This is a genomic window from Chitinophaga sp., assembly GCF_035538455.1.
Taxonomy (GTDB): Bacteria; Bacteroidota; Bacteroidia; order Chitinophagales; family Chitinophagaceae; genus Chitinophaga.
In genome coordinates this window covers 115,343-173,013 of the sequence record NZ_DATLKJ010000037.1, presented here as the reverse complement: position 1 = coordinate 173,013, position 57,671 = coordinate 115,343, and the positions used below count along the sequence as shown (strand labels likewise).

The 57,671-nt window shown below is 47.5% G+C and carries 48 protein-coding genes (2 of these 48 running past the window's edge); 32 read left to right on the top strand and 16 right to left on the bottom strand.

Going from position 1 to position 57,671, the window contains the following annotated elements:
* Positions 1 to 423, top strand: partial view of a hypothetical protein gene (locus VM802_RS04390; protein ID WP_325528369.1) — the 3' portion only. The gene continues 63 nt to the left of window position 1, outside the view; only the last 423 of its 486 coding nucleotides appear in the window; its start codon lies off the left edge, out of view; it ends in the stop codon at positions 421 to 423.
* Positions 424 to 476: 53 nt separating this feature from the next.
* Positions 477 to 2,018 carry a sulfatase gene (locus VM802_RS04385; RefSeq protein ID WP_325528367.1) on the top strand — a complete coding sequence of 514 codons (1,542 nt, stop codon included), beginning with the start codon at positions 477 to 479 and terminating at the stop codon, positions 2,016 to 2,018.
* Positions 2,019 to 2,035: 17 nt separating this feature from the next.
* Here VM802_RS04385 and VM802_RS04380 read toward each other — a convergent pair whose 3' ends face one another.
* Positions 2,036 to 2,491, bottom strand: coding sequence for a helix-turn-helix domain-containing protein (locus VM802_RS04380; protein WP_325528365.1), 456 nt, complete (start codon positions 2,489 to 2,491; stop codon positions 2,036 to 2,038).
* 207 nt (positions 2,492 to 2,698) lie between these two features.
* Here VM802_RS04380 and VM802_RS04375 point away from each other — a divergent pair, with 207 nt between their 5' ends.
* The 10 genes from VM802_RS04375 to VM802_RS04330 all read left to right on the top strand — a co-directional run bounded on the left by VM802_RS04375 (position 2,699) and on the right by VM802_RS04330 (position 10,261).
* Entirely contained in the window at positions 2,699 to 3,109 is a 411-nt protein-coding gene (locus VM802_RS04375) for a hypothetical protein (protein WP_325528363.1), read from the top strand.
* A 179-nt stretch (positions 3,110 to 3,288) separates the two neighbouring features.
* Entirely contained in the window at positions 3,289 to 3,591 is a 303-nt protein-coding gene (gene ureA, locus VM802_RS04370) for an urease subunit gamma (RefSeq protein WP_325528361.1), read from the top strand.
* Between the two features lie 17 nt (positions 3,592 to 3,608).
* On the top strand, positions 3,609 to 3,983 hold the full coding sequence (gene ureB / locus VM802_RS04365; protein ID WP_325528359.1) for an urease subunit beta: 375 nt from the start codon (positions 3,609 to 3,611) through the stop codon (positions 3,981 to 3,983).
* Entirely contained in the window at positions 3,980 to 5,701 is a 1,722-nt protein-coding gene (ureC, locus tag VM802_RS04360) for an urease subunit alpha (protein WP_325528357.1), read from the top strand. Before ureB ends, ureC begins: the two co-directional genes overlap by 4 nt.
* Before the next feature lie 18 nt (positions 5,702 to 5,719).
* Positions 5,720 to 6,223 carry an urease accessory protein UreE gene (ureE, locus tag VM802_RS04355; protein WP_325528355.1) on the top strand — a complete coding sequence of 168 codons (504 nt, stop codon included), beginning with the start codon at positions 5,720 to 5,722 and terminating at the stop codon, positions 6,221 to 6,223.
* A gap of 5 nt (positions 6,224 to 6,228) precedes the next feature.
* Positions 6,229 to 6,921, top strand: a complete 693-nt coding sequence (locus tag VM802_RS04350; protein WP_325528353.1) for an urease accessory protein UreF — start codon at positions 6,229 to 6,231, stop codon at positions 6,919 to 6,921.
* A 29-nt stretch (positions 6,922 to 6,950) separates the two neighbouring features.
* Positions 6,951 to 7,589, top strand: a complete 639-nt coding sequence (gene ureG / locus VM802_RS04345; protein ID WP_325528351.1) for an urease accessory protein UreG — start codon at positions 6,951 to 6,953, stop codon at positions 7,587 to 7,589.
* A 139-nt stretch (positions 7,590 to 7,728) separates the two neighbouring features.
* On the top strand, positions 7,729 to 8,532 hold the full coding sequence (locus tag VM802_RS04340) for an urease accessory protein UreD (RefSeq protein ID WP_325528349.1): 804 nt from the start codon (positions 7,729 to 7,731) through the stop codon (positions 8,530 to 8,532).
* Positions 8,529 to 9,230 carry a hypothetical protein gene (locus tag VM802_RS04335; protein ID WP_325528347.1) on the top strand — a complete coding sequence of 234 codons (702 nt, stop codon included), beginning with the start codon at positions 8,529 to 8,531 and terminating at the stop codon, positions 9,228 to 9,230. Before VM802_RS04340 ends, VM802_RS04335 begins: the two co-directional genes overlap by 4 nt.
* Before the next feature lie 302 nt (positions 9,231 to 9,532).
* Positions 9,533 to 10,261 (top strand): metallophosphoesterase, encoded by a 729-nt coding sequence (locus VM802_RS04330; RefSeq protein ID WP_325528345.1) that lies wholly within the window; start codon positions 9,533 to 9,535, stop codon positions 10,259 to 10,261.
* A 74-nt stretch (positions 10,262 to 10,335) separates the two neighbouring features.
* Here VM802_RS04330 and VM802_RS04325 read toward each other — a convergent pair whose 3' ends face one another.
* From VM802_RS04325 to VM802_RS04305, 6 genes are all read right to left on the bottom strand, one after another.
* Positions 10,336 to 12,888 (bottom strand): TonB-dependent receptor, encoded by a 2,553-nt coding sequence (locus tag VM802_RS04325; protein WP_325528343.1) that lies wholly within the window; start codon positions 12,886 to 12,888, stop codon positions 10,336 to 10,338.
* A gap of 102 nt (positions 12,889 to 12,990) precedes the next feature.
* The gene (locus VM802_RS04320; RefSeq protein ID WP_325528341.1) at positions 12,991 to 13,698 is read right to left on the bottom strand and encodes a LytR/AlgR family response regulator transcription factor; all 708 of its coding nucleotides are present in this window, start codon (positions 13,696 to 13,698) and stop codon (positions 12,991 to 12,993) included.
* A gap of 1 nt (position 13,699) precedes the next feature.
* Positions 13,700 to 14,743: a sensor histidine kinase gene (locus tag VM802_RS04315; RefSeq protein ID WP_325528339.1), complete on the bottom strand. Its 1,044-nt coding sequence runs from the start codon at positions 14,741 to 14,743 to the stop codon at positions 13,700 to 13,702.
* Positions 14,744 to 14,823: 80 nt separating this feature from the next.
* A complete protein-coding gene (locus VM802_RS32305) occupies positions 14,824 to 15,024 on the bottom strand; it encodes a DUF433 domain-containing protein (protein ID WP_414647041.1) in 201 nt (66 codons plus the stop codon).
* 38 nt (positions 15,025 to 15,062) lie between these two features.
* Entirely contained in the window at positions 15,063 to 16,397 is a 1,335-nt protein-coding gene (locus VM802_RS04310; protein WP_325528337.1) for an ABC1 kinase family protein, read from the bottom strand.
* Positions 16,398 to 16,406: 9 nt separating this feature from the next.
* The gene (locus tag VM802_RS04305) at positions 16,407 to 17,033 is read right to left on the bottom strand and encodes a TetR/AcrR family transcriptional regulator (RefSeq protein WP_325528335.1); all 627 of its coding nucleotides are present in this window, start codon (positions 17,031 to 17,033) and stop codon (positions 16,407 to 16,409) included.
* Positions 17,034 to 17,447: 414 nt separating this feature from the next.
* Here VM802_RS04305 and VM802_RS04300 point away from each other — a divergent pair, with 414 nt between their 5' ends.
* The gene (locus tag VM802_RS04300) at positions 17,448 to 18,851 is read left to right on the top strand and encodes an RtcB family protein (RefSeq protein WP_325528333.1); all 1,404 of its coding nucleotides are present in this window, start codon (positions 17,448 to 17,450) and stop codon (positions 18,849 to 18,851) included.
* A 378-nt stretch (positions 18,852 to 19,229) separates the two neighbouring features.
* On the top strand, positions 19,230 to 19,406 hold the full coding sequence (locus VM802_RS04295) for a hypothetical protein (protein ID WP_325528331.1): 177 nt from the start codon (positions 19,230 to 19,232) through the stop codon (positions 19,404 to 19,406).
* 311 nt (positions 19,407 to 19,717) lie between these two features.
* Here the strand turns inward: VM802_RS04295 and VM802_RS04290 are convergent, their stop codons facing one another.
* Positions 19,718 to 20,827 (bottom strand): helix-turn-helix domain-containing protein, encoded by a 1,110-nt coding sequence (locus tag VM802_RS04290; protein WP_325528329.1) that lies wholly within the window; start codon positions 20,825 to 20,827, stop codon positions 19,718 to 19,720.
* Positions 20,828 to 21,228: 401 nt separating this feature from the next.
* Between VM802_RS04290 and VM802_RS04285 the strand changes: the two genes are divergently transcribed.
* Positions 21,229 to 22,038, top strand: coding sequence for a tyrosine-protein phosphatase (locus tag VM802_RS04285; RefSeq protein ID WP_325528327.1), 810 nt, complete (start codon positions 21,229 to 21,231; stop codon positions 22,036 to 22,038).
* On the opposite strand, the gene VM802_RS04280 is transcribed toward VM802_RS04285, so the two are convergent.
* Positions 22,039 to 23,199 (bottom strand): MFS transporter, encoded by a 1,161-nt coding sequence (locus tag VM802_RS04280; protein WP_325528324.1) that lies wholly within the window; start codon positions 23,197 to 23,199, stop codon positions 22,039 to 22,041. It abuts the gene before it with no gap.
* A gap of 67 nt (positions 23,200 to 23,266) precedes the next feature.
* Positions 23,267 to 24,157: a cyclase family protein gene (locus tag VM802_RS04275; RefSeq protein WP_325528322.1), complete on the bottom strand. Its 891-nt coding sequence runs from the start codon at positions 24,155 to 24,157 to the stop codon at positions 23,267 to 23,269.
* A gap of 41 nt (positions 24,158 to 24,198) precedes the next feature.
* Between VM802_RS04275 and VM802_RS04270 the strand changes: the two genes are divergently transcribed.
* Entirely contained in the window at positions 24,199 to 25,470 is a 1,272-nt protein-coding gene (locus VM802_RS04270) for a polymer-forming cytoskeletal protein (RefSeq protein WP_325528320.1), read from the top strand.
* Between the two features lie 17 nt (positions 25,471 to 25,487).
* Here VM802_RS04270 and VM802_RS04265 read toward each other — a convergent pair whose 3' ends face one another.
* From VM802_RS04265 to VM802_RS04255, 3 genes are read right to left on the bottom strand one after another with little or no spacing between them, the layout of a single operon-like run.
* A complete protein-coding gene (locus tag VM802_RS04265; protein ID WP_325528318.1) occupies positions 25,488 to 26,126 on the bottom strand; it encodes an ATPase in 639 nt (212 codons plus the stop codon).
* A 1-nt stretch (position 26,127) separates the two neighbouring features.
* A complete protein-coding gene (locus tag VM802_RS04260; protein WP_325528316.1) occupies positions 26,128 to 26,382 on the bottom strand; it encodes a hypothetical protein in 255 nt (84 codons plus the stop codon).
* Positions 26,383 to 26,437: 55 nt separating this feature from the next.
* Positions 26,438 to 27,109 (bottom strand): Crp/Fnr family transcriptional regulator, encoded by a 672-nt coding sequence (locus VM802_RS04255; RefSeq protein ID WP_325528314.1) that lies wholly within the window; start codon positions 27,107 to 27,109, stop codon positions 26,438 to 26,440.
* Positions 27,110 to 27,220: 111 nt separating this feature from the next.
* Between VM802_RS04255 and VM802_RS04250 the strand changes: the two genes are divergently transcribed.
* Both VM802_RS04250 and VM802_RS04245 read left to right on the top strand, forming a co-directional pair.
* Positions 27,221 to 29,011, top strand: coding sequence for a chloride channel protein (locus VM802_RS04250; protein WP_325528312.1), 1,791 nt, complete (start codon positions 27,221 to 27,223; stop codon positions 29,009 to 29,011).
* Between the two features lie 59 nt (positions 29,012 to 29,070).
* Positions 29,071 to 30,078 carry an MBL fold metallo-hydrolase gene (locus VM802_RS04245; protein WP_325528310.1) on the top strand — a complete coding sequence of 336 codons (1,008 nt, stop codon included), beginning with the start codon at positions 29,071 to 29,073 and terminating at the stop codon, positions 30,076 to 30,078.
* On the opposite strand, the gene VM802_RS04240 is transcribed toward VM802_RS04245, so the two are convergent.
* On the bottom strand, positions 30,073 to 30,993 hold the full coding sequence (locus tag VM802_RS04240) for a class I SAM-dependent methyltransferase (RefSeq protein ID WP_325528308.1): 921 nt from the start codon (positions 30,991 to 30,993) through the stop codon (positions 30,073 to 30,075). The two genes, VM802_RS04245 and VM802_RS04240, sit on opposite strands and share 6 nt — an antisense overlap.
* A 57-nt stretch (positions 30,994 to 31,050) precedes the next feature.
* Between VM802_RS04240 and VM802_RS04235 the strand changes: the two genes are divergently transcribed.
* The 11 genes from VM802_RS04235 (at position 31,051) to acnA (ending at position 50,906) form a co-directional block, all read left to right on the top strand.
* On the top strand, positions 31,051 to 31,635 hold the full coding sequence (locus VM802_RS04235; RefSeq protein ID WP_325528306.1) for an RNA polymerase sigma factor: 585 nt from the start codon (positions 31,051 to 31,053) through the stop codon (positions 31,633 to 31,635).
* Between the two features lie 111 nt (positions 31,636 to 31,746).
* On the top strand, positions 31,747 to 32,736 hold the full coding sequence (locus VM802_RS04230; protein WP_325528304.1) for a FecR family protein: 990 nt from the start codon (positions 31,747 to 31,749) through the stop codon (positions 32,734 to 32,736).
* A gap of 222 nt (positions 32,737 to 32,958) precedes the next feature.
* Positions 32,959 to 36,399, top strand: a complete 3,441-nt coding sequence (locus VM802_RS04225; RefSeq protein ID WP_325528302.1) for a TonB-dependent receptor — start codon at positions 32,959 to 32,961, stop codon at positions 36,397 to 36,399.
* Between the two features lie 24 nt (positions 36,400 to 36,423).
* Positions 36,424 to 38,142: a hypothetical protein gene (locus VM802_RS04220; RefSeq protein WP_325528300.1), complete on the top strand. Its 1,719-nt coding sequence runs from the start codon at positions 36,424 to 36,426 to the stop codon at positions 38,140 to 38,142.
* A 5-nt stretch (positions 38,143 to 38,147) separates the two neighbouring features.
* Positions 38,148 to 39,320 (top strand): hypothetical protein, encoded by a 1,173-nt coding sequence (locus VM802_RS04215; protein ID WP_325528298.1) that lies wholly within the window; start codon positions 38,148 to 38,150, stop codon positions 39,318 to 39,320.
* A gap of 22 nt (positions 39,321 to 39,342) precedes the next feature.
* Entirely contained in the window at positions 39,343 to 40,413 is a 1,071-nt protein-coding gene (locus VM802_RS04210) for a fasciclin domain-containing protein (protein WP_325528296.1), read from the top strand.
* Positions 40,414 to 40,423: 10 nt separating this feature from the next.
* Positions 40,424 to 41,593 carry a fasciclin domain-containing protein gene (locus tag VM802_RS04205; RefSeq protein WP_325528294.1) on the top strand — a complete coding sequence of 390 codons (1,170 nt, stop codon included), beginning with the start codon at positions 40,424 to 40,426 and terminating at the stop codon, positions 41,591 to 41,593.
* Positions 41,594 to 41,616: 23 nt separating this feature from the next.
* Positions 41,617 to 42,594, top strand: a complete 978-nt coding sequence (locus VM802_RS04200; RefSeq protein WP_325528292.1) for a fasciclin domain-containing protein — start codon at positions 41,617 to 41,619, stop codon at positions 42,592 to 42,594.
* Between the two features lie 11 nt (positions 42,595 to 42,605).
* On the top strand, positions 42,606 to 45,875 hold the full coding sequence (locus VM802_RS04195; RefSeq protein WP_325528291.1) for a TonB-dependent receptor: 3,270 nt from the start codon (positions 42,606 to 42,608) through the stop codon (positions 45,873 to 45,875).
* Between the two features lie 15 nt (positions 45,876 to 45,890).
* A complete protein-coding gene (locus tag VM802_RS04190; protein ID WP_325528289.1) occupies positions 45,891 to 48,053 on the top strand; it encodes an IPT/TIG domain-containing protein in 2,163 nt (720 codons plus the stop codon).
* Between the two features lie 129 nt (positions 48,054 to 48,182).
* The gene (gene acnA, locus VM802_RS04185; protein ID WP_325528287.1) at positions 48,183 to 50,906 is read left to right on the top strand and encodes an aconitate hydratase AcnA; all 2,724 of its coding nucleotides are present in this window, start codon (positions 48,183 to 48,185) and stop codon (positions 50,904 to 50,906) included.
* A 42-nt stretch (positions 50,907 to 50,948) separates the two neighbouring features.
* Here the strand turns inward: acnA and VM802_RS04180 are convergent, their stop codons facing one another.
* Positions 50,949 to 53,183 carry a monovalent cation:proton antiporter family protein gene (locus VM802_RS04180; protein ID WP_325528285.1) on the bottom strand — a complete coding sequence of 745 codons (2,235 nt, stop codon included), beginning with the start codon at positions 53,181 to 53,183 and terminating at the stop codon, positions 50,949 to 50,951.
* A gap of 339 nt (positions 53,184 to 53,522) precedes the next feature.
* Between VM802_RS04180 and VM802_RS04175 the strand changes: the two genes are divergently transcribed.
* Complete coding sequence (locus tag VM802_RS04175) at positions 53,523 to 54,545, top strand: glycoside hydrolase family 43 protein (RefSeq protein ID WP_325528283.1); 1,023 nt, start codon at positions 53,523 to 53,525, stop codon at positions 54,543 to 54,545.
* Positions 54,546 to 54,702: 157 nt separating this feature from the next.
* Positions 54,703 to 56,523 (top strand): glycoside hydrolase family 2 protein, encoded by a 1,821-nt coding sequence (locus VM802_RS04170; RefSeq protein ID WP_325528282.1) that lies wholly within the window; start codon positions 54,703 to 54,705, stop codon positions 56,521 to 56,523.
* A 129-nt stretch (positions 56,524 to 56,652) separates the two neighbouring features.
* Here the strand turns inward: VM802_RS04170 and VM802_RS04165 are convergent, their stop codons facing one another.
* The gene (locus tag VM802_RS04165) at positions 56,653 to 56,970 is read right to left on the bottom strand and encodes a dihydrofolate reductase family protein (protein ID WP_325528391.1); all 318 of its coding nucleotides are present in this window, start codon (positions 56,968 to 56,970) and stop codon (positions 56,653 to 56,655) included.
* Positions 56,971 to 57,079: 109 nt separating this feature from the next.
* Between VM802_RS04165 and VM802_RS04160 the strand changes: the two genes are divergently transcribed.
* On the top strand, positions 57,080 to 57,671 hold the 5' portion of the coding sequence (locus VM802_RS04160) for a YihY/virulence factor BrkB family protein (protein ID WP_325528280.1). It continues 362 nt past the right edge of the window; 592 of the gene's 954 nt are visible here — the first part of the coding sequence; its start codon is at positions 57,080 to 57,082; the stop codon falls past the right edge of the window.

Below are 57,671 nucleotides of genomic sequence, written 5' to 3'. Positions count from 1 at the left end.
CTCAATATTGCCGGATTAGCCACCGGGATGGCCGTGGCATTGCTAGTGGGGCTATGGGTATATGATGAAGTGACCTACAATAGGTATCACAGAAACTATGACACAATAGCCGATGTGATGATGCAGTCGACTTATAACGGCACCGTACGCACACAGCCGGAAGTGCCAATCCCATTGAGAGATGAGTTGGCAAACAAGTATGGCAGCTACTTTCAGCGTATCAGTCTTTCTACTTATCCGGACAAGCACGTGCTCACATACGGTGATAAGATGCTCATCAAGACCGGCCGCTTTATGCAGACAATACCATTCGCAGATTTCCTGGTGGATATTCCCGTTATCAGCGGGCGGCGCGCTTTTCATTACGATGGCCACCGTGGGCTTCCAGGTGCTGAAAGCGGCGATGACAAACCCTGTACATAGTCTGAGAACAGAATAATAAGTTTTTATTATTTTGGAAGGCAAAACAGAACAGGATGAACATTTCGAAAATATTCGGGTGGTTTTTCTGCCTTACCATCACCGGTGTTGGAAGTCATGCGCAGTTCAAAGATCCCAGGCCCAAGAGAAAACAACCCAATATCATCGTCTTCCTGGTAGATGATATGGGCTGGCAGGATTGCTCGGTGCCATTCCGGGACAAACTAACGGTCTCGAATAAACGTTTCCGCACACCTAATATGGAGCGGCTGGCAAGGGAGGGCGCGAAGTTTACCAACGCTTATGCGGCGCCTGTTTGCACGCCTTCCCGCGTAAGTATGATCACCGGCATGAACGCAGCGCATCATGGCGTCACCAACTGGACCTCCCCGCAGAAAGGTGTTAATGCTGATGCAGCTGACAATGAGCTGTTACCGGCGCCCTGGAAAACGAATGGTTTCAGCCCGGTAGCAGATGTCCCCAACACTGTATATGCCACACCGTTACCGCAGCTGCTCCGCGAAGCCGGATATTTTACGATACATGCAGGTAAGGCACATTGGGGCGCTATCGGTACACCAGGCGCCAATCCTTATAACATGGGCTTCATGGTGAATATAGCCGGCCATGCTGCGGGCCATCCCCAGAGCTATCTTTCAGAAGAGAACTACGGAAATATGTCTGGTAAAGCCACCGTGCAGGCAGTTCCTGATCTGGAAGAATACTACGGCTCCGGTACCTTCCTAACGGATGCACTTACACGCGAAGCGCTGAAAGCCTTACAGGAACCGGTTCGCCGCCGTCAGCCCTTCTACCTTTATCTCGCGCATTATGCAGTACATACACCTTTACAGGCAGATAAAAAATATCACCAGCGTTATATAGATATGGGTATGGACGAAGCGGAAGCGCGCTACGCTTCCATGATTGAAGGGATGGATGCCAGCCTGGGAACGGTGATGGACTTCCTTGTATCAAAGAATATTGCTGATAATACAGTTATCCTCTTTATGAGCGACAACGGTGGATTGAGTCTTGCGCCTCCGCGGGGTGGCCTGCCTCACACACAGAATCAGCCGCTGCGCGCCGGCAAAGGCTCCGTTTATGAAGGCGGTATCCGTGAACCGATGCTGGTGAAATGGCCGGGCGTGGCCAGGCCTGGAACAGTGGTGCCACAATATGTGATGATAGAAGATTTCTTTCCGTCTATCCTTGAAATGGCAGGTGTGCAGTTGTATGATGTGGTGCAACAGGTGGATGGCCGCAGCTTTGTGCCGTTGCTGGAATCTCCTGCCACTGCGGATTCCGCACGGGCATTGATCTGGCATTATCCCAATAAATGGATACCTGAAGGTGGCCCCGGTATCAACTATAAGAGTGCTATCCGCCAGGGCCGCTGGAAGCTGGTATATGATCAGCGCACGCAAAGCAGCGAGCTGTATAACCTGTATGATGATATAGGAGAACAACAGGATCTGGCAACGAGGTATCCCGAAAAAGCAAAGATATTACGCACAATGTTATCGCATCAGCTGCAGCAATGGAATGCGCCTATGCCCATATTAAAGAGTACAGGAAAGTCTTTGCCCTGGCCATGATCAGGAGCCGCTTATTTTTATGCGGTATACTGACGGCGAAACACCGGTAACCTGTTGAAGAGACGTGTAAAATAGGACGCTGATTGAAAATTTAATTCAAAAGCGATACCTGCAACATCACGGCTGAGGTTCTGCAACAGTATCTGGCTGTGCAGCATGTTCACTTCGTTGATCCATTGTTTTGGAGGCTTGCCTGTGGCCTCTTTAACGTATTTGTTGAGATAGTTTTCAGAGATATTCAGTTTGCCCGCATAAAACAGCACCGTTTTCTCTTTCAGGTGGTGCTGCTGTACCATTTCCCTGAACTTCAGTGATATTTCCAGGCTGCGGCTGATAGCCGCGGGCTGTGGTTGTTCGTGGCGGATGATCTTTTGTAGCAGCGACTGGAATAAAGGCGTACATACGTTGAGGTTAGTACTGTCGGCAGCCAGCTCTTCTTCCATCAGTTCACACAGACTGCCAAGCCATTTCACAGCAGGCCGCGGTAATGCTACAAACGGAGAAGTAAAGAAGAATTTTACAAGACTTTTGTTAAGCGACAGCTGATCGATGATCTCAGTTGGTAAATAGTTTTACGGAAGATTTCATACACGCTGCTAACGTAAGCGTGATTTATGAAAAGAAATGCAGGATTTGTACTATTATACAGTACTTATTCTGAGTACCTTACAAGCCATAAAATGAAACTGCACATAAACTACATATTACTGTTCCTTTTCCTTGCAGTTGCAGGCTTCTCTTTCACTGGCCATAACAAGGCTCCGCTGCAACTCAGGCACGTGAATGCTGTGAGCATAACATGTGTTACAGATGGTTCGGATGCCTTCCGTACAGCAACAGAATCGGTGGATTTTACAGAATTGTCTTCCTGTTTCAACGAAGATAACCGTGAAGATGAAAGCGATGCACAAACTTCTTCTCTTCAGCATCGCGTTTCCATTCTCTTCGCATATTTTTACCAGTCACTGTTTCTCCCGGACGAGAAAAGCCCTGTCGACAACCATCGGTATGTCTGGCAGGAAACAGCCGTAGAACCTGTTCCATTGTTTATTCTTTTCCATTCTATCCAGATCCCTTACGCCATTGCTTAGTTGCCGTATTTTATTTCCGGTATTATTCCAGTTACGTATATTCATTATCGCTATAGCACGACTTTCTATGCCTTTTCTGATACTATATGAAAAATAATTAAAATATTGTAGCTTAAGGGCTATAGGGTATCTTTTTTTCATATGATTCCTCTTGTTTATACATATTAAAACTAAGTAAAATGCATTTAACTCCCCGTGAAACAGAGAAACTCCTTCTACACCTGGCCGGAGAGCTGGCAGCCAAGCGCAAGTCGCGCGGTCTTAAACTGAATTATCCGGAGTCCATCGCACTTATCAGCAGCGAATTGCTGGAAGCTGCCAGAGACGGTAGATCGGTGGCCGAGCTAATGCAATACGGCGCTACCATCCTCACCAGGGAAGACGTTATGGAGGGTATTCCCGAAATGATCCACGACGTACAAATTGAAGCCACTTTCCCTGATGGCACCAAACTCGTTACCGTACATAATCCTATCCGCTAACACAAAAAAAGATCAGCATGATTCCCGGAGAATATTTTATCGCTGACGGAGACATCACCTGCAATGCAGGCCGCGAAACAATAAAGATAAAGGTGATCAATACCGGTGACCGCCCGGTACAGATAGGTTCTCATTGCCATTTCTTTGAAGTAAACCGTAAAATGAACTTCGACAGGTCCCTGGCATTTGGCAAACGCCTCAATATTGCAGCCGGCACAGCAGTCCGCTTTGAGCCCGGCGAAGAAAAGGAAGTCGAACTGGTAACCATCGGAGGCACATGCCATGCCTATGGTATCAACAACCTCGTGAATGGAGATACCACACTGGAAAGTAACAAACAGCAGGCGGTGGCCAGACTGGAAGCACTCAACTTTAAAAACCAGCAATTATGAGCCTTAAGATTAATAAAACAAAATATGCCAACATGTATGGCCCAACGGTTGGCGATAAAGTTCGTTTAGGCGATACCGATATTATCATTGAAATAGAGAAAGACTTCAACCACTACGGCGATGAAAGCAAGTTCGGCGGCGGTAAAACGGTGCGGGATGGTATGGCACAATCCAGCACCGCTACCCGCGATCAGGGCGTACTGGATTTCGTGATCACCAATGTGGTGCTGATCGATCATTGGGGCATTGTGAAAGGCGATCTTGGTATCAAAGACGGAAAGATCGTGGGCTTCGGACAGGCAGGTAATCCCGACACTATGGACGGCGTTGCGCCCAACATGATCATCGGCGCCTCTACAGAAGTACACGGTGGCAACGGTCTCATCGCCACCGCAGGGGGAATAGACACGCATATACATTTTATCAGTCCACAGCAGATAGAAACTGCACTCTTCAGCGGCATCACCACCATGATCGGTGGTGGTACAGGACCTGCAGATGGCACTAATGCCACTACCATCACGCCTGGTAAATGGAACATCGCGAAGATGTTACAGGCAGCCGACGCATTTCCCATGAACCTCGGTTTCTTCGGTAAAGGCAATTGCGCTACAGAAGCGCCGATTGCAGAGCAGATAGAAGCCGGTGCGCTGGGTGTAAAGATACATGAAGACTGGGGTGCCACACCTGCGGTGATAGACGCTTCCCTGAAAGTGGCCGACAAATATGACGTGCAGGTAGCTATTCATACAGATACACTGAATGAAGCGGCTTTTCTCGCAGATACCATCAACGCCATCGCTGGCCGCGTGATACATACCTTCCATACAGAAGGCGCTGGCGGCGGTCATGCGCCAGACATCATCAAGGCCGCTATGTATCCCAATGTACTGCCGGCTTCTACCAATCCCACACGCCCTTATACAGTGAACACTATCGATGAGCATCTCGATATGCTCATGGTTTGTCATCACCTCAGCAAAAATATCCCGGAAGATGTTGCCTTTGCGGATTCACGCATTAGGCCCGAAACCATTGCTGCGGAAGACATTCTGCATGATATGGGTGTGTTCAGCATCATGAGCTCCGACTCACAGGCAATGGGGCGGGTAGGGGAGGTCGTCACCCGTACCTGGCAGACGGCTGATAAAATGAAAAAGCAACGCGGCGTATTACAGGAAGATGCTGCTTCAAAGAACGACAACTTCCGTGCAAAACGTTACGTGGCCAAGTACACTATCAATCCTGCCATTGCACATGGAATCTCAAATTATGTTGGCTCTGTAGAGCCGGGCAAGATGGCAGACATCGTACTGTGGAAACCTGCACTCTTCGGAGCAAAACCGGATATGATCATCAAAGGCGGTATGATCATCGCCAGTAAAATGGGGGATCCTAATGCTTCGATCCCGACACCACAACCGGTGATCATGCGCAATATGTTTGGCGCTTTCGGTGGCGCGCTGCATAAAACCTGCGCCACTTTTGTATCTAAGGCGTCGCTGGAAAATGGTATCGCTGCGGAATACGGCCTGCAAAAAATAGTGTTGCCCGTAGAAGGTTGCCGTAACATTTCCAAAAAAGACCTTATCCATAATGATAAGACACCGGAAATTACCGTGAACCCGGAGAATTATGAAGTGCGTGTTGACGGAGAGCTGGTGACCTGTGAACCAGTAGCCACCGTACCGCTGGCCCAGCGCTATTTCCTCTTCTGATCTGAAAAAATAATGCAGATGATCATTGATAAAATTATCGGCAATACCAGCAACCAGCAAACCGGTGATCGTACCACTGATCTGCTGCTGCTGGAATGGTATGAAACTACCAAACGTATACAGCGCAGGCATACACAGGACGGTATGGAGATCGCTATCCGTTTCCTGAAAGAAGGACAGCGACTGAGCCAGGGCGATATATTATACATGGATGATGAGAAAGTTGTGGTAGTGGATATTATCCCCAGCGATGCTATCGTAGTAACGCCGCGCTCCCCGTTGGAAATGGGCAGCGTATGTTATGAGATCGGCAACAAACACCTGCCTGTGTTTATACAGGATGATAAGGTGCTGTTACCTTTTGAAGAGCCCATCTATCGCTGGCTGCAGGCGAGCGGCTACGCAACGGAGAAAGCGCATACACGTCTTACCAACCTGCTCAATGCCAATGCGCAGCCACATTCGCATGGCAATGGTAGTTCCCTGTTCTCGAAAATCATTGGCATCATGTCAAAAGAATAATTACGATGATGACAAACCATTTTTTAGGCAGTCTGCTGCACCTCAGCGATCCTACGCTGCCGATCGGCGGATACACCCACTCCAGCGGCCTTGAAACATATGTGCAGCTGGGGCTTGTGAACAATACTGCCACCGCGGAAGCTTTTGTGCAGCAAATGCTGGCGGCCAACCTGCATTATAATGATGCTGTCTTCGTCTGCCTCGCCTATCACGCAGCACAGGCAGACGATCTGCAACAGCTGCTGCAACTGGATGAAGAAGTCGCTGCGCTGAAGCTGCCGCGGGAAATCCGTCAGGCCAGCCAGAAGCTGGGCGTACGGCTGGGTAAGATCTTCAGCCGTCAGCGTTCCTATGCACTGGCACAGGCTTTTGAAAAAACGGTTGCGGCAAAGGAAGCAGAAGGTCATTATTGTGTTGCATTTGGCGTATACGCGTTGCTGTTAGGTATTCCATTACCGGATGCGCTGTATGCTTTTTATTACAATGCTGCGGTGGGTATGGTGACCAATGCCGTGAAACTGGTGCCCCTGGGACAACTGGAAGGACAGGATATCCTCTTTCGTATTCAACCACTGATCAGCAGCCTGATAGATAAAACCATTCATCTCGACCGTAGCCTGGTAGGTGTCTGCAACATCGGTTTCGATATAAGATGCATGCAGCATGAACGCCTGTATTCCAGGCTGTATATGTCCTGATATTTTTTAGGTAGACAAATAAAGTTTTTATGAGCGATAGAAAATATGCAAAGATAGGTGTGGCAGGACCTGTGGGTTCCGGGAAAACAGCCCTGATAGAAAGGCTTTCCCGCCAACTGATGAACACCTATAGCATGGGTGTGATCACCAATGATATCTATACAAAAGAAGATGCAGAGTTCCTGACCAGGAACAGTTTGCTGCCCCGCGAGCGTATTATCGGTGTGGAAACAGGTGGTTGCCCGCACACGGCTATCCGCGAAGATGCCAGCATGAACCTGGAAGCTGTGGATGAAATGGCGGCGCGCTTCCCTGATGTGGAGCTGATCCTGATCGAAAGTGGCGGCGATAATCTCTCTGCTACATTCAGCCCGGATCTTGCAGACGTAACCATCTTTGTGATAGATGTAGCAGAGGGAGATAAAATACCACGCAAAGGTGGTCCCGGTATTACACGTTCAGATTTGCTCGTGATCAACAAAATTGACCTGGCGCCATATGTGCATGCAGACCTTGGTGTTATGGAACGCGATGCCCGGAAAATGCGTGCCGGCAAGCCTTTTGTCTTCACCAACCTCCTGTCTTTACAGGGATTGGATACGGTGATCGGCTGGATTAAAAAATATGCATTGCTCGAAGAAGTAGATGAACCTGCATTGGTAAGATGAGATTATGTGGTTATGTAGTTATGAGGTTATTTTTTGACTATTAATAGATCTTCTTATTTAAAGTAGGGGGTATTGCCTTTAATAATGGAATCGGGCACAAAGCACAAATAAAAAAATAACCACATCATAAAATAAAAAAATGATAAACAGGCTGAGCATCACCTGCGGATTTAAAAATGAACGGTCATACCTGAAGGATACATTCTTCACGCGCCCGTTCCGTGTAGTCAGTGTTGGGGAAGACCGGCGTGATCCTGCATTGTACCTTATGATCATGAGCTCATCTCCTGGCATACTGGATGATGACCATTATGACATTGATATTACGGTGGAAACGCACAGCCGTCTGCAATTGCAATCACAGTCGTACCAACGGCTGTTCAACATGCAGCGCGGTGCGCGGCAGGAACAACGTATTACTTTGCAACGAAACAGTACGTTCAGTTATGTGCAGCATCCTGTAGTACCGCATGAGCACTCCATCTTCAGCGGGCACACTGCCATTATATTGGAAGATAACTGTCAGCTTACATTCGGTGAGATCATCACCTGTGGCCGTAAACATTCCGGCGAAGTATTCCGCTTCAGCAGTTTCCATAATATCACCGAAGTGCGTTACCGTCATAAGCTGCTGCTGAAAGATAATGTGCTGCTGCAACCGCAGCTGCTGTCCATGCAGGCGATAGGGCAGATGGAAGGATATACGCATCAGGCAACACTGCTGTATGTCAATACCGGCGAATGTGATATGGATGCTTTACCGGATGCACTGCATGAACTGTTGTCTGCAGAGGAAGGTATTGCCGCGGGTGTTTCGCGCTCCGGCACTTATTGTACGGTTGTGCGTATACTGGGTAACGGCGGCGAACAGTTGCTGTCGTGTCTGCAACGCATGCAGTATTATCTCTGGAAAAATAGCGTGAACACAACAACGGTATTATGAATATAGGATTAACAACATTGATACTCTCAGCTGTTACCATCAGCTGTCTGCATACGGCAACCGGGCCGGATCACTATCTGCCTTTCATTGTGCTCTCGCGCTCCCGCAAATGGAGCATGCCTAAAACCATTATGTGGACGATCCTCTGTGGTTTCGGGCATATCTTCAGCTCTGTTGTTATTGGGCTGATTGGCGTACTATTGGGCTGGCAGCTGGCGAGGCTTACGTGGTTCCAGGATGTGCGTGGTAATCTTTCGGGCTGGTGCCTGCTGATATTTGGCCTGGCCTATCTCCTGTGGGGATTGCGACAGGCGTATCTCAATAAACCGCACAAGCATTTCGATGTGTATGAAGGCGGTGATATTTATGTATATGAGCACAAGCATGGAGAAGTGGTGTATCCGCAGAAGCGGGTGAAAGTAACCCCCTGGATATTGTTCGCCATTTTTGTAATGGGACCAAGCGAGCCACTGGTGCCGCTTTTGTTTTACTCCGGTTCCCATCGTTCAGCGCTGGAAGTGATCGTGCTGATCAGCGTATTTGCAGTAATGACAGTGTTTACCATGCTGACCATGGTGCTGATAGGCTGTTATGGTTATTCCTTCATCAAAACAGATAAACTCGAACGTTACGTACATGCTATCGGCGGCGCCGTGGTAACCCTGTGTGGCATTGCAATGGTATTCTTCGGCTGGTAGCCATCTTTTAATAACTAAAATATTTTGATTGTGCAGCAAAGGAAACCATGCTGCTTATCCCTCCTGCGGGGGATAGGGCAGATCATGCTTCAAGTGAAGGGTGTTACAGCCCTCGTGTCCGTAATAGTCAGCACATTTTCAGCTAAGCTGTTACGTTATAATGAAGAAGATATAAAAATGGGTTGTATGAGATGTGCTTCACACCCGGAGTTCCTTTCAGCATAAGGGCTGGCGTGGCAGTGAAGTTTTAATATTGCATAACCATGCAGGTTATACTACCTTTATGGTAGTAAAACCAAGAAATGTCAGCAACATACGTAATAGGAGATATACACGGTGCGCTGAGAGCATTGCAGCAGTTGATAATGAGGATAGCGCCGGCAAAGGATGATCAGTTTATTTTTCTGGGAGATTATGTAGATGGATGGTCAGAGTCAGCGCAACTGCTGAACTACCTGATGGAGCTGGAAAAGAAGTACAGTTGTATTTTTATAAAAGGCAACCATGACGCCTGGTGCGAGCTGTGGTTGTCTGGCGGGCAGCCGGTGGAAAGCTGGCTGTTACATGGCGGTAGGGCTACCATCGCCAGTTATGAGAAATTGTCGGAGGTGGAAAAAATGATCCACCTGGCATTTTTCAACCGTATGCTCAATTATTATGAAGATGAGCAGGACCGTCTGTTTGTACACGCGGGCTTCGCTTCTTTTCATGGTCCTTCACACGAGCGCTTCCCCGCCATGTGTTATTGGGACCGTACCTTATGGGAGCTGGCCCTGGCGCTGAACCCGAATCTCAGCAGAAGCTCACTGCGTTATCCGAAAAGACTTCAGCTGTACGAAGAGATCTTCATTGGTCATACACCAACTATCAACTATGGTGAACCTATGCCGATGCACGCTGCCAATGTGTATAATGTGGATACCGGCGCTGCCTTTACAGGGCGCTTGTCTGCCATGAATATTGATACAAAAGAGGTATGGCAAAGTGATCCTGTTCATCTGTTGTACCCCCATGAGAGAGGAAGGAACTAGCAGTTAGCTATCAGCAATAAAAAAGGTTCGCATATATACTGTGCGAACCTTTTTTATTGCTGATGGCTAACTGCTTATTGCACTACTTCTGACATACCCTGCATACCTGCCCCCATATTCTTTCTCTTGAACAGTCCTACATCTATCTTACCAAAACGGTAAGCGAAGTTAAGTCTGATCATCTGCGGATCGCGGAGACGATTGTAGTATTGGGTGAAGTAGCTGCTTTCAGAGTACTGGTCAGTTTTACGTGTCCTGAAAATATCGCTGAAGCTGAGTGTTACTGAAGCGGCATTGTTTTTCAGGAAGCTCTTCTTGATGGCAGCATCTACGCCATAGAAGGAAGCAATGTAACCTTGCGAAGCCGACTGGGAAGTCTGCATCGGCGGACCAGCCTGCGCATTCCTGTTATCGTTGACAGGCAGGTTGGTTTTAGACTGGTAGGTACCGGAGAGCTGTATCTCAAAACTCAGTGGCAGCTTGAATGTATTGTTGAGCTTACCAAACCAGCTCCACATGGCATCCTGCGAAGGAGCACCCGTATTGGCGGTATTGATCTTTGAGTTATAGATATTCACATTGGCTGTGAGGTTCCACCACTTGGTCAGTGTATTCGTGGATGTTAATTCGGCGCCCATAGAATAGCTGGAGTTGGCATTGATATAGGTGTTTACCAACAGCTCCTTTCCTGTGGCCGGATCAGTTTCTTTCTGCAGGTAACGGGTCATCAGGTTATCTGTGTATTTGTAGTACAGAGAAGCCAGGAAGGTGTTGTTACCTTTATACGTTTTCAGGTAAGACATTTCCACGGACGACGTAAATTCCGGCCTCAGACCAGGATTACCCTGTGTGATATTCAGTTTGTCGGTTGAATCCACATATGGTATCAGCTGAAAGAACGTAGGACGGTTAATCCTGCGGGTATAGCTGAGTTGTAGCTCCTGCTGGTTTTTCAGCTTCTGGCTTAAGAACAGCGAAGGGAACAAGCTTACCGGGTAGTTGTTTTTGAATTTCTGTTTTACGGTAGTCAGCTCACCATCATAGTCAGAGCTTTCGAGGCGCAGACCCGCTTTATAGCCGAAATTGCCGATGTTGTGCGTAACGCTGGCATAGGCAGCATATACGTTATCCACATTTTTAAAGTTGTTGGATGCACCGGGGATCAGTATGTATCCTTTATTGGCCACGTACACAGAGTTATCATAGTTATACTCAGTGGTACGGCGGGACATGCGTACACCCGTTTCCAGTTTTATCTTTGGGGTGATAGGTTTTACGTAGTCTGCCTGTATGGTCAGGAAAGAGATCTTACCACGGCCGTCGAGTCGCTGAAGGAAAGAATCCACCAGATCTTTACCGTTGTAGTAGTCTGTTCTGTAGTTGCCGTGGTTCTTGCTTTTTGCGCCGAAGTAGTTACCATCAAATGTCAGCTCTTCACCTTCCTTCGGGAAGAGGTGTTTCATACCAAACACAAGGCCATTTGCATCAAACTCCATGTGGGAGCCTGAATTACGCTGGCCGAAGAATTGCTGACGTGGTACGGTGTCTGAAAGAATATTGATGTTCTCTGTCGGGTCCATAGCACCATGTACTTTGATACCGGAAACAGACAGTGTGGTTCTGTTGGTTACAAAGTAGTCCAGTCCCAGTTTACCGAATACAAATCCACCATCTGTTTTATTGTAGTTATCCTGGTAGATGTTGGATGCCGGGGTACCGAGGTTATGACGGTCAGTGTAGCCGGTGGTACGGCTTTTCATCTGGTTGCCCATAGCGCTGGCAGAGATGTTCACTTTACCTTCGCGCAGGTTGAAGTCGCCGCCGCCGTTAAGGGCGCCGCGTTTATCAACACCGGCGCGCAGGTTACCGTTGTAGCCGGTTTTGCGGTTTTTCTTCAGTACGATGTTAAGAATACCCGCGTTACCGCCAGAGGCATCATATTTAGCGGAAGGGTTGGTGATTACTTCCACGCTTTCGATCGCATCAGCGGGGATCTGTTCCAGTGTCAGTGTAGTAGGACGGCCATCTACATATAACTGTGGTGAGGCGTTACGCAGGGTAACGTTTCCGTCGATGTCCACGTTAACGGAGGGCACATTTTTCATCACGTCCACAGCGGTACCGCCGGCGCTGGTGAGGTTTTTCTCCACATTGAAAACTTTCTTATCGATGTCCATCTGCATCAGCGGTTTGCTGGCAGTACCCTGAACGGTAACGCCCTGAAGTTCTTTCACACTCACTGCCAGTTTGATATTTCCCAGGTCCTTGTCGATGGGAGGGAAAGTAACGGACTGTTCATGTGTTTTGAGGCCGGTGGCTGAAATACGCAGTTTCAGCGGCCCTCTCAGCGGAAGCTCGTCCAGGCTGAACTCACCGTTGGCTTTGGTGAGAACGCCTTTAACCAGCACATCTTTCATTTTTTTAGTGGCAGTATCCATGCGCCCCTGAAGAATAATAACAGAAGCATAGTTTACGGGTTTGTTGTCAGCGTCGAGCACTTTACCGTATACGTGTCCGATATTGCTCATTGCCGGCGCTTTTCCGCCGCCACCTTTACCGGCGGGAGGCTGGGCCTGTACGTGCAGCGCGAGCATAAAAAGAGCAAGGAGTAAGTAAATCTTTTGCATTTTAGTTGGATTCAGTGGTACAAAAATAGAATGGGGTTATTGATTTTGCGAGTAAATGCGATGAGTGGTCAAAAAGTTGCTACGAACAGCCAAATTGTTATTTCAGAATTGATTCTTGCCAGCGATAGCGTATAAAGTATCCCTGTAGGTATCTCCAACTGGTAATTCCATATCGCCCAGGAAGACGCTGTTCTTGCGGATGGCTGTGATAGCTGAAACAGATGCGATATATGATTTATGAATACGGATAAATCCTGAAGCAGGCAATTGCTCTTCTATATTCTTGATGCTCATTCTGGTGACAACGGGGTGTATGGCATTCTTCAGATGTATCTTGATATAATCTTTCAAGCCTTCTATCCAGAGTATATCAGAAAAAACAATCTTCAGCAGGCTGTAATCTACATGTACAAAAAAGAAATCAGCTGTTTCCTTTGCAGCTTTGCCGGCAGACCTCAACTCGTGGAGTTCACGGGCTTTGTTGCACGCTTTGATGAAACGCTCCAGCGAAACCGGTTTCACGAGGTAGTCAGTCACGTCCAGATTGAATCCGTCCAGTGCATATTTTTCGTACGCCGTGATCATGATAACCAATGGCTTGGTCGGCATGGCCTGCAGGAACTGCAAGCCGGTAAGTCCCGGCATCTGTATATCAAGGAAGATCAGGTCCACTTCCTGCTGCTGAAGTAGGGAGATAGCCTCAAAGGCATTGCTGCACTTTCCCACCAGTTGCAGGTAAGGTACCTTGCTGATATTATCTTCCAGCAAGTCCAGCGCCAATGGCTCATCATCTACGGCTATGCATCTCATGTTAGTGGAGGTTCAGTTGTAACGTGATCGTAAACCATTCATCACGCTTGTCGATGTCGAGGTGGTGGCCGTCACGGTACAGCAAATTTAATCGTCTTTTTACATTTGCCAGCCCTATTCCGCTGGTTTTATCCTTGACTTCTGAATTATTGTTGTTGTATTTGTTTTTTACGGAGAAATAAAGTGTTCTGCCTTTGGTAGACAGATTGATGTCGATCTGCGCATCCATAATCATACCGGTACCATGTTTGAAAGCGTTTTCCACAAAAGGAATCAGCAACATCGGCTCTATCTCGTAATAGTTTTCTGCCACAGCAAAAGATACATTGATGGTCACATTCCTGAAAAACCGCTGCTGTTGCAGATCTATATAGCTTTGCAGGTATTCTATTTCTTTGTGCAGCGCCACTTTTTCTTCATCGGCTTCATACAACATATAGCGCATCAGCGACGAAAGCTTTATCAGCGAAGGTTCCAGCAGGTCCGACTTCTTCCTGGCCAGGGCCACCATATTGTTCAGCACATTGAACATGAAATGCGGACTTACCTGAGATCTCAGTAACGACAGCTCTGTTTTTAAGTTCTCATTCTCGCGGGCGTTGAGGTTACGTTCCATCATCAATTGTTCCCGTATCATCTGATAAGCGGTGCTGATAGAGATAATAAACAGGTAAATGAAGAATATAACGAAAGTCAGCGGCCGTAGATATATAGAGGGCTTCGGCAGAAAGAACTTCTCGAAATTATAGCGCAACACAAACAGTAGCAGGAACATTCCGATGAGCGCTCCGGTATATTCTGCATACCTTCTTTGCCGGAAGAACCGCGGGATGAAATAAAGGGCATTGGAATAGAAGATGGCAATCAGTGCAGCGTAGAACACAATGTTGAACATACGCCAGGCATGTTCCTCGTGAGCAGGCATCTTAGGTACGCGGTTATCAGCACCCGGTCCCAGCAGGTGTGGCAATGAGAACATGATCAGCCACACAGCCGTGTGCTTCACGATGATTGCCCACTTGCGGTTATACCATACCTGATTCATGGCGGCAATTTAGGCAAATAAATGTTGCACCATGAGAATGTTGCGACCAACCGGGGGATAATTGCGATGAAAATCAGGAATCAATTGCCAGCAGTCGTATATAAATGAGCAGCTTCTATCTGTTCCCTGGTCAAATGTGGATGGGAAGAGAGTATTTCGTCAATAGCATACCCTGAAGAAAGGCTTTCGGAAATCTGTTCTATTGTAATACGCGTTCCCCTTAAAACGGGCTTACCCATCATTATTAAAGGATTTATTTCAATATAATCCCGTAAGTTCATATTGTATATTAATTGAGCAGGTATAAAGGTAGTTTATTTCAACCACTCACTTTCTCGCCCCTTATCATCTGCTGTATTCTTTCCTGACTGGTGATAATATTGGCTTTCAGGTCGCTGAGAATTGAGTAGAGGCCGAAGTAGGTACGATTGATATACAGGCTGTGCCTGGAGCCCCTCGCCACTTTAGATTCCCTGATTTCCTTCATATTGTACAGTTCATCCATGTAGGCATATATTTCATTGAAATATACCTCATTGCCGAAATCGAAGGTTTCAAGGGTGAACGGTAAAGTGAGCAGGTCTATCATATGCTGGAAAAGACCGGAGAAGAACACGATCTCTTTAGGCGTATCAGTGGGATGGATCATTTCCAGGTTGGTATAGATCTCATGCCTGCGCTTTTCATCTTTCAGCACTTCCTTATCTACCAGCAGGAAGTAGTTGACATAAAAATCTTCCGGAATTTCCTTTACACAGCCAAAATCAAAGATTCCGACTGTACCATCCTCACGCATCAGGAAATTGCCCGGATGCGGATCTGCGTGCACCTGTTTCAGTTTATGTACCTGGTATTGGTAGAAGTCCCACAGTGCCTGACCTATTTTATTGCGAACTTCCTGCGAAGGATTGGTGAGCAGAAATTCTTTCAGATGCTGACCTGTAATCCAGTCCATGCTGATGATCCTTTCAGACGACAGCTCCGAATAGTAGCCGGGAAACAGCAGATTAGGAATATGCGCGCACTCCTGCGACAAAGCGATAGAGCGTGACAACTCCAGCTTATAGTCTGTTTCTTCCAGCAGTTTGCTTTCGATCTCATCGAAATATTTGTCCATGTCCACTTCGTTCATGCCCACAATGCGGATGGCAAAGGGTTTCACGAGGCGGAGGTCAGACTTTACACTGTTGGCTACGCCGGGGTATTGTATTTTCACCGCCAGCTGCTTGCCATCTTTCCAGGCTTTGTGTACCTGCCCTATTGACGCAGCATTGGAAGCATGCATCTCAAATTTATCATAAAGTTGCGTAGGCGACTTACCCAGCGTTTTCATGAACGTGTTCACTACCAGTGGGCCGGAAAGTGGCGGCGCACTGTATTGCGACATAGCAAATTTTTCAGTGTATGCCTTGGGCAGCATACCTTTATCCATGCTCAGCATCTGCGCCACCTTGAGGGCACTGCCTTTCAGCTCACTGAGCGCACTGTAGATATCAGCGGCGTTGTCCTGGTGTAATGTATCCTTTGTAACAGAAGGATCCATCAGTTTGCGTGTATAATGCTTAATATAGTTGGAGCCTACTTTCAGCCCGGTGGTAACGAATTTGCCTGCCCTTTCCACCTTGGTGACAGGGATATTGGATTGTTCTTTCATAAAGCCTGTCTATTTCCTCGTAAGAATAAATTTGCCGAAATCCAGGAGACTGTCGATGGTGTTGGATTTGATTAGCTGGAAGCTGAGATTGACAGCCTTTTCGATGGCGGCATCGGTCATTTCAAAATTGGCACTGGAATCATTCAGCCAGTATTTAAGCACAAAAAGGGCCTGCATCCAGAAACCATGAACATATTGATCAGAGATGTATTTCCTTTCTTTGATTTCACCTGACTGATAGCCTTCCCTGATGAGATCCCTGACATACTCATAGAAGGTATGACGGAATGTTTCCAGTTTATTACGGTAGAGATCAGGCAGACGGAAACGTTCCTTCTGCAGGAGCATATAGCTTCTGTCTTCCTTCAGCTTTTGCACCCACAGAAAATAAAAGGCCAGGAGTTTTTCCTGGGAAGTATATTGTAGATACACGTCGTCTGCACGTAACTGCTCGATCGTTGATTCAAAAACAGACAACCATATATCTTTCTCCACGGCTTCAAGTGAGCTGTAAGCCTCATAGAATGCCGGTTCAGTAATATCCAGCGATTTACACAATGTATATACAGACACGGGCGCTTTACCATTTTCCAGCCAGTACAGCTTGTAAGCATTGCGGATGAGTTGCTTGTCCATATGTGAAGGTTTTACTATGTTGTATAGAATAGATTTCCGAAGTTATTTTTCTGGGGAACGGATGCACACAAATTTACGTGATGTACAGTATATAAAAGACAATATTTGCTGCAGCGAAATGTTAAAATAACCCTATCTTTGCGACCGCATTCCTGATTGGGAGTTAAGTGTTTCAACATCAACCTAAACCCCATTAGCCATGACAGAACATACACACATATCGCCCCTTGCGCTCCTTGCCTGATGCGGCAGACGAAGTAATCCTTTCACCGATGCCGTTTGTCACACCCGCAACCCGGTGGTCATGCCAAGACCGCCCGGAGAGCCTTTTCTCATAAGAATTTATTTATCACACAAATAGATCTACTGTTTGTAAGCCACGTTATATTGCGTGGAATAAAATCGCCATATTTTATGGGCAGTTTAAAAGCAAAAGAATTAAGTAAAATAGGTTATACCAATGATCAGACAAGAAGCCTGGTCATTAATATTATATCAAAACATTTCAAACATCATAGTAAAACAGATATTATCCGGTTGTTGACAGATATAATAACGCAGCCGGAAAATTATCTGGAAGATGAAATAACAGGAAAGATCGCTGCCACTTTTATTGAGCAGGCCACACCAGAATGCAATTACAGATCATTTCAGTTGCTGGAGCAAACCGGGCAACTAAAGATTTATGGCGCCAAAGAGATAGAGCATACTGCGAAACTCCAGATGGAAACGGCAATGTCGCTGCCTATTACCGTTCAGGGCGCGCTGATGCCTGATGCGCACATGGGCTACGGACTGCCCGTAGGCGGCGTACTGGCAACAGACAATGCCGTGCTGCCTTATGCTGTTGGCGTGGACATCGGGTGCCGGATGATGCTCAGCATTCTCGACACAGGAGAAAGTTTCCTGAAACGTTTCTCTTATCAGCTGAAAGTAGCATTGAAAGAATATACACATTTCGGTATGGAAGGCGGGCTCCCATTTGAACAATCACATGAAGTGATGGATAGCCCTGCGTTTCAGGCGACGGATCTGCTGACGAAGTTGCAGCATAAAGCGTGGCGGCAGCTTGGATCTTCGGGCAGCGGTAATCACTTTGTGGAATTCGGCATGATAGAATTGAAAGAAGATAATATCATGCAATTATTGCCAGGAAAGTATCTTGCACTATTGTCACACTCCGGCAGCCGTGGATTGGGAGCTGCTATTGCACAGCATTACACAGCTATTGCTATGGATACATGCAGACTGCCAAAGTCTGCAAAGCAGCTGGCATGGCTGGATCTGGACAGCGAAGCCGGACAGGAGTACTGGCTCAGTATGAACCTCGCTGGTGATTATGCCAGGGCGTGTCATGAGCGCATCCACATCAACCTGATAAAGGCATTAGGATTGCAGGCGCTGAAGCAGGTGCAGAACCATCATAATTTTGCATGGGAAGAAACGCTGCAGGATGGCCGTAAGGTGGTTATTCACCGCAAAGGAGCCACGCCTGCGCATGCCGGTGAATTGGGTATCATTCCAGGCAGCATGTGCACGCCCGCCTACCTGGTAGCAGGAAAGGGCGAAGAAAGCGCCTTGTATTCCGCATCGCACGGAGCTGGCAGATTAATGAGCCGGCAGCGTGCCCGCGAACAAATGACCGCTTCTGCGCTTAAAAAGATGTTGTCTGCAGCAGGCGTCACACTGATCGGTGGCAGCGTTGAAGAGAATCCGGCTGCCTACAAGGACATCGACACTGTAATAGCAGCGCAGCAACAATTGATCGATATACAGGGAAAATTCATGCCCGTAATCGTACGCATGAATAAGGAATAGTTGTTAGCACTTAGTTGTCAGCTTTTTAGTTGTTGGTCAGCAATAAAGGCCAGCCGCTAAAAGCTGACAGCTTTTTTTTTGAAAAGTGTTTTAAGTAACCAGAATTTTCAGCATATTGCAGTACGTTGTGTAAAACTCTTTCCTGTTGGGAACATACCTGTCATACGTTTAGCCAGGCAGGTTAGTTCAGAGATCGTAGAATGGACTTACGCAATATTCTGTAGCACTATTAGAGTATGCCTTGTTACCTGCGTCTCCGCAGTGTTTCAGCCAGACTACCATATCTTTGCTGATACCTGCTGCACTGATAAATTGCCTGTCGCATTAGTATTGTACCTGAGACAGGCGTATAATTTCGGCGTATAAACGGACACAGTAATGATAGCAGTTGTTATCCTTCGGGATAGCCGTTATCGCTTTCATCCCTACAGCGTCACACACTATCTGAAGCCGTCGCAGGACTGCTATCGCCATTCCTGGCGTCCTCCCGGCGAAAAATTAACTGCTCTGGTGATAAACGGTTACCAGTACAGCGGTAGGTATCCTGCCGGGTAGCCCTGTTATAAGTACTGGTATGAAAAGATCAGCACGCATTCATTTTGTCCTGGTTGCAGGAAAATGAAGGCATGTTGTGTGGGAGTGGTATTATCAAAATTGAATTCTATTCCAACGTAATAGCTATCTGTTGAACCCTTATGACAAAACAAGGCTCCGGTAAATCGCCGGGGCCTTTTGCATAGTTATCCGTAGCGTAGTGGCGTTTCCCAGAGATTATCTCATGGTCAGTTCAGTCTGCTGATAGTCAATTTGTTATGTGACGTAGTGTATAACTGATCTAAAGAGGGTACTTAATAGCCGTTAACTTATCAGGTGATCTGTAACGCAGCATTCTTAACGTATTCCGTAGGGGTTACGCCGGTGATCTTTTTGAAATAGAGATTGAAGGAGGATTTTGCCTTGAAGCCACAGTCATAGGCCAGGGTCAGTATGTTTACCGGAAGCGATTTTTCCGCCATAAAGCGTAACTGTTCAGCTGCACGCCGTATACGCCATTCATTGATGTATTGATAAAACGATCTGGAGGCATAGCAGTTTAGGGTTTCCGATATGTGGTATTTGCTGATGCCAACGGCCTGTGCAAGCTTATCAAGATTAAGATCCGCATCTGTGAAGATCTTTGTGGAAGATAAATGCACTTCAAGGGTATCCCATATCGTTTTGTGCTCCGCCGCTGTCAATTGTGTTTTACGGACGGCTGCCCGCGCAGCAGTTATAGCTGGCCCGGGAACATGGGGGGAGGATGGGTCCGTGGCGCCCATGAGGCCTACGTACTTATACCGTATAATGATCAGACATACCACCAACAGTAAAGTATATACGATATTCCGGCACAGTATCATTTGTCCGGATGTCTGGATGGACGTGTATTTCATCAGCAGAAATGGCAGCGACACTGCGCATATGCCCATCAGACAATAACCTATATTCTCAATCAGCCTTTTTTCCTGTGGTATTCCCTGTAGTTGTCGCGCAATACGTATGGCCAACGCAGGAAAGGTAAAACCGGATATAAGGAAAAGCCAGATGGTGCTGTTATTGTAAATGTCCAGTGCAGCATAGCCTGCCGGCACAGACAGGCTGAGTACACAGATTACTGTGAGATAACTAATGGCGCCTAATATAAATGGAATAAACACATACCAGCGTGAGGCCGGTATAAACGATTCATTCTTGTTTTTCAGTGCATACAGGTATAATAAAGGACCGTAGCAGAAGCCGATGAAAGTATTCATCTGCGTGCGCACATGATCATCCTTTACAAAACTGTAGATATAGAACTTGATGGCCAGGTGTGTGGCAATACAACATAGCAGCAGGATCAACAGGGTATCAGCTTTGCTGCGCAATCTGTTTTTCCACAGTAATATAACTGCCGTAAGTGCCTGAAAGGCGCCGATCGCAATAACGAAAATCATAACTGCAAGTGTGTGGCTAAAGTATCAAAACAATATTACCGGAATGTTAAACCACACCATTGCAGGACGTGGAAGCAGGCGGTAAAAGGGTTTATTAATAATTCCGTAACATAGTCTAATGTATTGGTTATCAGCAAGCAGTCGTATGTTTGAAAGGAGCTGGACGTCTGTATGTGTGTATAGTTGCATACGGTTGAACCGCATGATGGTATCACAGACTTTTGCCTGAAAATTCTCTCATATGAATTGCTGTTTCAGGAGAATATCCCTGTATCTGTTACACACGATACTCGCAATATCGGTAGCGCAGGCGCAGATGCAGACAATTAAAGGAACGATAGCCGTAAGAGGCGGGCATCCGTTGGGATATTATCTAATAACAGCTACAAAAAACATATCAAATGAAAAAAGTACTACTGGCATTAGCCATTCTGCTGCCTGGAGCTTGCTATGCTCAGCTGGCAGACAGCGCACAGAGAGTCGTGCGGTTACAGGGAGCCGTTAACTTCCGTGATGTAGGTGGCTATACCACTAAAGATGGAAAGAAAGTAGCGTGGGGCAAAGTATTCCGTTCCGCAGACGTAAGTCACCTTACAGACCAGGACCTGCAAACACTCGAACAGAAACATATCCGTACAGTTATCGATTTCAGAGGTGTGAAAGAAGCAGCCATGGCTCCAGACCGCCTGCCTGCGGGTACTGGCTACGAGTTATGCCCCGCGGGTAGCGACAGCCTGCCCAGTGGTGCACAAATAGCCGCTATGATCAGGCAGGGCAATTTTATGGAGAAATTTTATGGAGACAGTAAATACCTGGGAGCACGTTACCGGTCATTGTTTCAGAAGCTGCTTACACTGCCCGAGAAAGAAGCGCTGATGTATCATTGCACCGGTGGCCGCGACAGAACAGGCATGGCTACCGCCTTATTTCTGTATGCATTGGGTGTAGCGCAGCAAACAATCGAAGCCGACTTTACCGCGAGCAACGTATATCTGCAACCCATGTATGGCCGCATGTTCAAAGGCATGCAGCTGGCCACAGGAATGGATGTGGATTCAATCAGTAAAGCGCTTGAACTGAAACCGGTTTTTCTGCAAAGCATGTTCAATGCCATCATCAAAGACTACGGCAGTGTAGAAGCATTCTTTCAAAAAGAACTGGGTATAGGTCCCGAAGGATTGAAAACGCTGAAGCGTAAATATACCATCTGATTATTCTTTGATGCCTCTGACCATCAGTATAATCAGGAGGCCACAGATGGCCATAATGGCGAACGACAGGCGCAGGCTGGAAACCTGGGCCACAAAGCCAACCAGTGGCGGCACCACGAGGAATCCCAGGTAGCCGATCGTAGAAATGGACGCGAGTGTTTGTCCGCTGCTCATGCTTTTAGATTTTCCGGCCAGGCTGAATACCAGCGGTACTATACAGGAAACGCCGAAACCGGTGAATATAAATCCAAGCGTGGCGGTGATGGGATGCGGCAGGGTGATGGCCAGAAGCAGGCCGGTAAGTATCAGCCAGCCACTGTTGCGCAGCATATTTTTGATACCGATACGATTCACGATGCGGTCGCCTATAAAGCGGCCCATCGTCATTGATACCATGTATATCACGAAAGCCGCTGTGGCAGAAGCAACGCTGCCATGCACTACTTTCTGAAAATAAATACTGCTCCAGTCGTACATCGTGTTTTCAGTGGCCATGCACGCAAAGCAGATAAACGAAAATTTCAGCAACGATTTGTCCGGTAATGAGAACACCGGTTTCTTCTCGGTGTCAATTTGTGGTGTCGGCTCGTCCGGGAAGGAACGGGGAGAGTAATAAAGCGTGAAGCACAGCAGTAGCAGGCTTACGGACAGCAGATGATATGATGGCGGCACATTCATGGATACCATCAGGTAACCGATCGCTGCTCCCATAAATCCCGCGATGCTCCAGATGCCGTGAAAGGTCGTCATAATAGATTGCGGGTACAGTCGCTGTACATGCACGGCTTGTGCGTTCATAGAAAGATTCATCAGGTTGCGTGAAGAACCGAAGCAGAAAAGTATTAATGCCAGCTGCCATATGCTGGTGGTGAATCCAGGCAGGCTGAGTATGGTATTGAAAATGATAGCGCCGATGGTCATGATCCTGCGGCTGCTATAGTTGCCGAGCAACCTGCCTGTTAATGGCATGGTCAGCATCAGCCCGATAGGGAGGGCAAACAACACCGCACCGAGCTGTGCTTCATTCAGCTGTAATTGCTGCTTAATAGATGGTATCCGGGATGCCCAGCTGGAATATCCCAGCCCGGAGATAAAATAGAACACAGAACTGGCGATACGGTATTGCCGGGCATTGTCGGCCTGCTGAACTTCAACTAACATGATATAGGCTTACACTCCTTTTGTGGCCATGATGCAACAAAATTAGATAAAAGACGGCACTTTAATTTTATCGTTTTTTCAGTCTCGCCATCGCACGCACAGGGAAGGTACCTGCACCTTTGAACTTCGGTGGTACTGCGCTGAAGGTGAACCCGTCATCCGGCAATACTTCCAGGTTGCAGAGGTGTTCCACAATCAGGATTTCTGCGCCCAGCAGGATGGTGTGTACGGGCCGGCTTTTGCCATAAGTACTGTCAATATTGTGGGAGTCAATGCCCACCAGTTTCACTGCACAGTCACGGAGATATTCGGCAGCGTCCTGTGTGAGGTGGGCGTGGTCCTCATAATACTGTGGCGTATTCCAGTGGGATGCCCAGCCTGTGTGTATCAGCACGGCGCGGTTACGGATCTCGTAATTACGCAGCATATCGGCCGTGATAGATCTGGTAGTGGTATAAGGCACGCGGATCACGATGCCATCCAGGTCTGCGAAGCGCTCCAGTGGCATTTCAGAGAGGTCTTTGCCATGCTCATAGCGATGGAACGGACAGTCTATATAAGTGCCGGTGTTGGTGACCATTTCTATCTTCCCGATTTGAAATTCAGTACCTTCTTCATAGAGTGCGCGGGAATCTTCGCGGCTGAGGTAGTCGCAAATTACAGGTGCGGGTAAACCTTTGTAGGTAACGAGTCCGTTTTCAATGGTATGACTGAGGTCTATGAGGTAGCTTTCTTCAGTTGCATCTATTGGTTTTCGCTTATGAGCTTCTGTTATAATTTCTTTATTCAGGATTTTTGCTTCACCCACCATTAGTAGTCGCATATCTGCGATGATGTAATCCGCGAGTTCCTTGTCTGATATATCATCGCCAGCAATATCCAGCCTGAAATCCTCTCCCTTTATGCCTCCGCCGTTGGTAAAGGTGATGTCGAAATCGAATTTTACTCTCTTGTTCATGGTGCTTATTATATATTGCATAAATATACAACCCAGGAATTATGGATACAATTTTTCATCTCATACCGGTAGCTGAAGCTATTGCACGATTTCATATCGATGAAAATATATATGAGAGCAGAGAAATGTTTGAGGATTTTGTGAGGGAAGAAGACCATTTTTACCTGCACGAAGGAGACTTAATATTGGATGTTAATTTTATACTTGACACAGATAATCTGTCCAGGGATATACATGGCTATATTATCACCGGCAACCTGGTAGTGAATGGCTGCATCATCAATGACGAAGGTGACTATGGTCCCGCCCTGTATGTAACTGGTGATGTGCTTTGCCGCAGTTTGCTGATCGGCGGATCACCCACACATATTACCGGTAATGTAACTGCTGAAGAAGTTATCATGCTTCATTACAATCACGGTTGGATGAAGTGCCCCGGTATTTTTACCACCCCGGTGATGATTGTGGAGGATTATCATTTTGTGCCGGCATCGAAGAACATCAGTGGTTTTTATTACAACGATCATGATCCTGTAAGTCCGGTGGAGAATGAATGCTTCGAAGATGAAGAGGATGACTGGCATATATCTGAACGATTGCAGGTACTGCTGAATAACAAGCTCACTACTACATTCGAAGAACTGCGCCGCGATCTTGCTGCAGGTGAATACGTATTACGCCCTGTGGTGCATGACAAGGAATATTGGCTGAAGAAGATCAACGTCAATTACCGTGATCTGAAAAGAACGCCGGAGGAACTGCGCACAAAAGACCTCTGTATGCTGGCAATGAGTAAAACAGTTGCTGCGCTACAACACTTTCCTCTGGCACTGGTCACCGCCGAACTGGCACAACAGGCCGTTCAGCAGGATGGAAAGGCGCTGCGTTATCTGCCCGAATCATTTGTCACCAGGGACTTATGTTATGCTGCAGCGCTGAAAGGCGCAATGCTTAACTGGGATATACCTGAACGCTTTTATGAAGAAGAATTATTACAGCTCATAATCCGGCATAGCGATTTTCAAATGGAGCATGTGCCGGCAACCTTCATTACAGAAGACCTGCTGGTGACTTACGTAAAAGCCGGACGTGGCGCCTGGCTGGACAAGTATTGCAGCGCTGCTGGTATATCAAAGGCACAAGTGCTTCAGCGCGTCATTGATGATGGGGTGGAGTATTTGCAGAATATTTTCGGATGGCATTTCTCAACGGATACTTATGCATACGCCAAAGCGCGCTATGATAACAATATCTACAGCCAGGAATGGAAGGCAATAACGGAACAGTATAAACGGAAACTGGAGCGGTTGTAAGAAAAACTCATTTTGTACTATTCCTTCGCTTTTATTTTATTAACCAAAGAAGGTAAATAATTTTGAAACCATTCGGGTAACGATGCAGAGGGGAGGTGGTTTTGCGGATTGCCGTTTTGAAAGATAGCGAGGCTTACGTGGTTGGTTTCAGAAGTATCTATTATTTCGAGTTTGTCGAACAAACTATAGTAAATGTTCAATTTCTCAAGGTTACCATAGAAATTGGCTGTCACAGTATTGGGATCAACATAGTGGCCCCCTTCTTTTGCTCTGGCGGCAACCCTATTCAATGATAATTTAACATCGGTCAGTCCTAGAAAAAGCATAAAAGTGTGATAGCCTGCGGTCTTAAATTTCTTAGGAATATCCCAGGTTGCTTCATTGGTAAAATGTCCCTCATATGCAAAATCAAAGCTTTGTTCTAATGCTTCTCTTTCCAGATTGTCAAATGAATCTGTTACAAATTGATAAGCAAGTTTTCTTGCTTCCTTGTGGGCGGTAATTCCGCTTTGCCACAATTCCTTTTGTTTTTGAAGAAAGAGTTTATCTCCATCAAAGATGGTACAGTCTTGTTGGATATGAGGAGGAAGATAATAGGAACCTACTGAAGATTTTCCTGCACCATTGGATCCTGTAATGATATATAAACCGGGCATTTTAGATAGCTAAATTGTATTTTTCCCGGATTTTAAGAGCCTCGATCTCTGACAATTCCCTAATTATTTTAAAGTCTCTGGCTGAGGGTTGCAGTACCATTAATTTGATAGAACCATTAGGGTATTCAAAATAACATTGATCACTTGGCAATTCTCTCGAATTGATCATAAAAGGAAAACCATCATGAAGTTTTTTAAGGCGAAGCCTTCTGACAGCATCAGTACCTATCTTGTCTAATTTTTGCAATTCCGTCATATGTCAAATATACAAAAAATGTAGATCCAATAGGCTCTTACAGAGAGATTTCTCCTCACCCTTCCACCAGTTTCATCAATTTTTTCTCCTGTAATATTTTAATGGATTTACCATCTGTCGAAATCAGCTGATGGTGGATGAGATCCTGCATAACCCTGTAGATGGTTTCGTAGGTGGTACCGGCAAATGAGGCCAGATCCTGGCGATTGATGGTGAACTCTTTGCTGTTATACAGCTGGCTTATTTCCAGTAATGCATCTGCCAGTCTGCCTTTAACGTCCATATGCACCAGGTTGCGCATTTTCTTTTCCGCAGCCTGCAACTCTTCTGCATAAAATTGCATGAGCCTGTAAGTAAGATCTGTATTCACTTTCAGCGATGCCTCAAAAAATGAATGCTCCACATAGCAGACGCGGATATCTTCAAGTGCAGTAACAGATACCGGGTTGAGGCGCTGACTGCTGCCAAATCCACGATGGCCAATAATGTCACCCGCTTTTGCAAACCGGACAATAAGATCTTTACCCTCTCCCCATTGCTTGTGCACTTTCACTCGACCGGCATACAACAGGTATATGCCCGTATAGGCAGAGCCTTCCTCAAAAATAGTTTCCCCCTTTTTAAATGACAGATGCTGCCGCCCTTTTTCTATAGCGGGTAACCACTCTGGAATGCAGTGCTGGCAAAGGAAACATGTTTTCAAATCGCAGATGCTGGCTTTTTTCATGATTGCAATAGTAATACTTTTTCGTGCTTTTTATGATAAAATGTCTTTTTTATATGATTTGAATCATATTTTTGTGATTGAATTTACCTTTTTAAGATCATTTAATATGTTATGAATCATATAAAAGAACGAAAAACAACGGGAAGCGTATCACGGAGAGTATTTTACCTGAGTGTACAGGCATTGCTGAATGCATTGCTGGTGGGCTTTGTAGCCAAAGGGCTGGTGTTGCTGATCAGTCTTTTTACCAACCTGGCCTTTTATGGAAACTTCTCTTTTGAGGAGAATGGCCCTGCCGGCAATCACCTGGGCTGGTATGTAGTGTTGGTGCCTGTTGCAGGCAGCATTATTGTCGGGATCATGGCGCGCTTTGGGAGTAAGGCCATCCGCGGGCACGGCATTCCGGAAGCAATGGAGAATATTATACTGAACGAAAGCAGGATACCGCCGATTATCACTTTTCTGAAGCCTTTGTCTGCAGCCATTTCCATCGGTACCGGTGGTCCGTTCGGGGCGGAAGGTCCTATCATTGCCACCGGTGGGGCATTGGGTTCTTTCACCGGGCAGGTGATACACATTTCTTCTTCTGAAAGAAAAGTACTGCTGGCTGCCGGTGCGTGTGCTGGTATGTCTGCCATCTTCGGAAGTCCGCTGGCAGCTATCCTGTTAGCCATAGAACTGTTGTTGTTTGAGTTTTCGCCACGTTCTGTAATACCTGTTGCTATTGCCTGTATAACAGGTGCAGGTATGCACCTGCTGTTGTTTGGCGATGCGCCTGTATTTGCGATGCCAGCCATCCCGGCAGTATCTGATACAGCCCTGGCTGTGTATGTGCTGATGGGTGTAGTAATTGGTGTGGTGGCAGCAATGGTATCGAAATCGGTGTATCTCGTAGAAGACCTCTTTGAAAAGCTGCCCATACACTGGATGTGGTGGCCGGCACTGGGGGCGGTAGCAGTGGGTGTTATAGGTTATTATGCTCCGCATACAATGGGAGTAGGTTATGATAACATTACTACTTTGCTGACGGGTAATGTATCGCTGACATTGATATTTTCACTGTGTGTGCTGAAGTATTTATCCTGGGTAATATCGCTGGGCAGTGGTACTTCCGGCGGAACGCTGGCGCCCTTGTTTACAATCGGCGGGGCTGCCGGAGCGTTGATCGGTATGGGTGTACTTGCGTTGTTCCCGGGTTGCGGCATCAACCTGGCAACAGCTGCTCTGATAGGTATGGCTGCCATGTTTGCGGGTGCCTCACGTGCATTGCTCACAGCTATTGTATTTGCACTGGAAACCACCGGTCAGCCACATGGACTGCTGCCATTGATAGGAGCTTGTACCAGCGCTTATTTTGTATCGTTCTTCCTGATGAAGGGCAGCATCATGACAGAGAAGATCCGCCGCAGAGGTGTTGCCACACCGGAAGAATATATGCCTGACCTTATGCTGCAGATCAATGCCGCGGGTGTAGCTACTCCACTGCCGTTCAGGATCACGGATATGATGAATGTCGTGCAGGCCTATACTTTATTACAAGATCAGCCATACTATCAGCGTTATATTATTGTTACCAACGAAGAAAACCAGTTCAAAGGCTACCTCGACCGGCAGCGACTTGAAAATAGTCATGGAAGCATTACTGCGTTGCTGGAAAAAGCAAAGCCGTTTGCTGCTGCCGGCGATGATATGGCAACGGTGGCATTGGTCCTGGATAAGCAACCCATGGATGTACTGGCAGTGCTGCAGGACGACAAGGTGACCGGTATGGTCACCGCTGATGCAGTACTGCGCAGGTATGCTGCAAAACGCAGCGCAGCCGGCAGGTATCATTCCGCGTTCTTCGGAAATACGCGCCTGCTCAGACTGATGGCCAAAGGAAAGAGGATATTGCCACAGTAATTTCCTCCGATGCAACCGTGTACATAATTGTAGTACTTTTACTGCGCCAATAAAGCAGTATGTTTTACAAACCCGCAAACAAAGAGCGATTGCAGCAGTCCCACAACTTCAGGGATGGCGCATTCCAGAACCTGACGTTAACTCCCATGAAACCGGAAGGGGTTTCCTATTACAGGATGATAAAGGACGCGCTTAACAAGCCGGAAGAAGTGCGCCCGCCGGTGATGTTACCGTCGGTGCGCACTGACCTGAAAGCAGTGCACTCCGCTAAACCGGTAATCACCTGGTTCGGGCATTCCTCTTATCTTATACAGATCAACAGTATGAACATAATGGTGGACCCGGTATTCAGTGGCAGCGCAGCGCCATTCTCCTTTATGGTGAAGGCATTCCCCGGAGCGGATGTCTATACGGTAGCAGACATGCCGCCAATCGATATACTGATCATTACGCATAATCACTACGATCACCTGGATAAAAAAACACTGCGGCAGCTGCTGCCTTCGGTGAAGGCAGTGTATACACCGTTGGGTGTAGGGAGTGATCTGCAAGTGTGTGGCAGTCATCCTGTGCCTGTAGAAATGGACTGGTGGGATGATGTGGAAATCATGCCGGAAGTATCATTAGGAGCAAGGCCGGCAAGGCATTTCTCCGGAAGGGGATTGAAACGGGGTGGGAGCCTCTGGGCCTCTTTCCTGCTTAACGTATACGGGTACACGATTTACCTGGGCGGTGACTCAGGTTATGATACACACTTTAAGGCCATAGGAAAGGCCGCCGGTTCTATCGATCTGGCGATACTGGAATGCGGGCAATACAATGACCACTGGCCATTTATCCACATGAAGCCTGAAGAAACGGTGCAGGCAGCCATCGACCTGGGCGCCAAAGTGTTGATGCCTGTGCACTGGGCGAAGTTTGCACTTGCCACTCATGCATGGAACGAGCCTCCCATCCGGGTTACAAAGTATGCGGCTGAAAGAGGCGTAGCGATTACCACCCCCATGATCGGAGAACCCGTGATTGTTGGCGAGAGTTATCCCCAGCAACAGTGGTGGTATTTATAAACTGAATACGGCCATCTCAAGAAAACCGTCGCCGCGTTCGCGGAATACATGATTCTCGCCCAGCAGCCTGCGTGCTGTTTCATAAAGCGATATAAACTCAACCTGGCTGGCATTCAGTGCGGCAGCCATCTCTGTGATGGTGAGACGGCTTGTAATATTTAGTTTGATATTAAGAACCTTCTCTATGACCTTTATAATATCATTGTAATAATGCAGATGGTATGCAGGGATGTCATCTCTTGTCAGCATAAAGTCCAGCAGGAGCATATTGCGGTGGTCCACAGAACTAAACAATTGCATGGTATTGATGAATTCTTCATTAGTGATATAATATATCAGTCCTTCAAAAATAATCAAAGTCGGAAGATCAGCACGAAAGTCATATTGACGCAGTTGCGCATCGAGTTGTGAAGTATCCGTCACGTCGCATCTGATGAATTGCACTGTAGTATCTCCCTGTAGTATATTTTCATAGATCTTTTCCTTCTCTTCAATATACCCGTTGTCTATCTCAAAAATATTACTGATACGATCTTTATATTTTTCTATGATCAGCAGGGAGAGCGGATCAAGCCCGGCGCCTAATATCAATACCTGCTGTAATGGATATTGCTGCATTCTTTTTTGTAGCAGATCGCGTACGCTCTGTTTACGGTAAAAAACCATTTCCCGGAAGAGCGGATAGGCCGCCAGGAGACATTGTAATAGATCGCTCACTTCTTCCGTATCAATTTTACTGATATATAACCGCTCTGACGGGGAATCATAGATCTTAGCGGCTGCATCGAGAACCAGTCTTGCCGTAGCAGGCACTTTTAGTTTAATGGTCATAATGAGGATATTGGTTACAATAAATTTATCGAGAATAAGCGTATCGCTATAGCGGTGTTGCACTATGCTTAACAATAATTTCATACATCAGGGATAACTTCCTCGCACAGGGCGCATTACTTTTGACGGTAGATTTACGTAATGAACCCGGTAACAGAAATACTGCCTAACGAATCTTTCCTTGTGAGTAAGTTGAGGGAGGGAGATGAAAATGCATTCAGGCAGATATATGATTTCTATTGGGAGAAGCAGTATAATCTTGCATTTTATAAACTGGGAACCAGAGAACTGGCAGAAGAGTTGACCCAGGAAGTATTTACAGCATTGTGGCTGCAAAAGGAAACGTTAGATCCCGGACGCCCGCTACGGCCTTATCTTTCAGGTGCTATGAAAAACCAGATCCTGAATGCCTGGCGTAAAAATCACTCACGCGAAAAATATCTGCAACAGGTAACAACCGAAGAATCGTCAGAACACCTGAATGAACAACTGGCCTATAATGAACTGAATGACCTGATCCATCAGGAGATCAGTCGTCTTCCTGAAAAATGCAGGGAAGTATTTACACTCAGTCGTGTAAAAGGTTATACTGTTCAGCAGATTGCTGATGAACTCAAAATCTCTCCTAAAACAGTTAACAACCATCTGGTAAAAGCCCTGAAATCCATGCGCATAGGGCTGAAAGACTATATCACCATACTGGTGCTGTTCTATCTGAGGAGTTAACTCCCGGCTCCTTTCTGTTAACATTAATTTCATATTGCATGAAGTAGGTGTTTGATGATGCTTGCGGTAATAATATACCGGGTAAATGTCATGTACCTATAAACGTAATGCATGCACGAAAACGAGAAAATTAAACGCCTGATAGACTTATACCTGTCAGGAAAAGCCAATGAAGAGGAAGAACAGCAGCTTAATGAATGGTTTAGCCAGCTGCATGCTGCGCCGGAAGCGGGTTACAAGCCGTTGTTGCCGGAAGAGCGGCAGCAGCTGGGAGAGCGTATGTATCAGCGGATACAGGAAGATCTGCGGCCGCATACAGTAGTTGTCGGGCCGGAACGATCCGTGCGCCGCCTCTGGTGGAAAGTTGCTGCAGCGGTTATTCCGTTGGCAGTACTCTCAGCGGCCCTGCTGTTCAGCAAGTGGAATACTGCACGCAAAACAACTGCGGAGGAACCTATGCTTGACCTGTATACACAGAAAGGGCAACTCTCAAAGATTACCCTGGCAGATAATACCGTGATATGGCTGAATGGCAACAGCCATCTGCGTTACCCGCAACAGTTCACTGGTAGCAACAGGAAAGTATACCTCGAAGGAGAGGCTTATTTTGAAGTACAGCAAGACCCTGTACATCCCTTTATCATTGAAAGCGGCGGTTATCGTACGCAGGTACTCGGAACCGCCTTTAATATCCGTTCTTATCCCACACCGCATATTTACAAGGTAACAGTTACTTCAGGTAAAGTGGCTGTGTACAGGCATTCAGACAGTACGTCGGCAATCCTGCTTACTGCTGACCAGCAGGTGATGATCGACTGTGACGAACACACACAACAGGTTAGGCAGGTGCATGCAACAGAGCTGCTGGCCTGGAGGAAAGGAGGCGTGAGCTTCGAAAAAGATCCGTTGATGGAAGTAGTGGCAGCTATGGAGAGCCGCTATGGTGTTGTGTTCAGGTTCGAGAACACTATACTGAAGAAGAAAGAGATCAGCGGCGTGTTCGACAATGGTCAGTCGCTCGACGATATTCTGAAGATATTATCCAGGGTGTATTCCCTGCACTTTAAAAGACAATCGAATGGTATAATTGCTATTTCCTGATCCTTTAAAATTTTAAGATGAAAGAAAGATTTACTTAAGCTGTTACACAAAAAAACCGGCTGCGTTTCGCATCCGGTTCTGTATGCGATGTGCATGACACCTGGCCTGAGAAACCGCATCACGCAATCGCTGTCAACTAATTAACCCGATGGATTAACTAATAAACAAGGTAAAAGTATGAATTTTTCCCTGGGGAAACCCTGTGCTTTTTTAAAATGGGTTATGCGTATCTCCTTTTATGTAATGGCGTGTACCTTAATAGCCACTAACCTGATGGCCAGCATTTCCGGCAAGGGGCAGTCTCTTTCACGGGTCAATGTTTCAGTAAACATCAATCATCAGCCGCTCCGCAATGCGCTGAAAGAAATAGCCGCCATTTCCAATGTAAGGATCTATTTTGATGATGAACAGATAGATAAATACAAGTCTGTAAATGTTCGTGCTGAGAATCAGCCGCTGCTGCAGGTTTTGGAAACACTGCTCTCACCGGCCGGCATGACGGCGGTAGTATATGATAACAGTAAAATAACAGTGCTGCAAAAGAGCGCACTGCCTCCACCTGTGAAAGGAACAGTAATGGATGTACGAACAAAAACACCGCTTCCCGGCGTGGCTGTACGAATTAAAGGCCGTTCTGCCGGCGCCATCACAGATGCCAATGGCCACTTCAGCCTTGATGTGCCGGAAGAAGGCGCCACCCTGCTGATCTCCTTTATTGGCTATCAGCCGCAGGAAGTCAGGGTCGCCGCAGGAGCTGCCAATGTACAGGTATTGCTGAAAGAGAGCCGCACGCAGCTCAACGAAGTACAAGTACAGGCCCGCAAGAAAACCAACACAGAAATGGCGGTACTCGCGGAACGCAAGGCATCTGCCATTGTACAGGATGCTATCTCCGCAGCCAATATTGAGAAAACAGCCAGCATCACGACCACACAGGCATTACAGCGTGTATCAGGTGTAACGGTTACAGACGATAAATACGTGGCTATCCGCGGTCTTGGCGACCGCAGCGTGATAGGACAGCTCAACGGCGTGCGCCTGGCTTCTTCAGATCCTGACCGCAGCGCCATTCCGCTGGACCTGGTACCGGCATCCTTGCTCGACAACATCACCATCTATAAAACCTATACGCCCGACAAACCTGCTGATGCTGCCGCCGGTATCGTGGAACTGAAAACCAAATCAGTACCTGACGGACAAGCATTCAGCATCACTGCACAGACAGGTTTCAACACCAACATCGGTATCGGTGGTAGTGTGAATAGTTTCTATGGCAGCGATCCCGGCTTCTTCGGTCAGAAAGTAAAGAACAGCGGATTGTCTGATGATTTTGTTGCTCTCGGAAAGCAATACCCCGGTGGTTTTGCGCAAGTGCAGTCCATGATCGCGCACAACCGAAATAATCCGGCGATGCAGCAGGAAGTAAACCGTATCAACAACATCATGCATGATTTCTCGCCTGTGCTTACCACTCATTACGCACCGGCAAAAATGAATCAGCTGTATTCTGCTACTTATGGTAATAGCTTTACTGTTTTCAAAAAACATAAGCTTGGACTCATCGCCGGTGTGAATTACTATCAGCGTTCAACAGACATACACGGCGGCGATCTCACACAATGGAGCATTTATCAGGGCGTATTGACAGGTAATGCCCAGGTGAACAGTGTAAGGGTAATCCCTAACTATATCACGCCGAACAATATCAATATGGGTAAGTATCTTTCCTATAAAGAAAATACAGGAACGAATACCCTGAATTATGGTTTCCTGGGAGGTCTTACCTATCGTTTCAACCCGCGTCACGAGATCAGCATGCAGTATCTCGGCAGCCGCGGAGCTGATGTACAGGCATCTAACCTGTATGGCGGATACCAATACAGTGGCCTTTCGGGTGACGTGTCCAGTATCGTGTATTCCCTGAAGAGAAGTTACCGCACACTGAACACATTTAACCTGCAGGGGGAACATAAATTCCTGAAGAGTGAATATTCACCCAGACTCAGCTACAACATTGCAACATCTACATCCGGACAGGATGATCCGGATTATCGCTTTGTGAACCTGGCAGCTTATCGTCCTGCCGGTGGCGGTGGAATCTCTTTCCCCGGTGAAACGCCAGGAGTCGGTGGAACACCTACAGGAACGCTGGCATACTACTCACTGGTGTCGGGGTATGTGAATGGATATGGTCCTTACGGTATCATCCAGGCTGACCCCAACGGCCGTCGTTACCGCCGTCTGCATGAAACCAACTACAACTATAAGGCAGATATTGTGATACCTTTCCCGCTGGCCGGCCGTAAGCAGGAGTTTAAGACAGGTGTCAATTATCTGCACCGTGACCGCGATTTTACAGAAAACGTGTTATCATTACCCGGCTCTAACTTTTCTTCTTCTGGTAATAAGGCCCTGTACATGGCGCACGGCAATCTCGACCGCCTCGTCGGCTATGATCAGATTGGTGTAAAAATACCTACAGGCAGCACCGGTGAAGGAGAGCCGATGACAGGCGGTTTCCTTTACAATGCGCAGAAATCTCCCAACAACTATAAAGGCTTTTATGAAACACGCGCTTTCTACGGCATGCTTGACCTGCATGTACTGAAGAACCTCCGGCTCACGGGTGGTGTGCGTTTTGAAATGACAGACATACAGGCGGCAGTGGATACAGCCGGTGTATTCCTCGACCCTTCTCTTACGCAACCCAATAAGGACGGACAAGTGGTGAAGCTGGTGTTTACGGAGCCCAACTCCGTATACAAAGCGGATTACAAACCATACTACTCTGCGAACGTTACCTACACATTTAAAGAGAATATGAACTTCCGGCTGGGTTTCAGCACTACACTGGCAAGGCCGGAACTGCGTGAGATTACCAATGTGTTTGAATTTGATCCGTTCCAGTTTGCATTGGTAGTTGGGAATCCTAAATTGAAGAACCAAACGACCACTAACTACGATTTCCGCTGGGAATGGTTCCCGGCTCCCGGTGAAGTAATATCTGCTTCTGCATTCTACAAGGAAATAGACAATCAGTTAACCAAAGTATACACCCAGAACTCTAAGGGCCTGGATGCACGTTTTCCTGAGTTTCCGGCTATCGTATTCCGCAACGACCCGAACAGAGGCCGTGTATACGGATTGGAGCTGGAGATCGTGAAAGACCTGGGGAAACTCTGGCGCCCGATGCGCAATTTCTTCCTGGGTTCCAACCTGCTGCTGGCACAAAGTGATATTCAGAAAACGCCGGAGCGCCTGGAGTCTTCACGTGCTATCGACAGGCGTGCTCCAACCAACAGCCCGTTATTTGAACAGGCGCCCTATTCAGTCAACGTCTTCCTCAACTATAACAATCCGAAGTCCCGTACAGACATAACCGCCACTTTCAATATGGTAGGCGAGCGCCTGATCCAGATTAACCTGAGTGGCGAGCCCGATCTCTACAGCAGACCCTTACCGGTACTGGACCTGGTTTTCAGCCAGTATCTCTCCAAAAGATTACAGCTTAAGGGGTATATGAAAAATATACTCGACCAGCCGTATGAGGAAGTATATGCGAACCCGGGTACTGGTGGAAAGTATTACGGAAAAACGTACATCCGCCGGAGTTATAAGCGCGGAAGCGAGGTAATGCTGGGGTTAACCTATCATATTTTTTAAGGGTAAACTGAAAACTGCAAGCAGATGAAAGTAATAAGATATTTTTTGTGGATAACATTCCTGGCCGGAATAGCATCCTGCAAAAAAGATAAAGCCGACTTTATTTACACTGAGCAACCTACACAACCGCCGCTTACAGCGAGCAATGTACGTTACCTCAATTATGGAAGAAAACTGGTGGAGCTGGCTATCAACGGCAAGCTGCTTACCAGCGCCATTCCCCCTGATCGTGATGGATACTACGGAGACGCCAATACGAAGCCTACACTTTATTTCCCCTCAGGAAGGATGGGTAGCAGCTTTACCATTCCGCAAAACATGATATTGCAGGATGGTACGGCATTCATACAGCTGGGTTCAATGGCTTACGGAACCACCGCGCCTTATTTCGAGAAATCATTTTCCATTAAGGAAGATCCTGTCAATCCGAAAGATTACTATAACGTTACCTATGGACCACATATGGGCCAACTGTTGATAGACGATTCAATCTTCCAGGTACCGCGTTCCGTTTCTCCGCCAGCTGATCCTTCTCATTTCAAGGTAAGACTACTGAACCTCGGTTCCGCGCCTGACAGGGCGGGATTGGAAGGCGCTTTCAGCCTGGCGTGGGCAGACGGCACACTCGTAGATAATAAAACAAACAATGTAGCGTCTGGCGCCTACTCTGATTATATAGAGCTGCCTTATGGATCTTACCAGTTTAAAGTGATGACAGCAGATGGCAGACAGCTTCCTGCAGTCAGCCCGAAAGATGATATCTTCAATACCGTCAATCCTAAAACAGGTACTTTCTACGCACGTACCGGCAATACGAATGATTACTGGCTTGTTTATGCACCACTGCAGACTTACCTGCCAGGCGGCGTTTATACGATAGTGGTATCTGCAAACGGGTACATATGGTATCCTCCCGGTTCCATTTATCCGGAAGGCGCCGTATTGAACTCATATCGCGTGGTTGCAGATATCAGCAATCCGGTAAATGTGACCTACGCACGTATACAGGCTGTAAATGCGTTGCCAGGATCTGCAATAAATCTCCTGGTGGATGGAAAACCTATACAGGAAGGTAGCCTGGGCTACAGCACTGCTTCTGAGTTTCGTAGCTATATAACGGGCACGCATACGCTCGAAGCGATTGACGCCAAAGGCGCCGTACTTGCAAAGCAGTCAATGAACCTGGCAGGCAATGATAATTTCACTGCCTGGGTATATTCCGATGCAACAGGCAAGCCGGCGCTGGCACTTGCCGCCAATAACCTCAGCGGAGGTCTCTATGCCGGTACTTCCGGCGATGATGGTACCTACAGCCATTACAAATATCCACTGACGTTATCCGTGCGCTTCCTCAATCTCACCACCGATCTTCCTGAGGTGACCTTCACCGGCGACAACGGTCAGCTGTTCTCTGCCACGTTTGGCACTTCATCTGCTGCGAGTCAGCATCTGAAGCAAGGCCAGGTGGTGGCGGAGCAGCCCTATGTGATATTCCCTCCGGCACTGGGCATCAGCAAAATATATGCTTATGGATCGCAGACAGGAGTACTCCCCGGCGACTGGTTACGTGGTATACCTGCGCTTTCTGGAACAGATTTCATTGCAAGGAAAGAACTGTATACCAGCACACCATTACCTCCATTTGAATACGGCGTGTATACGGTAGCGTTAGTAGGCGCTGTGAACCCAGACGCTCCGGTATCCCGGAAAGCAAAAATGATCATCATCAAGCACAACAAATGAGAAACATGAAATTATATAATAGCAGGACCGTTGCTGTCATGCTGACGGCAGCTGCGCTGTGGCTGGCGTCAGGGTGCCGTAAAACGGATTATCCAACTGTGGCTAACCCGGCATATGTACGGGTGTTCAATTGCCTGGTATACGAACGTAGCATTGATAACAAGGATCTGCCACAGCCTTTTCTTACCATGCTGATAGATCCGCAGCTGGATGCTGCCGGTGTTCCCGTAGGAGCGGCCATCACCGGCGATTTCCTGGATACACGCGACCAGTGGGCGCGGCCCTATCCTGATGCCGGTAACACTTCACGCTGGCAGAAGGAATATCCCGGAGGATTGAAAAATATACCCGGTCCCATCGTCAATGGCTTCGACTTGTCGAGCTATGCACAGATGCCCGGTGGCGAACACCGTATTATGTTTGTTACACGGCCGCTCAGTGATGTGCCTTTCTTTTCACTCAATGCAGAACTCCGCTCCGGCATCACACTGGATACTACAATTAAGCTTGATGCAGGAGAGATCTATACAATGAATGTATTGCAGCGCAAAAACAAAGACAGAAAGGCGTCGCTGTATGTAAGGCAGGAAACATTTACCAAACAGCCATTCTCCGATACGATGGTATATGTGAATTTCTATAACCTCAGCTCCGAAGGTTTCTTCAGCAATTTCGATTACAGCAACACCAATGCGCTGCCGAGCCGGGCAATGCGGGATACCATGCAGGTATTCTATTCATTGTACAATGTGGAAAGTACCCAGCGTGTCATCCCGGGATACAACGGTAACCTGATGACATCCTTGTATCGCTCACAGGCAACAGATGTACATCCTTACTTCAGCTTCCCGCTGTTTGCTGATACCATCCCCAGCCGCATCTACACCCGTCCGGTTGCACAACGGTTTACGTTCCTGGTACCTGGCGTTACGCCGGCGGGCAATCCCTACATATCCGGCGCCGAGTCTTATGGTAATTATACAGAACTGGCCGTAGGTAACGGTTTGTCAGGCACGCCATTTACCATCACCGCCGATCAGCGGACAGGGCTTGTGATCAGTATTCATTCCGGTATTTATAACCCGCGCTCTTTCGCTACGGTAAATACGATTGAATACATAAACGGAAGAATGTTCCTGACCACCATACAGCGCCGGTATGACCCGCCTGTTTATTAGTAACGATGCAAAATTCAGTAAGATGAGATTATTATCTTTTTATACTACGTATAACCGTAAACGTAAGCATGCCTGGTGGCTGGTAATCTGCTGTATGCTGGCAGTGACGGCATGTAAAAAGACAAACCTGCTGGTGAAGGAAGAGCACACCGGAACAATCCGTCCGCTGGGCGACTTTATCCGCAACAACTACGACCTGAGCCTGCTGGCCGCCGCAATGGAAAAAACCGGACTGCTGGACACATTGAATAGCACCGGCCCCTTTACCATCCTGGCGCCTGACAACAGTGCCTTCAACAATATGGGTATCAGCAAACCGGAAGATTTTGACAGAATGAATAAAGACAGTCTGCGTTTTATGATGCGTTACTGCCTGCTGCCCGGACGTTTATATACTACCGACTTCCCCATCCAAATGGATATGAAGTATACCACATTGTCAGGTGCTATCACTTATATCTCTACCGTGGAAAACTTCTTGGGTCCCAATGCTGACGACAGGCCGATGACGATGAACGGATGTCAGGTAAAACAACTGCCCAAGCGGAATATACCGGTTATCAATGGGGTAGTACATATCATATCGGATGTGGTAAAGTATCGTGCCGGCACTATCCAGGATTACCTGGCCACAGATACCAGTCTTGCATTGATAGTACAGTTGCTGAAGCAAACCTCGCAATGGGATGCCCTGAAAGGAAAAGGACCATTGACGGTCTTTGTGCCCAACAATGATGTGCTCCGTTCTTACAACCTCACGTCCGACAGCATCGCGAAAATAAATCCTGCGCACTACGTACAGGAGGCTTTCGGCATTTATACGCTGGACCTTACACCACGGCACATTTTCTCCAGGGATCTGTTCCTGCTCGGTGGCTCAGGGACCAGCGTCAACTATATCAGGTTGGGAGAAGTATCCTTTGTGCCAGACAGGCTCGGGCTGAGGGTGATTAACCGGAAAGGCCTCAGCGGGCAATTAGGCCCTTCTGAGATACGCTATACGCAGCGCGGCTCCGATGTGATGGTGGATAATGGCGTTGTACACCAGATTGATAACCTGCTGATATATCCTGATTCATTGTTGTTGAAATAATTTTTGTTGTATGCAGATCAGAAAATTAATTATAAACGGATTACTGCCCGCTTTGTGCCTGTTGTTCTCATGCAAACAGGAAGACTTGCAGGTGACGCCGATCGGAGAGCCAGTACCTTACACTGGTATAAGCAAAAATATGACACAGCTGCTGGATAGCACCAATTACAGCATATTAAAGGCTATCTGGAAGAAAGCCAATATGGACGCTGTCATGAGGGATAAGGCAATAACAGCTTATACCTTGCTGGCGCCAACAGACGCTGCATTTGAAGCAGCCGGTATCAATATGACATCGGTAAATAATATGTCGGTGGAAGATGCAGACACCTTGCTGCATTATCATTTAATCGCTAACAGAATCTCCCCGGCATCATTGAAAACGGCTGTCGGTAACATAGGACAAGTAAGCTTGTTGCAGGCTGACATCCCCGATTACAGCCCCTGGAGCAAGTATGTCTACCGTCACTTTATCGGTATCCACGGTGGAAAACTGATGATCGATGGAAGAACATTTCCATTGAAGGCACTGGAAGCCACAAACGGAACGATCTATGAACTGAATGAAGTCTTGCAGCGGCCTAAGGAAGATATGTTATCCTACTTGCAGAACGACCCCAGGTTCTCCATGTTCCTGGAAGCTTTAAGGATCAATGACAGCGTGTATTATCCTTTTCATGACTATGCCAAGGGACTCCCTTCTCTGCGGAATTCAGACAAAACGGCGCCGTTTACCGTGTTTGCCCCTACCAATGAGGCTTTTGCCAAAGCGGGATTTCATACATCTGAAGACCTGATGGCATTGGCTACACGATACCCGGTAGGAGATCCATTCTATGATGATGATTATTATTACCAGTACCCGGTGACTTCACTGGATTCGCTGTTGCTGCCTCATCGTTCGAATATAATGGTGTACGGTTCCGGCGCCAGTTTCCCGATAGTATTCCTGTCCAATGACCTGACAGATAATCCAGGCGTGACAGGATTCATCATCCGTACGGCTTCACCAGGCCAGGCGGGAACACTGATTTTTAACCTGGAATTCACACATGACGGAGACAATATCAGTGTGAGAAGATTGAAATCCAAAGCGCCGTTTGTACCGGTAGTGGAGAAAGATAAGTTCTTCCTGAATGGTGTAATCCATGTGGTAAATGATGGATTGTTTGTTCCATGATCATCTTATAAAGCATTCATCCGATGAAAAGAAATATATACTTACTGTCGTTGATTGTCCTGCTCTTTTCATGTAAGAAAGATGAGGAGATGGCGCCGGTCAATGATCTGAATAACCGCATCAACTATGTGATTGCGGATAATAAATTCAATTTTTCCTGCCTGCAGATGGCGCTCACTGTCACCAATATGAGTGATAAGCTTGCCGGCGAAGGCCCTTTTACTGTACTGGCGCCGGATGATAATGCCTTCCAGGCAGCCGGTTATGGCAATGCTGGCGCCGTAGCGCTGGAGAGCGGAGCGGTGTTGAATAACATGGTGAAGTATCATGTACTGAATGGCCGCTGGGAACTGAATAAACTGCCTTTCCGGTTTAACCAGGAAATTGCCACCAGCTTAGGCACCCGCCTGTTTGTAACGCGCTGGGTAAAAAATACAGACACCGTGCTCGTGATCAATGGTGCGAAGGTTACTGCAAGCAACCTGAAAGCGAGCAATGGCCTGATACAGGTACTGAGTGCCGTATTGCAGCCATTGGCCCAGAGCAAAATCAGTGATGCGATTGCGGGAGATTCAAGCCTGACTTTCTTCAATGTGGCACTGCAACAGGCTGGTATGAAAGAGTTACTGAGAGGAGAAGGACCATATACCATCTTTGCCCCGTCCAATAATGCCTTCAGGCAGGAGGGCTTCCCTTCCATTGATAGCATTGCACAGACTGATGCGTCCATACTTCAATCCATGCTCAAGTTCCACATCCTTGCTAACCGCCGGTTCATCTATGACTATGTGCTTAGTACGGATGAAACAGATGTGTCCAGGCAGACGATGCTGAACAACAGTACCACTACAGTAAAGCTGCTGAAGGGCGGTGTCAGTTATACAGGTATCACCATCGAAGGAAGCGGAAATGCGCAGCCAGCCAGTATGCAGAAATCCAATATACTGGCTGATAACGGCGTGCTGCACATCATCGATAAAGTTTTGAAAGAGAATTTTTAAAGACCTTACGCATGAACAAACTATATACTTTTTGCTGCTGGTGTATGATGCTGTTACTAACAGTAACGTATACACGCGCGCAGGAAACCAGCGGCCGGCTCGATGGCCGCATACTGGATGAAAAAGGACGACCGGTGCCGGGAGTAACCGTGCAGGCAGTGCATACGCCATCCGGCACACGCTATGGCACCATTGCAGGCGCCGACGGCCGCTATCACCTCACAGGACTGCGTGTAGGCGGCCCTTATCAGGTGCTGGCCACCATGATGGGCATGACCCCGCAGGTGAAAGACGGCATTACCATCCAGCTGGGTGCTCCGCAACTACTCAATTTTGTAATGGCCGACGGCAAGAAGCAACTCAGCGAAGTAGTGGTGAAAGGTGCCAGAACAGCCCGCGCCAATAGTACCGGAGCCGGTCAGAACATCAGCCGCCTACAGGTAAGTAATACGCCTACCATTGCCCGCAGCATACAGGATATTACGAAACTGGTACCACAGGGTTCTAAAGACAACTCTTTCGGCGGTACCAACTTCCGTTACAACAACGTAACCATCGATGGTGCGATCAATAACGATGCAATTGGCTTCAGCCCTTCAATGGGTGGTATCACCGGTACTTCCGGTATGCCCGGCTCCAGCACCGGCACCAACCCGGTATCACTGGACGCAATTGAAGACATGCAGGTATACCTGGCGCCTTTTGATGTAAAGATCGGCAACTTCACCGGTGGAAGTGTCAATGCAGTAACACGCAGCGGTACCAACCAGTTTTCCGGTGCTGTATATGCCTATGGTCGCAATGCCGCTATTACAGGGAAAGATAAGGCGGGGAGCCTTGGAAAGATGAACAATGACTTTTATGATTACCAGGCTGGTTTGAGACTGGGCTTCCCGCTTATTAAAAACAAACTCTTCTTCTTCACCAACGAAGAGATCACCGGCAGACAGCTACCATCACAGCTTACCACTGGCGTCAGGGAAACGGCACATATCCTCTCCGTGAAGGATGCCGGCGATATCCGCAATGCCACTATCCAGCGGTACGGTAACGCATTCGATCCAGGCAACGCCGGGATGTTCAATGCAACATCGTCTTCTTCCAAATTCTTCAACCGCCTCGACTGGAACATCAATGAACAACACCAGCTGTCGGTACGTAATAACACGATCTTCTCACATGCTATACTGATGGACCGCGACCAGCAGGATTTCCGTTTCAGCAGTATGGCATATAAACAGACCAACAACCAGACATCTACCGTAGCAGAGCTGAAGACACGATTTAACCGTCAGCTGGCTAACAGCCTGGTGGTAGGGTATACCGTAGTGAACGACAAGCGTGATCCTGAATCATCTCCAAACCTGCCGCAGGTACAGATCATGGGCCGTACACCGGGAACCACCATCTACCTGGGTACCGACCGCGAAGCCGCTATCTTCAACATGCAGCAGCGCACCTGGGAAATCACTGACAACCTCACCTGGTATAAAGGCAAACACACTTTCCTTGCTGGTACGCACAATGAGCTGTACCGCATCCGCTACGGCTTTGTAAACAGCTGGAACGGACGCGTGGATTATCTCAGCATCAACGATTATCTCAACAATACTCCCTATCGGGTAAGAGGTAGCTACAACTATACCAGCAATGACAGGAATTATATCCTTGATCATCCCGAAGCGGAGTTTAATGTGAATATGTTCAGCGCCTACATACAGGATGAGATACAGCTGACCGATAAACTGAAGCTGGTTCCCGGACTGAGAGCTGATTACACAATGTTACCGGAGAAGCCTGTACTGAGTGATAAAACAAGGAATGCCACTACTGATGGTTTCTTGGGTAACACTTACGACTACACGCCGCTGAACCGTATCACCAATCACTTCTTCGGTAAAGTACAGGTATCCCCGAGATTGGGCTTCCGTTACGACTGGAACGGTGACCAGTCGCTGATCCTGCGTGGAGGCATCGGTATGTTTACCGGCCGTATTCCTTTTGCATGGCTGGCTTACGCTTATTATAACAACGGTGACGCCTATGGGTCATTTGACCAGAAAGCAGATCAGAAAGCCTTTGTTCCCGGCACAGATCCGCTTAAGCCAGGTAATAACGGCATCGCTGATTTCATTGCACAGAACGGTGCTGTTATCAACAATAAGAACTCTGGTAAAACACAGGTAGACGTAATTGATAATAATTTCGTGATGCCGAAGGTGCTGCGTGCCAGCCTGGCTGTAGATTACACTACGCTTAATGGTTACAGGTTCACCGTAGAAGGGATGTATACCAAAAGTCTGAAAGATGTGATATTCAAACAGGTGAATATCAAGGATGATCCGCGGTATTATGGTTTCGACAGCCTGCGGCGTCAACCCATATTCGGCGGCGCTGTAGATCCCCGTTTCTCCAATGCCTATGAGCTGAGCAATACCAGCAAAGGGTATCGTTACAGCCTTACCGCCAGCGTAAACAAGAGCTTTAATATGGGCCTCAGCGGCAATGTAGCATATACTTACGGAGAATCGAAAGACGTTTCCAATGGTATCCGTAACTCCATGGAAAGCAACTGGCAGCTGAATCAGGCGCTGCATCCCAATAACCCGGGACTGGCCTACTCCAATTTCGATATCCGTCATCGTATAGTCGTTAATGTTAACTACCGCAAAGCGTGGACACCGAAGTGGGTAAGCAGCCTTTCTGTGCTGGTCACTGCACAATCCGGCTCACCATTCACCTATGGTATTGTGAACAACAGTATCCAGGGATTACCGCAGCAGGTAAGCCTCGTGTACATTCCGAAAGAGCAGGAGGCTATTGGTTACTTCCAGGACTATACCGATGCATCGGGCCGTGAGATCACTGCAAAGGACCAGGCAGCAGCCTTTAATACTTATGTGGATGGCAATGCTTACCTGCGCAGCCGCAGAGGTAATTTCACTGAAAGGAATATGGGTCGCACACCCTGGAATACGCAGGCTGATCTTCATTTTGCACAGGAGTTCCACTTCTCTGAAAAAGCAGGCAGCAGTTACCTGACGTTTACGCTGGATATTATGAACCTTACTAACCTGTTGAATAAGGATTGGGGGAGATCTTATTTCTCTCCCAATACCTTCAATTCCACAGCCAGCGTGGGACTGACACCGGTGTTTCCTGGCCGCCAGAGCAAGGATAATAACCCGGTATATACCTTCGGCGATCCTGGAACGCCTTATTCCATCGACTTCTTCGGATCAAGATACCAGCTGCAGATGGGTATGCGCTATTCATTCTAAATTAAAATCATTAAGATGAAAAATATCTTCTTCTTCCTTACCGCCATGCTGTTATTCGCAGGTTGCAGGAAAGACAACAAGGAGGCGCCGCTTCCGCTTGCCATAACAGGCTTTCTGCCTAACAGCGGCAACGCGGGCACGGTGGTGACCATACGGGGGACGGGCTTCAGCAACAGACCAGAGAACAATAAAGTGAGCTTTAATGGTGCAACGGCAAGAGTGATGAGCGCCAATGACACCATGATTATTGCAGAAGCACCGAAGGATGGTACCACCGGCCCGTTGTCGCTTTCAGTAGGCGATCAGTCCATCAAAGGAAATCCATACACATATCAGTCGCTGAGTGTACATGGCATATCACCGGCTAACGGTCCCGCAGGTACGAATATCTTTATCAGTGGTGCTGGCTTCACCAGCAAGGATGCTCCGGCAGAAGTGACCGTGAACGGTAAGAAAGCAATTGTGTCTAATGCCAATGACACGCTGCTGGTAGTAGCCGTTCCCGAAGGTGCAGGTAGTGGCAGCATACAGGTATCGCTGAATGGCATGAAGGCTGACGGTCCCGTATTTACATTCCAGGCTATCACTAAAATCAAACCGCTGACAGGTGCAGCAGGTACTACTGTTACGATCACTGGTGAAGGCTTCCGCACTAACCCTGCGGAAAATATTATCGCCTTCAACGGTAAAGAGGCTACCGTAGTAAGCGCCAGCGCTACCTCACTGGTGGTGACGGCTCCCTCCGGTGTACAGACGGGCCCGTTATCTGTAACGATCAACAATCAGAAAGCGACTGGCCCGGTGTTTACCATCGTGCCGCCGCCATCATTAGTGACCGTAGCGCCGCTCAGCGGTCCGCTCGGTAGCCTGGTAACGCTGAACGGCAATTACTTCAGTGGAGAAAAAGACGAGAATATGGTTACCATCAATGGCGTACCTGTTCCTGTTGTGACGGCTTCCGTGAAGCAACTGACGCTGAATCTGCCGCAAAATGCAACCAGTGGTACAGTAAAAGTGGTGGTGAACGGACAGGAGGTAAGTGGCCCTGCATTTAAAGTGCAGCAGCTGGGTCTCAGCAAACTGACACCTGACAACGGTCTTGCCGGCACGATAGTAAATGTGAAAGGTACCGGCTTCGATCCTGTTGCTGCAAACAACATTGTTACCATAAACGGTTTAGCCATCACCGTTAGTAGCGCTACCGATACCACCATGACCGTTACTATTCCCAATGGTATTGCAAGCGGTACGCTCAATATTAACGCAGGCGGCTTATCCGCCACCGGGCCGGAGTTTCGTCGCGCCGGTGTGATGACGCTGTATTCCGGCAGTCTGATCGATAACTTTGCGCAGGCAGCCGCAATTGATTCCAAAGGGAATATCTATGTAGCTACTTCGGTAGGGATCAACAAATTCACACCTGACGGTACCGGCGTCGTATTTGTTGGCGGCACACGGGGAAATGCCGATGGCACAGGGGCGGCAGCTGCCTTCAATGGTATTGCAGGTATGACGATAGATCAGCAGGATAATATTTACGTAGCTGATAAAGGAAACCTGTCTATCCGTAAAGTGACACCGGATGGAACCGTTTCAACCCTGTATTCGAATATGAGCGAGGGCGCTGTTTACCTTGCTATTGATGCACGGGGTACGCTGTATTTCTCTACCGATTGGTCGGGTATATTCAAATTTGCTGCTAATGGCAACACCAGCAAGTTTACGTACACCAACACCAATTCGCAGATGACTTTCTATAACGGTTACCTGTTAATAAGTAACCAGGATGGTAACATTGTGTATAAACTTGACAAAAACAATGGAAGATCCATCCTGGCTGGTGTAAATGGCGTGAATGGATATGTTGATGGCCCGCTGGGTCAGGGACTTTTATACGGACCGGCAGCTACCTTGTATGATCCGGTTTCCGGCCTGGTGTATGTAGCGGATGCATACAATATGTCTCTCCGCACGATAGACCCTGCCAATGGTACTATTGGGACTATCAGCGGTGCCGCTAATACTTACCAGCCTTTCAAAGGCGGATTCAAAAATGGTACGCTCAGAGAAGCACTGTTCCGTATATCCAATAGCACACCAATCCTTGTAGACAAGAAAGGAGATGTCTATATTATAGAAGGTCCTAATAAAGCAATCAGGAAAGTGTTCCTCCGCTAACCATGTTTATTTTCACAAAGTGAATGGCCCATTTAGAATCAATCTAAATGGGCCATTCACTTTGTGAAAATAAACAAATCCATTCCGGCGTTGTTGTTAATGTGTCATTAATGCCTTAATTAAAGAACTATGCAACAACGAATCGCTTCACTCGGAAAACTGGAAAAAGAAAGTGGAAAGATTTCACGGCTACCTTTTTCCATCAGGATTCTATTAGAAAATGTACTTCGCAATCACGACAATTTCGCCATTACTGACGAGCACCTGGATACCCTTGTCAACTGGTCGCCATCGGGCACCGATAAGGAGATCCCATTCAAACCTGCGCGCGTACTGATGCAGGATTTCACCGGTGTGGCTGCCGTGGTGGACATCGCTTCCATCAGGGCGGAAGTGATACGCAGGGGAAAAGAGGGCGCACACATCAATCCGGCCATTCCGGTGGATCTTGTAGTGGATCACTCCGTACAGGTGGATTTCTTCGGAACCGATTATTCATATACCAAAAATGTAGCCTATGAGTATGAGCGTAACAAAGAGCGTTACCAATTATTGAAATGGGCACAGCAGGCCTTTAATAACTTCACGGTAGTACCTCCCGGTATGGGTATCTGTCATCAGGTGAACCTGGAATATCTTGCCAAAGGTGTAATAGAACGCGATGGATGGCTGTTCCCTGATACACTGGTAGGAACGGATTCACATACGCCGATGGTGAACGGAATTGGTGTGCTGGGCTGGGGTGTAGGTGGGATCGAAGCAGAAGCTGCGATACTGGGACAGCCTATTTATTTTACCTGTCCGCAGGTGATCGGACTGAAGCTCACTGGCCGTCTCAGTGAAGGCGTAACCGCTACTGATATGGTACTGGCAATTACGCAGCTGTTGCGTAAATATGGTGTGGTGGATAAATTCGTAGAGGTGTTTGGTGATGGCCTCGATCATCTCTCTGTGCCGGACAGGGCCACTATCTCGAACATGTCGCCGGAGTTTGGCTGTACAGTGACCTATTTCCCCATCGATACGCAAACCCTGCAGTACATGCACCGCACCAACCGCGCTAAAGAACAGATAGCGCTGGTGGAGTCATACTGTAAAGAAAATATGCTGTGGCGCCATGGTAATGAAGATATAACGTACTCGGATATATTGGAACTGGACCTTGGTAAAGTAGTGGCGTCAGTGGCTGGTCCCAAAAGGCCGCAGGACCGCATTGCGGTAAAAGACCTGCACAGCGAATTCGAGACTTTGCTCAGCAAGGAGTTCAAGCGTATGTATACGCCGGAAGGGAAGCGCCGTGACACCGCCTGGCTGTCAGAAGGCGGATCGGGTACAGCCTTTACCTACGAGATACAGAAACATGCCGACGATGTGGCCGTGGAAGTAGATTACCTGAAGTCTGTGCGTATCAGGCTTAGAAATGAAGAATACGTACTGAGCGATGGCGCTATTGTGATAGCTGCTATCACCAGCTGTACCAATACGTCTAACCCCAGTGTGATGATAGGAGCAGGGTTGGTGGCGAAGAAAGCCATCTCCCGCGGATTATATGTAAAGCCATGGGTGAAAACCAGTCTGGCGCCAGGCTCCAGAGTTGTGACCGAATACCTGAAACGCTCAGGTCTGTTATATGAACTGGAGGCCTTGCGTTTCCACATTGTAGGTTATGGATGTACTTCGTGTATTGGTAACAGTGGTCCGCTGCCGCCAGCTATTGCTGAAGCGGTAGACAAAGGTAGCCTGATTGTGGCTTCTATCTTGTCGGGCAACCGCAACTTTGAAGCGAGGGTGCACCCGCAGGTGAAAATGAATTTCCTGGCTTCCCCCATGCTGGTAGTGGCTTATGCCATCACAGGACGTATTGATGTGGACATCTTCACTGAGCCGCTGGGCAATGACCCCAATGGCGAGCCGGTATACCTGCGCGATATCTGGCCTTCACAGCAGGAGATCAATGAAGTAATGACCGCTGCCGTGAAACAGGAAGATTTTGAAAAAACGTATTCCGTGATCTTTGATGGAGACGAACAGTGGAAAGGTCTGCTGGCGCCAGCCGGGAAGGACTATCATTGGAGCAACGATTCCACTTATATTAAAGAGGCGCCGTTCTTCAAAGACCTCCCTGAACATATCGGCAAGGAAGCCAATATTAATAATGCACGCGTATTGCTGATGCTGGGCGACTCCGTTACTACAGATCACATATCACCCGCCGGTTCATTCAAGGCCGACACGCCCGCCGGAAAGTATCTGCTGGACCGTGGCATTGATCCGCGCATGTTTAACTCTTACGGCTCGCGCCGCGGTAACCATGAAGTAATGGTACGTGGCACTTTTGCCAACGTGCGTATTAAGAATGAGTTGTCTCCCAAAGAAGGAGGTTTCACCACACTGATCCCGCAAGGTATGGTGCTGCCCGTATATGATGCCGCCATGCAGTATGCCGCCGCCGGAGTGCCTTTACTGGTGCTGGCCGGGAAAGAATATGGCAGTGGCTCTTCCCGCGACTGGGCGGCGAAGGGCACTAACCTGCTGGGCGTCAAAGCGGTGATTGCAGAAAGCTATGAGCGCATTCACCGCAGCAATCTCGTAGGCATGGGCGTATTACCGCTCGAATATACCGACGGCGCAAGCGCTCATTCACTCGGCCTCTCAGGTACGGAGGAATTCAATATCACTGGTATTGATGACGGGCTTATCCCCGGTAAGGTACTCACTGTTACTGCAAAACAAGTGAGCGGTGACACAATTGTCTTCAAAGTAAAATGTCGCCTCAACAGCGCAATTGAGATAGAGTATTATCGCAACGGCGGTATCCTGCAATATGTGCTGAGAGAATTCCTGAAGAAGTAACGGTGATTTTCTCGCAGAGGTTTTTCGCCTCTGCGAGAAACACTACAATTTGAATTCTGCAATCTTTTTTCTGTCGCCCACCAGCCAGATTACATCTTCCCATTCAAACACTGTTTCCGAAGCAGGATTGAGAATGCGTTCACCACCGCGTGCAATGCCCACGACCAATGCCAGTGTTCTCTCCCGGATACCGGAATTGCGGATAGTCTTGCCTTTGAGGCCGTTGTGCTCATCCACCACAATACTGGTCAAACCAATATTTTCGTCGGAGCTGTCATCGCTGCGGGTGGTGGTCATAGAGCTTACCATACGGCTGAAAGCCTCTACCTGCGCCTCTGTGCCGATAGCGGTGATCTTGTCGTACGGAAATAATTTTTCATTGCGTGTAGGCGCATAGATGGTGATATGGCCCCTTTTGATAGAACCGATATTGATACCGTACTGCTCACGCAGTCCCAGTTGTTCCAGCGGTATATCTATGAGCGTGGACCACGGATCGATTTCTATTTCTGTTACCTGTGCATCCCAGGGCAACAGGTCGGCGGATTGCTTCTTTTTTGCTGCTGCATCTGCATTTTCACGTGCATTAAGATTGGAAAGAAAGCGGTGCTCTATACGATTGTAGAACTTCTGTAATTGCTGCCGCAGTACCAGGAGTACGATCAGCATCACCAGCAAAGTACCCAGCAACGCCCACCAGAAGGGAAAGAAGCGGTTCAGCATGAAACCTACCAACAGTACGGCAACCACGTTCCTGGTCACTTCCACTACCACCAACGGGCCATGATTGTATTTTGAATCGAGCCACAGTGCTTTATAGGCGCTGCTCTGCACCTTCTTGATCGTAAGTGCAGAAAGGAAAGGCGCCATCATAGCAATGGAAAGTACCACTGAAAGCAATTGTGCCAGCAATTTGTTGTCGAGATATTTTGAAATGAACGGACTTACATAGTAAGTGTTGAACAGGATAATAGCGATGATGATAACGCTGTTGAGAATGATCACCTTCAGATAAGAACGCAGCACGACGCGCCAGTCGCTCTCACCTTGCAGGGTCTGGGAACTGGCACTGTAGCGCGTGAGCACAGCCTGCCATTTCGCAGGAATCACCTTCTCCAGCAGGTTATACAATGGGGTGGAAAAACGTATCATATACGGCGTAGTAAAAGTGGTAATGGCGGAAACGCCCACTGCTACAGGAAAGAGAAAGTTACTGGTTACGCCCAGCGTTACGCCGAGTGTAGCAATGATGAAGGCAAACTCACCCACCTGCGCCATGCTCATACCTACCTGCACGGATTCCTTCAGCGGACGCCCCGAAAGTAATGCGCCCACAGCGGTACTGAGAAATTTACCAAACACGGTCAGCAATGTAACCCACAGCACCGGCCAGCGATATTGTATAATCATTTCAGGATTAATGAGCATACCTACAGATACAAAGAAGATAGCGCCGAAGAGGTCTTTCACCGGTTGTATCAGATGCTCCACTTTTTCTGATGAAGTAGTTTCTGCGATGATGGACCCCATGATGAATGCACCCAGCTCCGCAGAGAATCCTACTTGCGTGGCGAGTATCACCATGCCGAGGCACAGGGCAATACTGAGTATGAGCAGGGTTTCGCTGTTGAGGTAGCGCTCCATTTTTTTCAGGAAAGTGGGCAACAGGAAGATGCCTGCCAGGAACCATACTGCGAGGAAAAACATCAGCTTGGCAATGGTGAAGAGCATCTGCGTGCCTTCAAACTGTTTGCTCACCGCCATAGTAGACAACATCACCATCATCAGGATCACTACTATATCTTCTATCACCAATACGCCAAATACTATCTTGGTAAAGGGTTTATGCTTGATGCCCAGTTCTTCGAATGCCCTGATGATAATAGTGGTGGAAGAACTGGCGAGTAGTCCGCCAAGGAACACGCTGTCCATCATACTCCACCCCATCAGCTGCCCCAGGAAAAAGCCGGCAACAGTGATACAGGTAATTTCGGTGAATGCCGTGATGGCCGCCGTGCCTCCCACACGCATCAGTTTTTTAAAACTGAATTCGAGTCCTAACGAAAACAAGAGGAATATCACTCCGATCTCGGACCAGGTTTTTATCCCTTCTCCGTCATTGATGGAAGGAAATAAATGGAAATTAGGCCCCACAATGAAGCCCGCGATGATATAACCCAATACCATGGGTTGTTTCAGTCGCCTGAATAATAAAGTAATGATTCCAGCCGCTCCTAAAATTAATGCCAGGTCGATGATCAATTGTGGTACATGCATACAGTAATATCGATTTAATATAAGTCCTAAAAGCCTTTTCGCCGGCATAAAAATGCCGGACATGCGTGCTTAATGCCAGTTTATAATTCGCTGAATGTCGCTAATATATTACTTTTCCACGCAGCAATCAACTTTGATTTGCATGATGATAGGTGATCAAATTGATTTTTTTGTTTTGAAGAAGAAGGTCAGTGTGAATTTTTTGTTTGGAAGAATTGTATCAGATTTTGGTATGCTGATGACAAACGCTGGCGCATGTAATTTTTCGTTTGTAAAATTACAGTTTTGAGTATCTTATAACAGTCGTCAAAATAATCACCATCATCAAAGTTCCATGTTATGCCAAGAAGCAGGATGCTATTTTTACTTTGCCTCGCGCTGGTCTTGCACACTGGAGTGAAAGCGGCCGCAGATACCACCGGCACATTTGTCAACCCGTTACTCAGCAGTGGTCCGGATCCCTGGGTGATACGTTATAAGGGAGTATACTATTATATGGCCACCACGGGGCATAATATCACGATCCGTAAAACCCATGCTATGTCTGCTCTACCGGACGCGCTACCGGTAGTGGTATGGACGCCTCCTGCCAAAGGTCCCGATGCCCGGGATATCTGGGCGCCAGAGTTGCACCGCCTGCAGGGTAGATGGTATCTGTACTACACGGCCGGATCGTCGGATAAGGTACACCCCCAGCACACATTTGTACTGGAAAATACCGCAGATGATCCCACCACCGGCACGTGGGTCAGCAAAGGACAGGTAAGGGATACTACTGCGGACTATTTTGCAATAGACGGAACTATATTGGAACATAAGGGCCAGACGTATTTCATATGGAGCGGTCATAACGGCAAAGACAACACCCAGCGCCTGTACATTGCACGGATGAAGAATCCCTGGACGCTGGCCACCGCCAGAACAGAGATCGCTGCTCCGCAATATGACTGGGAAAAGAATAACATCAATGAAGGCCCGGAAATTATTAAGAACACAAGGGGCGGCGTATTCCTCGTTTTCTCAGCCAGCGGCTGCTGGACAGATGATTATGTGTTAGGGATGATGCGGTTGAAGAAGAATGCCGATCCGTTACTGGCATCCAGCTGGATCAAAGCGCCGCAACCCGTATTGATTGCGGCCCCCGGCTCCGGAGCTTTCGCACCCGGTCATAACGGTTTCTTCAAATCAGCGGATAACCGGGAAGACTGGATCATCTATCACGCCAACTCTTCAGTAGGACAGGGCTGTGGGCCGCAACGGAATCCACGTATGCAACCCTTCTCCTGGAAAGCTGATGGCAGCCCCGATTTCGGTATACCTGTAAAAATAAACACTCCTGTACCTAAACCTTCAGGAGAATGATTTTCTGATTTCGGAATTATTTGATTTTAGAATTTTAAATGCGGCGGAAATTATAGTGTACAACAATTATTAATCCTCGCTGCATTTAAAATCCCAAAATCAAATAATCTCAAGATCCCAAAATCAATAAAAAACATCTAAATAAAAAGATCAGAAAATGTATAAAAAGCACCTGTTATTAGCATTGGCATTAGGAGCAATGACCAATGCGCTGCATGCACAGCAAGGCTGGAAAATAGTACCGGGAAAGATCACTACCTCCTGGAGTGAAAAAGTTTCCCCCACTGATGTATTGCCTGAATATCCGCGCCCGCAGCTGGTTCGCGACAACTGGAAAAACCTCAACGGTCTATGGGACTATGCCGTGAAGCCAAAGGCAGAAAGCACGCCCACTGCATACGACGGAAAGATCCTGGTACCCTTTGCAGTTGAGTCAGCATTGTCCGGCGTAGGTAAAACAGTAGGCAAAGATAGCATCCTGTGGTATCATACCAGTGTCGGCATTCCCGCCAATATGAAAGGAAAGAAGATCCTGCTTCATTTCGGCGCATCTGATTGGCGTACTACCGTGTACGTGAATGGTAAAGAGGCCGGTACCCACGAAGGCGGCTTTGACCCCTTTACATTCGATATTACGCCCCTGCTTAAGACAGACAAACAGGACATCATAGTGCGTATCTGGGACCCAACCAATGAAGGGCCGCAACCCAGAGGCAAGCAGGTAAGGAATCCTGAGGGTATATGGTATACACCCGTAACGGGCATCTGGCAGACAGTATGGCTCGAAGCGGTGCCTGATACCTACATCGCCGGTACCAGGCAAACACCGGACATAGATCAGCAGACACTTACTGTGAACGCCGATGTACAGAACCTGCAACCCGGAGATAAGGTAACCGTTACAGCTTATGATGGTGCTATCAAGGTGGCTGAAGGTGAATTGAGTAACGGTACAGCCGTATTGAAGCTGTCTTCACAGAAGTTGTGGTCGCCGGATAATCCTTTCCTTTACAACCTGCAATTGGAAGTAAACCGTAAAGGCAAGGCCATCGACCAGGTGAAAAGCTATTTCGCAATGCGCAAATCGTCTGTAGGTAAAGATGCCAACGGTATACAGCGCATGCTGCTCAATAATAAGTTTGTATTTCAGTTTGGCCCGCTGGACCAGGGCTGGTGGCCTGACGGTCTCTATACCGCCCCTACAGATGAAGCGCTGAAATATGATATTGCCCAGACTAAAGCGATGGGCTTTAATATGATCCGCAAACACATCAAAGTGGAGCCGGCACGCTGGTATTATTACTGCGACAAACTGGGTATGCTGGTATGGCAGGATATGCCCAGCGGTGATCTGGGCAACGGCTGGGAGCCCCGGCCCGGCATCATCGACAAGGCATCCGACAAAAACCGTTCTCCTGAATCAGAAGGCTATTACAAAAAAGAATGGGAGGCCATTATTAATGCATTGTACAACTACCCTTCCATCATTGTATGGACGCCTTTCAACGAAGCATGGGGACAATTTAAAACCGAAGAGATAACGGAGTGGACAATGCGTAAAGATCCTTCCCGTCTTGTAAACACTGCAAGTGGCGGTAACTTCTATCCCGTTGGCCCTATTATCGATCTGCACAATTATCCTGAACCTGCTATGCCGGACCCGGCTATCTATGGTGATAAGCGCGCTATTGTACTCGGAGAATACGGTGGCCTCGGATTGCCCGTAGAGGGGCATGTATGGCAGCAGCGTGATAACTGGGGGTACCAGAATTTTAAGAATGCAGATGATCTTTTCAAAAGATACTCTCTGTTTGTTGACCGGCTGGAAATGCTGATCAGCAAAGGATTATCGGCCGCGGTATATACACAAACCACTGACGTAGAGGTAGAAGTGAACGGATTGATGACCTACGACAGAAAAGTACAAAAGATACCGGTGGAGAAATTACAGCAGATACACCAGAAGTTGTTTAGATAGATTTTGAGATTTTGGAATTATTTGATTTGGGAATTTTAAATGCAGCGAAGATTAAATTTTGGCAGATAACAATTTCAATCTCCACCGCATCTAAAATTCCCAAATCAAATAATTCCAAAATCTCAAAATCTATTTAACGTATCCCAGCTCCAGCACCCCATTACTATAAGTTTTGGTATGCACCAGTTTGAAACCCCTTTGAAATGCAGCCCCTTCAAAAAGCGAAATTCCTTCCCCCAGTATTACCGGCATTACGTGTAGGATCATTTCATCAATCAGGTCATGTTGTAGCATGGAAGCGTTTAGCTTTCCACCGCCGATGAGCCATATATCTTTTCCGGGAGTGGCTTTCACGCTGTTTACAAAAGTGGGGACATCTGCTGTGATGAACTGGACATTTTCATTATCCTTTAAAGAAGTATCGTGGGTAAATACGTAGTTGGTGATTCCCGGATAGGGGAACGTATCGGCCAGCGTAACACATGTAAAGGTCGGAATTATGCCCGATAAACGACCTGTGTGGATTAATTATTAAATTGCGCGCAATCAGGCAGCTATGGGATCAGTTAATGCAGATGAAAAAACATTACCGCGGTGGCGGTCATTTATGTTATCATTCAGTGATGCATGGAAGGTATTGCAGGCCAATGATCCGCTGCGCCTGGCAGCTGCAACTGCTTTCTTCACCACTTTTGCATTGCCGGCCATCCTGGTGATTATCATTCAGCTGCTGAGGCTTGTTTTTAGGATACAACACGTGGGCAGAAGATTGATGGCAGCGCTGGAAGCGCAATTCGGCAGGGAGACCGCTGATGCGGTTACACATACGCTGAGGGCTTTCAGGAGCCTTACACAAAACTGGATCATCAGCATCGCAGGATTCCTCTTCCTGTTGTTTGTGGCCACTACTCTTTTCAAGATCATCAAAGGGTCCATTAATCAGCTCTGGCAGGTGAAATCTGTAAAGAAGGAAAGCTTCCGGCAGATCATGCGGTCGAGGCTGAGGGGAGTGCTTGTGATCATCTTTGCAGGTTTACTGTTTGTGCTTGATATTATTGCGGAGGCAGCTAAAGGCTTCCTGGGAAAATATATAGAAGTATATGTGCCGGCCATGTCTTTTTACTATAACAGCGCCCTGAGTTATCTTA

Excerpts from the sequence above, each read along its gene's own strand:
- VM802_RS04205 (WP_325528294.1), top strand. The coding sequence starts at position 40,424 with ATGCAGATCAGAAAATTAATTATAAACGGATTACTGCCCGCTTTGTGC.
- VM802_RS04255 (WP_325528314.1), bottom strand. The coding sequence starts at position 27,109 with ATGAAAAAAGCCAGCATCTGCGATTTGAAAACATGTTTCCTTTGCCAG.
- VM802_RS04195 (WP_325528291.1), top strand. The coding sequence starts at position 42,606 with ATGAACAAACTATATACTTTTTGCTGCTGGTGTATGATGCTGTTACTA.
- VM802_RS04200 (WP_325528292.1), top strand. The coding sequence starts at position 41,617 with ATGAAAAGAAATATATACTTACTGTCGTTGATTGTCCTGCTCTTTTCA.
- VM802_RS04280 (WP_325528324.1), bottom strand. The coding sequence starts at position 23,199 with ATGTTAGTTGAAGTTCAGCAGGCCGACAATGCCCGGCAATACCGTATC.
- ureE (WP_325528355.1), top strand. The coding sequence starts at position 5,720 with ATGATCATTGATAAAATTATCGGCAATACCAGCAACCAGCAAACCGGT.
- ureG (WP_325528351.1), top strand. The coding sequence starts at position 6,951 with ATGAGCGATAGAAAATATGCAAAGATAGGTGTGGCAGGACCTGTGGGT.
- VM802_RS32305 (WP_414647041.1), bottom strand. The coding sequence starts at position 15,024 with ATGAACTTACGGGATTATATTGAAATAAATCCTTTAATAATGATGGGT.
- VM802_RS04180 (WP_325528285.1), bottom strand. The coding sequence starts at position 53,183 with ATGCATGTACCACAATTGATCATCGACCTGGCATTAATTTTAGGAGCG.
- VM802_RS04210 (WP_325528296.1), top strand. The coding sequence starts at position 39,343 with ATGAGATTATTATCTTTTTATACTACGTATAACCGTAAACGTAAGCAT.
- VM802_RS04245 (WP_325528310.1), top strand. The coding sequence starts at position 29,071 with ATGTTTTACAAACCCGCAAACAAAGAGCGATTGCAGCAGTCCCACAAC.
- VM802_RS04170 (WP_325528282.1), top strand. The coding sequence starts at position 54,703 with ATGTATAAAAAGCACCTGTTATTAGCATTGGCATTAGGAGCAATGACC.
- VM802_RS04350 (WP_325528353.1), top strand. The coding sequence starts at position 6,229 with ATGATGACAAACCATTTTTTAGGCAGTCTGCTGCACCTCAGCGATCCT.
- VM802_RS04220 (WP_325528300.1), top strand. The coding sequence starts at position 36,424 with ATGAAAGTAATAAGATATTTTTTGTGGATAACATTCCTGGCCGGAATA.
- acnA (WP_325528287.1), top strand. The coding sequence starts at position 48,183 with ATGCAACAACGAATCGCTTCACTCGGAAAACTGGAAAAAGAAAGTGGA.
- VM802_RS04315 (WP_325528339.1), bottom strand. The coding sequence starts at position 14,743 with ATGAATCAGGTATGGTATAACCGCAAGTGGGCAATCATCGTGAAGCAC.
- ureB (WP_325528359.1), top strand. The coding sequence starts at position 3,609 with ATGATTCCCGGAGAATATTTTATCGCTGACGGAGACATCACCTGCAAT.
- VM802_RS04215 (WP_325528298.1), top strand. The coding sequence starts at position 38,148 with ATGAAATTATATAATAGCAGGACCGTTGCTGTCATGCTGACGGCAGCT.
- VM802_RS04305 (WP_325528335.1), bottom strand. The coding sequence starts at position 17,033 with ATGGACAAGCAACTCATCCGCAATGCTTACAAGCTGTACTGGCTGGAA.
- VM802_RS04300 (WP_325528333.1), top strand. The coding sequence starts at position 17,448 with ATGGGCAGTTTAAAAGCAAAAGAATTAAGTAAAATAGGTTATACCAAT.
- VM802_RS04260 (WP_325528316.1), bottom strand. The coding sequence starts at position 26,382 with ATGACGGAATTGCAAAAATTAGACAAGATAGGTACTGATGCTGTCAGA.
- VM802_RS04375 (WP_325528363.1), top strand. The coding sequence starts at position 2,699 with ATGAAACTGCACATAAACTACATATTACTGTTCCTTTTCCTTGCAGTT.
- VM802_RS04175 (WP_325528283.1), top strand. The coding sequence starts at position 53,523 with ATGCCAAGAAGCAGGATGCTATTTTTACTTTGCCTCGCGCTGGTCTTG.
- VM802_RS04330 (WP_325528345.1), top strand. The coding sequence starts at position 9,533 with ATGTCAGCAACATACGTAATAGGAGATATACACGGTGCGCTGAGAGCA.
- ureA (WP_325528361.1), top strand. The coding sequence starts at position 3,289 with ATGCATTTAACTCCCCGTGAAACAGAGAAACTCCTTCTACACCTGGCC.
- ureC (WP_325528357.1), top strand. The coding sequence starts at position 3,980 with ATGAGCCTTAAGATTAATAAAACAAAATATGCCAACATGTATGGCCCA.
- VM802_RS04335 (WP_325528347.1), top strand. The coding sequence starts at position 8,529 with ATGAATATAGGATTAACAACATTGATACTCTCAGCTGTTACCATCAGC.
- VM802_RS04265 (WP_325528318.1), bottom strand. The coding sequence starts at position 26,126 with ATGCCCGGTTTATATATCATTACAGGATCCAATGGTGCAGGAAAATCT.
- VM802_RS04190 (WP_325528289.1), top strand. The coding sequence starts at position 45,891 with ATGAAAAATATCTTCTTCTTCCTTACCGCCATGCTGTTATTCGCAGGT.
- VM802_RS04270 (WP_325528320.1), top strand. The coding sequence starts at position 24,199 with ATGGATACAATTTTTCATCTCATACCGGTAGCTGAAGCTATTGCACGA.
- VM802_RS04250 (WP_325528312.1), top strand. The coding sequence starts at position 27,221 with ATGAATCATATAAAAGAACGAAAAACAACGGGAAGCGTATCACGGAGA.
- VM802_RS04235 (WP_325528306.1), top strand. The coding sequence starts at position 31,051 with ATGAACCCGGTAACAGAAATACTGCCTAACGAATCTTTCCTTGTGAGT.
- VM802_RS04295 (WP_325528331.1), top strand. The coding sequence starts at position 19,230 with ATGATAGCAGTTGTTATCCTTCGGGATAGCCGTTATCGCTTTCATCCC.
- VM802_RS04240 (WP_325528308.1), bottom strand. The coding sequence starts at position 30,993 with ATGAAATTATTGTTAAGCATAGTGCAACACCGCTATAGCGATACGCTT.
- VM802_RS04275 (WP_325528322.1), bottom strand. The coding sequence starts at position 24,157 with ATGAACAAGAGAGTAAAATTCGATTTCGACATCACCTTTACCAACGGC.
- VM802_RS04310 (WP_325528337.1), bottom strand. The coding sequence starts at position 16,397 with ATGAAAGAACAATCCAATATCCCTGTCACCAAGGTGGAAAGGGCAGGC.
- VM802_RS04385 (WP_325528367.1), top strand. The coding sequence starts at position 477 with ATGAACATTTCGAAAATATTCGGGTGGTTTTTCTGCCTTACCATCACC.
- VM802_RS04285 (WP_325528327.1), top strand. The coding sequence starts at position 21,229 with ATGAAAAAAGTACTACTGGCATTAGCCATTCTGCTGCCTGGAGCTTGC.
- VM802_RS04340 (WP_325528349.1), top strand. The coding sequence starts at position 7,729 with ATGATAAACAGGCTGAGCATCACCTGCGGATTTAAAAATGAACGGTCA.
- VM802_RS04230 (WP_325528304.1), top strand. The coding sequence starts at position 31,747 with ATGCACGAAAACGAGAAAATTAAACGCCTGATAGACTTATACCTGTCA.
- VM802_RS04325 (WP_325528343.1), bottom strand. The coding sequence starts at position 12,888 with ATGCAAAAGATTTACTTACTCCTTGCTCTTTTTATGCTCGCGCTGCAC.
- VM802_RS04290 (WP_325528329.1), bottom strand. The coding sequence starts at position 20,827 with ATGATTTTCGTTATTGCGATCGGCGCCTTTCAGGCACTTACGGCAGTT.
- VM802_RS04320 (WP_325528341.1), bottom strand. The coding sequence starts at position 13,698 with ATGAGATGCATAGCCGTAGATGATGAGCCATTGGCGCTGGACTTGCTG.
- VM802_RS04225 (WP_325528302.1), top strand. The coding sequence starts at position 32,959 with ATGCGTATCTCCTTTTATGTAATGGCGTGTACCTTAATAGCCACTAAC.